The sequence below is a fragment of the Castellaniella sp. genome, from assembly GCF_004321985.1.
Taxonomy (GTDB): Bacteria; Pseudomonadota; Gammaproteobacteria; order Burkholderiales; family Burkholderiaceae_B; genus Castellaniella.
Window position 1 is genome coordinate 57,158 of record NZ_SCQN01000041.1, and the last position, 56,984, is coordinate 114,141.

The 56,984-nt window shown below is 62.5% G+C and carries 55 protein-coding genes, 1 tRNA gene and 2 pseudogenes (2 of these 58 running past the window's edge); 28 read left to right on the top strand and 30 right to left on the bottom strand.

What is annotated here, in order from left to right; translation table 11 throughout:
• A protein-coding gene (locus tag EPN31_RS08755) for a peptidoglycan DD-metalloendopeptidase family protein (RefSeq protein WP_291772054.1) crosses the window boundary here: on the bottom strand, window positions 1–1,051 show its 5' portion. The gene continues 359 nt to the left of window position 1, outside the view; the window shows 1,051 of its 1,410 coding nt (coding positions 1–1,051); the start codon lies at window positions 1,049–1,051; the stop codon falls past the left edge of the window.
• Between the two features lie 2 nt (window positions 1,052–1,053).
• Window positions 1,054–1,806: a 2,3-diphosphoglycerate-dependent phosphoglycerate mutase gene (gpmA, locus tag EPN31_RS08760; protein ID WP_291772057.1), complete on the bottom strand. Its 753-nt coding sequence runs from the start codon at window positions 1,804–1,806 to the stop codon at window positions 1,054–1,056.
• Between the two features lie 91 nt (window positions 1,807–1,897).
• Here gpmA and EPN31_RS08765 point away from each other — a divergent pair, with 91 nt between their 5' ends.
• Genes EPN31_RS08765 through EPN31_RS08780 form a run of 4 tightly spaced genes read left to right on the top strand, consistent with a single transcriptional unit; the run spans window position 1,898 to window position 4,158 of the window.
• Entirely contained in the window at window positions 1,898–2,308 is a 411-nt protein-coding gene (locus EPN31_RS08765) for a rhodanese-like domain-containing protein (RefSeq protein ID WP_291772060.1), read from the top strand.
• Between the two features lie 10 nt (window positions 2,309–2,318).
• Entirely contained in the window at window positions 2,319–2,576 is a 258-nt protein-coding gene (grxC, locus tag EPN31_RS08770; RefSeq protein ID WP_291772062.1) for a glutaredoxin 3, read from the top strand.
• 30 nt (window positions 2,577–2,606) lie between these two features.
• On the top strand, window positions 2,607–3,119 hold the full coding sequence (gene secB / locus EPN31_RS08775) for a protein-export chaperone SecB (RefSeq protein WP_291772065.1): 513 nt from the start codon (window positions 2,607–2,609) through the stop codon (window positions 3,117–3,119).
• Window positions 3,120–3,126: 7 nt separating this feature from the next.
• Window positions 3,127–4,158, top strand: coding sequence for an NAD(P)H-dependent glycerol-3-phosphate dehydrogenase (locus EPN31_RS08780; protein ID WP_291772067.1), 1,032 nt, complete (start codon window positions 3,127–3,129; stop codon window positions 4,156–4,158).
• Between the two features lie 18 nt (window positions 4,159–4,176).
• Here the strand turns inward: EPN31_RS08780 and EPN31_RS08785 are convergent, their stop codons facing one another.
• Complete coding sequence (locus EPN31_RS08785) at window positions 4,177–4,647, bottom strand: tRNA (cytidine(34)-2'-O)-methyltransferase (protein ID WP_291772068.1); 471 nt, start codon at window positions 4,645–4,647, stop codon at window positions 4,177–4,179.
• A gap of 8 nt (window positions 4,648–4,655) precedes the next feature.
• Window positions 4,656–5,435 (bottom strand): ComF family protein, encoded by a 780-nt coding sequence (locus EPN31_RS08790; protein WP_291772071.1) that lies wholly within the window; start codon window positions 5,433–5,435, stop codon window positions 4,656–4,658.
• A gap of 75 nt (window positions 5,436–5,510) precedes the next feature.
• On the opposite strand from EPN31_RS08790, the gene EPN31_RS08795 reads away from it, so the two are divergent.
• The 5 genes from EPN31_RS08795 to EPN31_RS08815 are packed head-to-tail and all read left to right on the top strand — an operon-like array spanning window position 5,511 to window position 11,518.
• Window positions 5,511–6,479, top strand: a complete 969-nt coding sequence (locus tag EPN31_RS08795) for a methyltransferase domain-containing protein (RefSeq protein ID WP_291772073.1) — start codon at window positions 5,511–5,513, stop codon at window positions 6,477–6,479.
• A gap of 34 nt (window positions 6,480–6,513) precedes the next feature.
• The gene (rsmB, locus tag EPN31_RS08800) at window positions 6,514–7,836 is read left to right on the top strand and encodes a 16S rRNA (cytosine(967)-C(5))-methyltransferase RsmB (RefSeq protein ID WP_291772076.1); all 1,323 of its coding nucleotides are present in this window, start codon (window positions 6,514–6,516) and stop codon (window positions 7,834–7,836) included.
• Window positions 7,837–7,892: 56 nt separating this feature from the next.
• Window positions 7,893–8,462, top strand: a complete 570-nt coding sequence (locus EPN31_RS08805; protein ID WP_291772080.1) for a DUF4390 domain-containing protein — start codon at window positions 7,893–7,895, stop codon at window positions 8,460–8,462.
• Window positions 8,462–10,801, top strand: coding sequence for an ATP-binding protein (locus EPN31_RS08810; RefSeq protein WP_291772243.1), 2,340 nt, complete (start codon window positions 8,462–8,464; stop codon window positions 10,799–10,801). Before EPN31_RS08805 ends, EPN31_RS08810 begins: the two co-directional genes overlap by 1 nt.
• Before the next feature lie 6 nt (window positions 10,802–10,807).
• On the top strand, window positions 10,808–11,518 hold the full coding sequence (locus EPN31_RS08815) for a response regulator (RefSeq protein WP_291772082.1): 711 nt from the start codon (window positions 10,808–10,810) through the stop codon (window positions 11,516–11,518).
• A 13-nt stretch (window positions 11,519–11,531) separates the two neighbouring features.
• Here the strand turns inward: EPN31_RS08815 and fmt are convergent, their stop codons facing one another.
• Both fmt and def read right to left on the bottom strand, forming a co-directional pair.
• Complete coding sequence (gene fmt, locus EPN31_RS08820; RefSeq protein WP_291772085.1) at window positions 11,532–12,485, bottom strand: methionyl-tRNA formyltransferase; 954 nt, start codon at window positions 12,483–12,485, stop codon at window positions 11,532–11,534.
• Window positions 12,485–13,009, bottom strand: coding sequence for a peptide deformylase (def, locus tag EPN31_RS08825; RefSeq protein ID WP_291772089.1), 525 nt, complete (start codon window positions 13,007–13,009; stop codon window positions 12,485–12,487). Before def ends, fmt begins: the two co-directional genes overlap by 1 nt.
• Window positions 13,010–13,116: 107 nt before the next feature.
• Between def and dprA the strand changes: the two genes are divergently transcribed.
• Both dprA and EPN31_RS08835 read left to right on the top strand, forming a co-directional pair.
• Window positions 13,117–14,277 carry a DNA-processing protein DprA gene (gene dprA, locus EPN31_RS08830; RefSeq protein ID WP_291772092.1) on the top strand — a complete coding sequence of 387 codons (1,161 nt, stop codon included), beginning with the start codon at window positions 13,117–13,119 and terminating at the stop codon, window positions 14,275–14,277.
• A gap of 180 nt (window positions 14,278–14,457) precedes the next feature.
• Window positions 14,458–15,363, top strand: a complete 906-nt coding sequence (locus tag EPN31_RS08835) for a hydroxymethylglutaryl-CoA lyase (protein WP_291772095.1) — start codon at window positions 14,458–14,460, stop codon at window positions 15,361–15,363.
• Between the two features lie 26 nt (window positions 15,364–15,389).
• On the opposite strand, the gene EPN31_RS08840 is transcribed toward EPN31_RS08835, so the two are convergent.
• From EPN31_RS08840 to EPN31_RS08875, 8 genes are all read right to left on the bottom strand, one after another.
• Complete coding sequence (locus EPN31_RS08840; RefSeq protein WP_291772097.1) at window positions 15,390–16,409, bottom strand: amino acid ABC transporter substrate-binding protein; 1,020 nt, start codon at window positions 16,407–16,409, stop codon at window positions 15,390–15,392.
• A gap of 111 nt (window positions 16,410–16,520) precedes the next feature.
• The gene (locus tag EPN31_RS08845; protein WP_291772099.1) at window positions 16,521–17,792 is read right to left on the bottom strand and encodes a phenylacetate--CoA ligase family protein; all 1,272 of its coding nucleotides are present in this window, start codon (window positions 17,790–17,792) and stop codon (window positions 16,521–16,523) included.
• Window positions 17,793–17,810: 18 nt separating this feature from the next.
• Window positions 17,811–18,638 carry an ABC transporter ATP-binding protein gene (locus EPN31_RS08850; RefSeq protein WP_291772102.1) on the bottom strand — a complete coding sequence of 276 codons (828 nt, stop codon included), beginning with the start codon at window positions 18,636–18,638 and terminating at the stop codon, window positions 17,811–17,813.
• Window positions 18,639–18,744: 106 nt separating this feature from the next.
• Complete coding sequence (locus tag EPN31_RS08855; RefSeq protein ID WP_291772104.1) at window positions 18,745–20,076, bottom strand: ABC transporter substrate-binding protein; 1,332 nt, start codon at window positions 20,074–20,076, stop codon at window positions 18,745–18,747.
• 39 nt (window positions 20,077–20,115) lie between these two features.
• A complete protein-coding gene (locus tag EPN31_RS08860) occupies window positions 20,116–21,180 on the bottom strand; it encodes a branched-chain amino acid ABC transporter permease (RefSeq protein WP_291772107.1) in 1,065 nt (354 codons plus the stop codon).
• 37 nt (window positions 21,181–21,217) lie between these two features.
• Window positions 21,218–22,147, bottom strand: coding sequence for a branched-chain amino acid ABC transporter permease (locus tag EPN31_RS08865; protein ID WP_291772109.1), 930 nt, complete (start codon window positions 22,145–22,147; stop codon window positions 21,218–21,220).
• A gap of 8 nt (window positions 22,148–22,155) precedes the next feature.
• Window positions 22,156–22,974, bottom strand: coding sequence for an ABC transporter ATP-binding protein (locus EPN31_RS08870; RefSeq protein ID WP_291772112.1), 819 nt, complete (start codon window positions 22,972–22,974; stop codon window positions 22,156–22,158).
• Window positions 22,975–24,936 (bottom strand): long-chain fatty acid--CoA ligase, encoded by a 1,962-nt coding sequence (locus tag EPN31_RS08875; protein WP_291772114.1) that lies wholly within the window; start codon window positions 24,934–24,936, stop codon window positions 22,975–22,977.
• Window positions 24,937–25,085: 149 nt separating this feature from the next.
• Between EPN31_RS08875 and EPN31_RS08880 the strand changes: the two genes are divergently transcribed.
• Window positions 25,086–25,760, top strand: coding sequence for a Crp/Fnr family transcriptional regulator (locus EPN31_RS08880; protein ID WP_291772117.1), 675 nt, complete (start codon window positions 25,086–25,088; stop codon window positions 25,758–25,760).
• 125 nt (window positions 25,761–25,885) lie between these two features.
• A complete protein-coding gene (locus EPN31_RS08885; protein WP_291772120.1) occupies window positions 25,886–27,175 on the top strand; it encodes a Glu/Leu/Phe/Val dehydrogenase in 1,290 nt (429 codons plus the stop codon).
• A 92-nt stretch (window positions 27,176–27,267) separates the two neighbouring features.
• Here EPN31_RS08885 and tdh read toward each other — a convergent pair whose 3' ends face one another.
• Together tdh and EPN31_RS08895 are read right to left on the bottom strand one after the other, a co-directional pair.
• Window positions 27,268–28,296 (bottom strand): L-threonine 3-dehydrogenase, encoded by a 1,029-nt coding sequence (tdh, locus tag EPN31_RS08890; protein ID WP_291772123.1) that lies wholly within the window; start codon window positions 28,294–28,296, stop codon window positions 27,268–27,270.
• A 36-nt stretch (window positions 28,297–28,332) separates the two neighbouring features.
• The gene (locus EPN31_RS08895; protein WP_291772126.1) at window positions 28,333–29,541 is read right to left on the bottom strand and encodes a glycine C-acetyltransferase; all 1,209 of its coding nucleotides are present in this window, start codon (window positions 29,539–29,541) and stop codon (window positions 28,333–28,335) included.
• Window positions 29,542–29,716: 175 nt separating this feature from the next.
• Between EPN31_RS08895 and EPN31_RS08900 the strand changes: the two genes are divergently transcribed.
• Together EPN31_RS08900 and EPN31_RS08905 are read left to right on the top strand one after the other, a co-directional pair.
• The gene (locus EPN31_RS08900; RefSeq protein ID WP_291772129.1) at window positions 29,717–32,293 is read left to right on the top strand and encodes an EAL domain-containing protein; all 2,577 of its coding nucleotides are present in this window, start codon (window positions 29,717–29,719) and stop codon (window positions 32,291–32,293) included.
• A 134-nt stretch (window positions 32,294–32,427) separates the two neighbouring features.
• Window positions 32,428–33,549 carry an MFS transporter gene (locus EPN31_RS08905; RefSeq protein ID WP_291772246.1) on the top strand — a complete coding sequence of 374 codons (1,122 nt, stop codon included), beginning with the start codon at window positions 32,428–32,430 and terminating at the stop codon, window positions 33,547–33,549.
• A gap of 14 nt (window positions 33,550–33,563) precedes the next feature.
• On the opposite strand, the gene EPN31_RS08910 is transcribed toward EPN31_RS08905, so the two are convergent.
• From EPN31_RS08910 to hemA, 6 genes are all read right to left on the bottom strand, one after another.
• Entirely contained in the window at window positions 33,564–34,772 is a 1,209-nt protein-coding gene (locus EPN31_RS08910) for an HD-GYP domain-containing protein (RefSeq protein WP_291772132.1), read from the bottom strand.
• 2 nt (window positions 34,773–34,774) lie between these two features.
• Entirely contained in the window at window positions 34,775–35,383 is a 609-nt protein-coding gene (locus tag EPN31_RS08915) for a UbiX family flavin prenyltransferase (RefSeq protein WP_291772135.1), read from the bottom strand.
• Window positions 35,380–35,766: a Grx4 family monothiol glutaredoxin gene (grxD, locus tag EPN31_RS08920; protein WP_291772139.1), complete on the bottom strand. Its 387-nt coding sequence runs from the start codon at window positions 35,764–35,766 to the stop codon at window positions 35,380–35,382. Before grxD ends, EPN31_RS08915 begins: the two co-directional genes overlap by 4 nt.
• Window positions 35,767–35,785: 19 nt before the next feature.
• Complete coding sequence (gene prmC, locus EPN31_RS08925) at window positions 35,786–36,601, bottom strand: peptide chain release factor N(5)-glutamine methyltransferase (RefSeq protein ID WP_291772141.1); 816 nt, start codon at window positions 36,599–36,601, stop codon at window positions 35,786–35,788.
• A gap of 5 nt (window positions 36,602–36,606) precedes the next feature.
• Window positions 36,607–37,686 (bottom strand): peptide chain release factor 1, encoded by a 1,080-nt coding sequence (gene prfA, locus EPN31_RS08930; protein WP_291772144.1) that lies wholly within the window; start codon window positions 37,684–37,686, stop codon window positions 36,607–36,609.
• An 81-nt stretch (window positions 37,687–37,767) separates the two neighbouring features.
• Entirely contained in the window at window positions 37,768–39,045 is a 1,278-nt protein-coding gene (gene hemA, locus EPN31_RS08935) for a glutamyl-tRNA reductase (RefSeq protein WP_291772147.1), read from the bottom strand.
• A 131-nt stretch (window positions 39,046–39,176) separates the two neighbouring features.
• On the opposite strand from hemA, the gene EPN31_RS08940 reads away from it, so the two are divergent.
• Window positions 39,177–39,252 (top strand) — tRNA-Phe (locus tag EPN31_RS08940).
• A gap of 98 nt (window positions 39,253–39,350) precedes the next feature.
• A complete protein-coding gene (locus tag EPN31_RS08945) occupies window positions 39,351–41,066 on the top strand; it encodes a site-specific integrase (RefSeq protein WP_291772152.1) in 1,716 nt (571 codons plus the stop codon).
• On the opposite strand, the gene EPN31_RS08950 is transcribed toward EPN31_RS08945, so the two are convergent.
• Window positions 41,063–41,296, bottom strand: coding sequence for a hypothetical protein (locus tag EPN31_RS08950; RefSeq protein WP_291772155.1), 234 nt, complete (start codon window positions 41,294–41,296; stop codon window positions 41,063–41,065). The genes EPN31_RS08945 and EPN31_RS08950 overlap by 4 nt on opposite strands.
• Before the next feature lie 308 nt (window positions 41,297–41,604).
• On the opposite strand from EPN31_RS08950, the gene EPN31_RS08955 reads away from it, so the two are divergent.
• Entirely contained in the window at window positions 41,605–41,730 is a 126-nt protein-coding gene (locus EPN31_RS08955; RefSeq protein WP_291772159.1) for a hypothetical protein, read from the top strand.
• A gap of 143 nt (window positions 41,731–41,873) precedes the next feature.
• Here the strand turns inward: EPN31_RS08955 and EPN31_RS08960 are convergent, their stop codons facing one another.
• Window positions 41,874–42,728, bottom strand: a complete 855-nt coding sequence (locus EPN31_RS08960) for a ParB N-terminal domain-containing protein (protein ID WP_291772161.1) — start codon at window positions 42,726–42,728, stop codon at window positions 41,874–41,876.
• Window positions 42,729–43,270: 542 nt separating this feature from the next.
• On the opposite strand from EPN31_RS08960, the gene EPN31_RS08965 reads away from it, so the two are divergent.
• Window positions 43,271–43,912 carry a recombinase family protein gene (locus tag EPN31_RS08965; protein WP_291772164.1) on the top strand — a complete coding sequence of 214 codons (642 nt, stop codon included), beginning with the start codon at window positions 43,271–43,273 and terminating at the stop codon, window positions 43,910–43,912.
• 520 nt (window positions 43,913–44,432) lie between these two features.
• A pseudogene (locus EPN31_RS08970) lies at window positions 44,433–44,633 on the top strand (Arm DNA-binding domain-containing protein); the annotation flags it as partial.
• A 150-nt stretch (window positions 44,634–44,783) separates the two neighbouring features.
• Here the strand turns inward: EPN31_RS08970 and EPN31_RS08975 are convergent.
• Entirely contained in the window at window positions 44,784–45,293 is a 510-nt protein-coding gene (locus EPN31_RS08975) for a hypothetical protein (RefSeq protein WP_291772252.1), read from the bottom strand.
• Window positions 45,294–45,459: 166 nt separating this feature from the next.
• Here EPN31_RS08975 and EPN31_RS08980 point away from each other — a divergent pair, with 166 nt between their 5' ends.
• Together EPN31_RS08980 and EPN31_RS08985 are read left to right on the top strand one after the other, a co-directional pair.
• Entirely contained in the window at window positions 45,460–47,391 is a 1,932-nt protein-coding gene (locus tag EPN31_RS08980; protein ID WP_291772166.1) for an ATP-dependent RecD-like DNA helicase, read from the top strand.
• 577 nt (window positions 47,392–47,968) lie between these two features.
• Window positions 47,969–48,646: an HNH endonuclease gene (locus EPN31_RS08985; protein WP_291772169.1), complete on the top strand. Its 678-nt coding sequence runs from the start codon at window positions 47,969–47,971 to the stop codon at window positions 48,644–48,646.
• Window positions 48,647–48,782: 136 nt separating this feature from the next.
• On the opposite strand, the pseudogene EPN31_RS08990 reads toward EPN31_RS08985, so the two are convergent.
• Window positions 48,783–49,274: pseudogene (locus EPN31_RS08990) on the bottom strand (JAB domain-containing protein).
• 627 nt (window positions 49,275–49,901) lie between these two features.
• Here EPN31_RS08990 and EPN31_RS08995 point away from each other — a divergent pair.
• The 5 genes from EPN31_RS08995 (at window position 49,902) to EPN31_RS09015 (ending at window position 54,865) form a co-directional block, all read left to right on the top strand.
• Entirely contained in the window at window positions 49,902–50,321 is a 420-nt protein-coding gene (locus EPN31_RS08995) for a hypothetical protein (protein ID WP_291772172.1), read from the top strand.
• Window positions 50,322–50,901: 580 nt separating this feature from the next.
• Window positions 50,902–52,608, top strand: a complete 1,707-nt coding sequence (locus tag EPN31_RS09000; protein ID WP_291772176.1) for a multicopper oxidase domain-containing protein — start codon at window positions 50,902–50,904, stop codon at window positions 52,606–52,608.
• A gap of 10 nt (window positions 52,609–52,618) precedes the next feature.
• Entirely contained in the window at window positions 52,619–53,806 is a 1,188-nt protein-coding gene (locus EPN31_RS09005) for a protein-disulfide reductase DsbD (RefSeq protein WP_291772179.1), read from the top strand.
• Window positions 53,803–54,312 carry a protein-disulfide reductase DsbD domain-containing protein gene (locus tag EPN31_RS09010; protein ID WP_291772182.1) on the top strand — a complete coding sequence of 170 codons (510 nt, stop codon included), beginning with the start codon at window positions 53,803–53,805 and terminating at the stop codon, window positions 54,310–54,312. Before EPN31_RS09005 ends, EPN31_RS09010 begins: the two co-directional genes overlap by 4 nt.
• 64 nt (window positions 54,313–54,376) lie before the next feature.
• Window positions 54,377–54,865, top strand: coding sequence for a DUF411 domain-containing protein (locus tag EPN31_RS09015; protein WP_291772185.1), 489 nt, complete (start codon window positions 54,377–54,379; stop codon window positions 54,863–54,865).
• A 40-nt stretch (window positions 54,866–54,905) separates the two neighbouring features.
• Here EPN31_RS09015 and EPN31_RS09020 read toward each other — a convergent pair whose 3' ends face one another.
• The 4 genes from EPN31_RS09020 to EPN31_RS09035 are packed head-to-tail and all read right to left on the bottom strand — an operon-like array spanning window position 54,906 to window position 56,374.
• The gene (locus EPN31_RS09020) at window positions 54,906–55,394 is read right to left on the bottom strand and encodes a cytochrome c (RefSeq protein ID WP_291772188.1); all 489 of its coding nucleotides are present in this window, start codon (window positions 55,392–55,394) and stop codon (window positions 54,906–54,908) included.
• Between the two features lie 54 nt (window positions 55,395–55,448).
• Window positions 55,449–55,913, bottom strand: coding sequence for a hypothetical protein (locus EPN31_RS09025; protein ID WP_291772191.1), 465 nt, complete (start codon window positions 55,911–55,913; stop codon window positions 55,449–55,451).
• 42 nt (window positions 55,914–55,955) lie between these two features.
• A complete protein-coding gene (locus EPN31_RS09030) occupies window positions 55,956–56,165 on the bottom strand; it encodes a hypothetical protein (protein ID WP_291772194.1) in 210 nt (69 codons plus the stop codon).
• Complete coding sequence (locus EPN31_RS09035) at window positions 56,162–56,374, bottom strand: GDCCVxC domain-containing (seleno)protein (protein ID WP_291772197.1); 213 nt, start codon at window positions 56,372–56,374, stop codon at window positions 56,162–56,164. Before EPN31_RS09035 ends, EPN31_RS09030 begins: the two co-directional genes overlap by 4 nt.
• Before the next feature lie 352 nt (window positions 56,375–56,726).
• On the opposite strand from EPN31_RS09035, the gene EPN31_RS09040 reads away from it, so the two are divergent.
• Window positions 56,727–56,984, top strand: the 5' portion of a protein-coding gene (locus EPN31_RS09040) for a cytochrome D1 domain-containing protein (RefSeq protein WP_291772201.1). 750 nt of this gene lie beyond the right edge of the window; 258 of the gene's 1,008 nt are visible here — the first part of the coding sequence; it begins with the start codon at window positions 56,727–56,729; the stop codon falls past the right edge of the window.

Consider the following 56,984-nt stretch of genomic DNA (forward strand, 5'->3'; position numbering starts at 1 on the left):
GACGCGGCAGGCCCTTCTTCAGCCCCGGGAAGCCACCTGGCGGCACCGCGCGCGGCGGAGTGCTGCCGGCTTCGGGGACTTTGCCTTCGGGAGTCGTACCTGATTCGGACTTCGAGGGGTGCTCCGGAGCCTGGGTGGGCGCCGCTTGGGCGGGCGGGTTTTCGGCCTGTCCTTTGGCCCGCGCGCGCTCCGCCTGCTCACGAATCCGGCGGGCTTCCTCGGCCGCCTGAGCACGCTGCTGCCGCGCACGCCTGGCCTGCTCGGCACGCTCGCGAGCCTTGCGCTCAGCCTCGGCCTTCAACGCGGCCTTGCGGCGCGCCTCGGCCTGGGCAATCTCGGCGTCGAGCCCCTGGATCAGAGTCCCCAGCCGGGCATCGCGTTCATGCAAGGACTTCGCCTGCTGGGTTTCCCCCTGCAGTTTGGATTGCACCTCGGCCAGAGCCTTTCGATGTGCGTCCTGCTGGGCCTGCAGGTCCTTCTTCTCGGCCTGGCGATCTGCCACCAGCCCCGCCAGTTCCTTCTGCTGCGCATTGGTCTGCCGATGCAGGGAGTCGAGCTTGTCCAGCGTCTGCTTCAAGTCGCCAAGCGCCTGCGTGCGGGCGCGTGCCACGTACGACAGGTAAGCCAGTTCCCGGCCGATCGCCTGAGGGTCGCGGCCGGACAATAAAGCCGCCCACGGCGACAGCCCGCTGGCGTATTGCGCCCGCAATTGGTCGGCCAGCGCCTTTTGCTGGTGCTGCAGCTCCACTGTCTGCTGCGTCTCTGCCGCCTTGAGCTGCTTCAGGCTGGCCTGCAGCGCATCATTGCGCTGCTGCAAATCGTTCAGCCGGCGCGTGATGTCGGAAATCGACTGCTCGGATGCCTGCAGTGCAGCAGTCGCATCCGCCTTGTCCGACTCGGTCGCCTCGATGCGCTTCTGCAGCGCGTCGATCTGGCCACGCAACGCGGTCCGGTCCTGCTGCGCATGCTCCTGGCGGGACTGCAGGGACGGTTCTGCCTGGGCCATCACCCCAATCAGGCACAGCGCAAGGCCCAGGCCGGTACACCGCATGATCAGGTCCGTGCCGCCTTGCCCTGATTGGCGACAGCTTGCATCGCCGCCTGGATCTGCTCAGGATCCCCCAGATAATAGTGGCGCAGCGGCCGCAACCCGTCGTCCAGCTCGTACACCAGCGGCTGGCCGGTCGGGATGTTCAGCCCCACGATTTCGTCATCCGAGATGCCGTCCATGTGCTTGATGAGGGCTCTGAGGCTATTGCCGTGCGCCGAGACCAGCACCCGCCGGCCAGACCGGATGGCTGGCGCGATCGAATCATTCCAGAACGGTACCACCCGGGACACCGTATCCCGAAGGCATTCCGTGGCCGGGAGCTGGTCGGCAGGCACCCGATGGTAGCGCACGTCGAACCGGGGATGACGGGGGTCGTCCGGCGACAGCGGGTCCGGCGCAATGGCATAGGCTCGGCGCCACTGCAGGACCTGGGCCTCGCCATACTTTGCGGCCGTCTCGGCCTTGTTCAGCCCCTGGAGGGCACCGTAATGCCGCTCGTTCAGCCGCCAGCTCAGGCCGACCGGGGTGTACATCGCATCCATGGCATCCAGCGCGATCCACAAGGTCCGGATCGCGCGCTTGAGTACCGACGAAAAGGCGAGGTCGAACGCGTAGCCATGGTTGTGCAGCAGTTCTCCCGCCTGACGCGCCTGGGCCCGTCCCGTTTCGGTCAGATCCACGTCCGTCCAGCCCGTGAAACGATTTTCGAGGTTCCACTGGCTTTCGCCATGGCGCATGAGTACCAGTTTGTGCATGATGAGCGGGCCCGCAAAGTCCAAAATTGCCGTCCATTTTATAATCCCTGCGCCAACAAATTTTTCCGAACGTCCCTCTACAGGAACCAACGTGGATTTCTTACTCAGCCCGAACAACATCTGGATCTTGCTGATCGCCCTGGTTTCGGGCGCCATGCTTGCCTGGCCCAGCCTGACCCGGGGTCGCTCGGGGTCGCTCGTCACGCTGGCCGAAGCCATCCAGCTCGTCAACCGCGAAAACGGGCTGTTCGTGGACGTACGTCCAGCCGAACAGTTCAAGACGGGTAGTATCCCGCAGGCGCGCAACATCCCGCACGACACGCTGGAAGCACACATCGGCAGCCTTCCCAAGGAAAAGCCCATCGTGCTGTTCGATGCACGGGGCCGTGACAGCACCAAGGTGGCCGCCGCGCTGCGCAAGCAGGGCTTCGACCGCGTATCCTGTCTCGAGGGCGGCCTGGCGGCCTGGACCGAAGGCGGCATGCCCGTGAAGAAAACCTGACAGAGATCCCATGGCCGAAGTCACCATGTACTGCACCTCCGTGTGCCCCTATTGCACCCGTGCCGAAATGCTGCTGAAGCAGCGCGGCGTGGCGAACATTTACAAGATTTTCGTGGACCGCGACCCCGCCCAGCGTACCGCCATGATGGCACGCACGGGGCGGCGCACGGTACCACAGGTTTACATCGATGAACGCCACATCGGCGGTTACGATGATCTCTCGGCGCTGGATCGTGCGGGCGGCCTGTCGCCGCTGCTGCAAGCCTGAGCCCATCCTCACCCTCCCCCTGGAACTCCCATGTCTGAAGAAAACGAAACCCAGAACGAGAACGGCCAGGCCGCCAGCTTTGGCCTGCAACGCACCTACGTCAAGGATCTCTCGGTCGAGTTGCCCAACGCACCGGCCATCTTCCTGGAGCAAAAAGGCCCCACAGTCGAGGTCTCCATCCAGGTCGGCGGCCAGCAACTGGCCGAAAGCGTCTACGAATCGGTGGTCACGGCCACGGTGACCACCCGCATCGACGACAAGGTCCTGTACCTGATTGAACTCAGCCAGGCCGGCATCTTCGAAGCCAGCAACATCCCCGCCGAACAGATGGACCCGCTGCTGGGGATCGTCTGCCCGACCATGCTGTATCCGTACCTGCGCGCCAACGTCGCCGACGCCATCACGCGCACGTCCCTGCCACCGCTGCACCTGAACGAAATGAACTTCCAGGCCCTGTACGAACAGCGCCAGGCGCAACAATCCGGCCAGGAACCGGCTGGAAACGACTCGGGCCTGATCCTGCCGCCCGGCGCACGCAACTAGGCCGGCCGTGTCGCCAGTACGGCTGGCCGTCCTCGGCGCCGGGACCTGGGGCACCGCCCTGGCGGCCCTCGCCTGCCGGCGCGCTGAAACCCTGATATGGGCGCGCGATGCCGCCGTCGCCATGGATATCCGTCAGAACCACCGCAACCCAGGGTATCTGCCGGATATCCTGCTGCCGGACACACTCACCGCCACCAGCGACCTGTCAGCCGCCCTGGACCATGTGATGTTGGGCCCCCGCCAAGCGGGCCGGCTGCTGGTGCTGGGGGTCCCTATGGCTGGTCTGTCCGACCTCTGCCAGAAGCTGTCGGACCTGCTGCCCGACGAGGCGCCTGACCTGCACATCCTGTGGACCTGCAAGGGGATCAGCGCCGACACCCTGCAATGGCCCCACGAGATCGCAACACATTTCCTGCCCCGGCAACCCTGGCTCCATATCGGGGCACTGTCGGGCCCCTCATTCGCCCACGAAGTCGCGCTGGGGCTACCGGTCGCACTGACGGTGGCCAGCGCCAGCACCGAGACAGGCCGCGTGGCACAGTCGGCCTACCACGGCACACAGGCCAGAATCTACACGACGCGCGACATCCTGGGCGTAGAAGTCGGCGGCGCGCTGAAGAACGTGATGGCCATCGCATGCGGCATCAGCGACGGGCTGTCGCTGGGGAATAACGCCCGGGCGGCGCTGATCACACGGGGCCTGGCCGAGATCCAGCGTCTGGGGGTGGCGCTGGGCGGTCAGGCCGACACGTTCACGGGGCTGACGGGATTGGGAGACCTGGTGCTGACGGCAACGGGAGATCTGTCGCGCAACCGCCAGGTGGGTCTGGCGATCGCCAGAGGCGAATCACTGGCAACCATTCTCGCCAGAGGGATGACTGCCGAAGGCGTGCATTGCGCGCGGGCCGCCCTCGCACTGGGCATCCGGCATGGTCTGGACCTGCCCATCACCGCCGCCGTCTGCGCGGTGCTCTTCGAGGGCATGGCCCCCAGACAGGCCGTCGCATCACTGCTGGCACGGGAACCCCGCGCTGAATGACCGTCTGACGGAGCCCCGTCAGACACCACCCGCATATTCCGCCTGCCGCCAAGCCTCGAACACCGTTACGGCCACGGCATTGGACAGATTCAGGCTGCGCTGCAGAGGCTGCATGGGCAGGCGGATGCGCTGGCCGATCGGGAACAGTTCAAGTTGCGCCTGAGACAGCCCGGCCGTCTCCCGGCCGAATACGAACACGTCACCCGGCTTGAACGAATGGCCGCCGATCAGTGATGAACCCCGCGTGGTCAGCGCAAACCGCCGCGCCGGATCACCGCCGATGGCGCCCAGCGCCTGTTCCAGGCCGTCATGCACTTGCATGTGGGCCCATTCGTGATAATCCAGCCCCGCGCGGCGCATTTTGGCGTCGTCCAGCGGAAAGCCCAGCGGGCGCACCAGATGCAGGAAAGTGCCGGTATTGGCCGACAGGCGAATGACGTTGCCCGTGTTGGGCGGAATCTCGGGCTCGACCAGGACGATATGGAACATGGATTTTTTCAGGCACCCCCCGGCAGGTCCGGGCGACCCATTGTAGAACCCGCCGCAGGACTGGCCCGGGCGGTCCTTGCCAGCACCCAGCCGCTCACTCGCGCCGCGCCCGCCGCCTTCAAGACCGAGGCGACCGCCTGCAGAGTGGAGCCCGTGGTCAATACATCATCGACCACAACGACATGCCGACCGCTCAAGTCCATCGTCAAACCCCGAATGCGCTCGCAGGCGTAGGCCCCCTGGGGCGCCTGCAGACGCTCGGCACGCTTCAGCGTACTTTGCTTGGGGCCCTCGTGGGTTCGGTACAACAGATCCAGCCGGTACGGCAGACGCAGGCGCTGCGACAGGATACGCGCGATTTCTGCCGGAGGGCTGAAGCCGCGCTGGCGCAGCGAATCGCGCCGCGCGGGCACCGGCACCACCCAGTCGACCGACGGCCCACTCAAGACGTCATCCCGCACGACGCCGGCCAGCCGGTCCGCCAGCACCCCAGCCAACGCCAAACGCCCAGTGAGCTTGAAGTCCTTCACCAGGCGTTCGCCCAGCCCATGATAATCAAAGGCCGCCACCACCCGGTCAAATGCCGGTGCCCGGCCCAGGCAATCCGGGCACCGGCCCGCCTCCAGCGGATGCGCACACACCGTGCAGCGGGCACCGCCGATCCTGGTCCGCAGCAGATCCACCAGGCATTCCGGACACAGCCCCTGTCCGGGGACCCGCCGGTCACAACCGGGACATTCCGCCGGAATCCAGTTCCGCCATTCGCGCCACGCCCGCAGATCCAGCATAATGTCATCTCACCCGCCGTTCAGACGCCCATCTCAACACAGATCGCACGCCTGCGGCACAGGCCTTGATCCCTTATGTCACAGCTTCCCCGACTGCCCATCGACCCGCAGGCCGTCACGCTGCAATTCGCCCGGCGCGCGCCCCTGGATGCCCCACAGTTCCTCTTTGGCGAGATTGCCCAGCGCATGCTGGGGCGCCTGGCTTACATCCGCTTTCAGCCCAAAGACATCCTGGACGCCGGCTGCGGCGCCGCCCACGCGCTGGATCCGCTGCGGGCGCGCTACCCCAACCTGAACTACACCGGCCTGGATGCCTGCAGCCGCCTGCTGGACGTCGCGCGCGACCGCTATGCCGCCAGGCCGGGCTTCTGGCACAAGCTGCGCAACAAGCCCACGCCGGCACCGCGCTTCGTGCAGGCCGACCTGGCCGACACGGGCCTGGAAGACCAAAGCCAGGATCTGGTGTGGTCCAACCTGGCCCTCCATTGGCACCCGGAACCCCATCTGGTTCTGCAGGAATGGCGGCGCGTGCTGCGTAACGACGCGCTGGCGATGTACTCCAGCTTCGGCCCGGGGACCTTCAAGGAACTGCGTGAAGCCCTGGCGGATGCGGGGCTGGAAACACATGCCATGGAATTCGTGGACATGCACGACTTCGGCGACCTGATGATCCAGGTCGGTTTTGCCGACCCTGTCATGGACCAGGAAATCATCACGCTGACCTACAAGACCGTGGAAAGGCTGCTGCACGACATCTACACACTGGGCGGCAATCCACACGCGGAGCGTCACCAGGGGCTGGTGGGTCGATCCTGGCGCGCACGCCTGGCCCAGTCGCTGGAACGCCGCCGCAGCGCGGACGGAACCATCCATCTGAGTCTGGAAGTCGCCTACGGCCACGCGTGGCGCGTGGCCACGCGCAAGGGCGTCTTCGGCGACCTGCCGGTCACCGTCTTCAAACGCGCCAAGCCACTGGAAGACGGCAAACTGCCACCACGGGTGGTCCCCCGCAAGATGGACGACCCCGGCGACGCGGAGCGCTGAGGCCAACGTCCGCCCCCAGCCCGCTGCAAAACCGATGCTCCCGCAACCTACCGTCACTCCCCTGGCCACCCAGCTGCTGGCGGCCGCTCGCGCGATCCGTGCCGTTCTGGACGGCCAGTCGCTGTCGGCTCATCTGGAACAGGTCCAGGCCCCCTTGCGGCCGGCCATACAGGCGCTGTCCTTCCACGCGATGCGCCACCTGGGCCTGGCCCGGGCCACGATGCAGGCATTGGTCCCGCGCCAGCCGAGCGACCCGCTGGTCCGCGCGCTGCTGCTGCTCGGCCTGTGCCTTCTCGAAGCCAGCCTCGCGCACGCCGATGGCCAGGAACAGGCACCTGGCACCCCGATCTATCACCAGCACACGCTGGTCCATCAACTGGTGGAGGCTGCCGCCGGCGACCGCCGCTGCCGGCCCGCGAAGGGACTGTTGAACGCCGTGCTGCGGCGCTACGCGCGCGAACGGGCAACGATGACCGCCCAGCTGATGCTGCAAGCGGAGGCCCGCTGGAATCACCCGCAATGGTGGGTCAGCATCCTGCAGGAAGCCTGGCCGCGGCAATGGCAGGACATCCTGGAGGCCGCCCAGCAGCCACCCCCCTTGGCCCTGCGCACCAACAGCCGCGCGCTGACGCGCGCAGCCTTGCAGTCCCACCTGCAGGCCGCCGGGCTCGTCTGCCATCCAGTCGGCATCGAAGGCCTGATCCTGGAGTCTCCCCGGCCCGTCCGCGAGATTCCGGGCTACGACCAGGGGTGGTGGTCCGTCCAGGATCCGTCCGCCCAGCGGGCCGGCCATCTGCTGCCGCTGGCCGACGGGCAGCGCGTACTGGACGCATGCGCAGCCCCGGGCGGCAAGACGGCGCATCTACTGGAGCGCCACCACATCAAACTGACGGCACTGGACAGCGACGCACAGCGCCTCGCGCGCGTTGCCGACAATCTGAGACGGCTCAACCTGCAATCCGAGGACGTCACGCTGCGCTGCGCGGATGCTGCGCATCCCGCCGACTGGTGGGATGGACAGCCCTATGACGCCATTCTGGCGGACGTTCCCTGCACCGCGTCAGGCGTGGTGCGGCGCCACCCCGACATCCGCTGGCTGAGGCAACCCGACGATCTGGGCCGCACGGCCACGCTGCAGGCAAACATCGTGGATGCCCTGTGGCCGACACTCGCGGCACATGGCCACCTGCTCTACGCCACGTGTTCAGTCTTCCCGCAGGAAGGCGAACGACAGGTGCAGGCATTCCTGCGGCGCCATGCGGACGCCGAGCGCCTGCCGGCTCCCGGGCACATCCTGCCGGGCCGCGACCACGAAGGCGACGGATTTTTCTACGCCTTGATTGCCAAGTCCCAGTGAGTCGTCAACAATACCGCCATATCCTCCCTCCCGCCTGGGAAGCCCGGTCACGACGCATGCTACGTATCCTGCTCGTTCTCACGCTCTGCTGTCTGTGCCTGCTGCCGCCTGCCGTCTACGCGGAACAGGCACAGGTGACCCGTGTCGAGCCGCTGCTGCGCGACGGACAGCTCCTGCTGGATGCGGACATCGATTTCACCATGGGGTCGGAACTACGGGACGCGGCCGAAAAAGGGGTGCCACTGTACTTCACGGCGGACCTGCGCATCGTGCGCCCGCGATGGTGGTGGTTCGATGAAACCGTCGTCTCCACCGACCAGACCTGGCGCATCCAGTACAACGCACTCACACAGCAATGGCGCATCGGCATGGGCGACCTGTCCATGCCCGCGACGTCCCTGAACGAGGCACTGAATCTGGTTCGACACATCCGGGGATGGCCGATCGGCCCCACCAACCTCTTCGACCCAGGCACGCGGTACCACGGACAGCTTCGGCTGCGCCTGGACACCTCGCGCCTGGCCCGCCCCTTCCAGGTCGACGCCTTGAACAGCAATGCCTGGTCGCTGACCACACCATGGAAAGACTTCACCTTCGCGATCTCCGCCGCAGCGCCCCACGACTGATCCGGTGGGCGCTGCGCCTGGCGCTCACGGTCGCGGCCGTGAGCGCGATGGCGCTGCTCGGCCTGCTGGTCTGGTCCACCGGCAATGCCTCGCGCTACGCGCAGCAATACGACTCGCTGCTGATCCTCAATGGCGTGCTGGCGGTTGCACTGATTTCCTGGGTCACCATCCTGACCGTTCGGTTGTTGCGCCAGATCCGGCGCCGCCAGTTCGGCGCCCGCATGACGGCACGCTTTGCGCTGTATTTCACGCTGATCGGCATTCTGCCCGGGGTCCTCATCTACGTGCTCTCGGTGCAGTTCATGTCGCGCTCGATCGAGTCGTGGTTCAACGTGCGGGTGGACAGCGCCCTGGAAGCCGGCCTGAACCTGGGGCGGGCTGCCCTGGACGCCCAGCTGACGGACCTGAACAATCGCGCCCGCAGCATGGCGCTGCGCCTGAACGATGCCAGCGACGCAGAGGTCGCCCTGCGCATCACGCCGCTGCGCGAGACCAACGGAGTCGACGAAGCCATGGTCTTCACGGGCAACGGGCGCCTGGTGGCATTTTCCTCCACGAACTTCGGCAAACTCCTGCCGGACCTGCCCCCGACCAGCGTGATGAACCAATTGCGGGTGGCACAAAGCTATTCCAGGGCCGAGGCCGATGTGGCCACCGGCGACGGCCCCACCAGCGATGGTCTGCATCTGCGTGTCGTGATCCCGATCGGCACCCAATCGGATCGGCTGGGTAGCGCAGCCGCCGGCATGAGTGGAGACTCCCGCTGGCTGCAGGTCATCCGGGCCGTGCCCGAACGCATCGCACGCAATGCCAACCAGGTGCAGCAAGGGTTCCGCGACTACCAGGAACTGGCTTTGTCCCGCCTGGGCCTGCGCAAACTTTACGGCATCACCTTGACCCTGGCCCTGATCCTGGCGGTATTTGCCGCTGTGGTCGTCGCCCTGGCCGTCTCGCGCCGGCTGGTGCGGCCACTGCTTACCTTGGCCTCCGGCACTCAGGCGGTCGGAGTCGGCGACTACCGCCCCTTGCCCGAATCGGCGGCACCGGACGAAGTGGGACAACTGACGCGATCCTTCAATGCCATGACCCGGCAGCTCGAGGAAGCCCGCCAGCTCGTGGACCGGCACCGCCGCCAGATCGAACAGAGCAACCTGTACCTGGAATCGGTGCTCAGCAACCTTTCGTCCGGTGTGCTGGTCTTCGACAAGACCTTCCATCTCACGCTCTTCAACCAGGGCGCCCAGAACATCCTGCACATCGATCTGCGCACCATCCAGGGACGGCCGCTGGAGACCGCCGAAGGAGCGCTGCCGCTGGCGCAGATGATCCGCCAGGCCTTCGCCTCGCACGATGCCGTGGAGTCGACCCGGCCCTATTGGCAACAGCAGTTTGAAGTCGAGCTGCGGCAGACCACCGACAACGACCGCAAGCTCCACGTGATCACGCTGCTCGCACGTGGCACGCACCTGATGACCAACGGCCAGTCGGAGGGCCACCTCGTGGTGTTCGACGACATCAGCGAGGTCATCTCGGCCAACCGGACGGTGGCCTGGGGTGAAGTCGCACGCCGCCTGGCCCACGAAATCAAGAACCCGCTCACCCCCATCCAGTTGTCGGCCGAGCGCCTGGCGATGAAACTCACTGACCGCCTGCAACCGACCGATGCGGCGATGCTGCGCCGCGCGACCGATACCATCGTCAATCAGGTGGCGTCGCTCAAGCGAATGGTGGACGACTTCCGGGAATATGCCCGCACACCGCCGGCCCAGATGCAGTCGATCGACCTGAACGCCCTGCTCACCGAGCTGCTGGGCCTGTACGGATGGGATCCAAACGATCACTCGCCGGGCGCGCCCACGGCAGCCACCGCCGCGCACTTCAGCGCCCAGCTCGAACCGGACTTGCCGCACATCGAAGGTGATCCAGCGCAGCTGCGCCAGGTGATCCACAATCTGCTGGCCAATGCACGCGACGCAGCCTGCCAGCACCACCCGTCGGGCAACGCCCAGATCCAGGTGCAGACGCGGCTCATCCGGCCCGAAGACGAGCCGGACCGCACCAGCGTGCGCCTGAGCGTGTCAGACAACGGCCCGGGCTTCGCCGCCGAAGTCCTGCCGCGTGTCTTCGAACCCTATGTCACGACCAAGGCAACGGGGACGGGGCTGGGCCTGGCGATCGTGAAGAAAATCGTGGAGGAGCACGGCGCACAGGTCGACATTTCCAATCGTGCGGATGGCGGCGCGCGCATCTCCATCCTGTTCACACGCCTATCGGACCGTCTCAATCGGCTGGACGAGGGCGGACAAGCACAGGATAATAGGCACAACATTAAGGTGTGAGGTGATATGGCCAGAATTCTCGTGGTCGACGACGAAATAGGCATCCGCGAACTGCTGTCCGAGATTCTCTACGACGAAGGCCACACAGTGGAACTGGCCGAAAACGCCACTCAAGCGCGCGAATACCGCCTGCGGCAACGCCCTGATCTGGTCTTGCTCGACATCTGGATGCCCGACATCGACGGGGTGACGCTGCTCAAGGAATGGTCCAGCCAGGGCCTGCTGAACATGCCGGTCATCATGATGAGCGGCCATGCCACGGTCGATACCGCTGTGGAAGCCACCCGCATCGGCGCCGTGGATTTTCTCGAAAAACCCATCACCCTGCAGAAGCTGCTCAAATCAGTCGCCGCAGGTCTCGCGCGGCCGGTCATCCCGGCATCGATGCGCAGCCGTACGGAACGCCCCATCGTGGCCGACCCGGTCTTCACGCAGCCGCCCGCACTGGCGGGGGGGATGCCCAGCCAACCGGAGCAGGCCATGCAATTGCCCACCGCGGCAGCACCGGATGGCTCCCGGCTGGGAAGCATCTCCCTGAACCAGCCGCTGCGCGAAGCCCGTGACGCATTCGAACGGATCTACTTCGAATATCATCTCGAGCGCGAAAACCACAGCATGACACGGGTATCGGAGCGCACCGGGCTGGAACGCACACACCTGTATCGCAAGCTCAAGCAGCTGGGCATCGAAACGTCACGCAAAAAGGCGGCCGGCTAGGCCGCCGAACTGCTCAATCCTGCGGGTTCCAGCCGCGCACGAACGCGTCCACGGGCTGGCGCTTGCCCCCTGCCTTCTGCAGCACCAGCAGACGCAACACACCATCGGCCGTCGCCACGTCGATACCATCGGACGCCACACGCAGCACGGCACCAGGCTGCAACGCTCCCGAATCGGGGGGCAACGCCAGCGCTGCCCAGACCTTCACAGGCTGGTCCAGCCCCGGCAACATTAGCGAGGCCCCCGGGAACGGATCGAACGCCCGAATCCGGCGCGCCAGCACCTTGGCCGGCTGTGAAAAATCCAGCGCGGCCTCCGACTTCATGAGCTTTGCCGCGTAGCAGACGCCATCCGCAGGCTGCGGGCGTATCGGCAGCACGGCGCCGGCATCCAGTTGGCTCAGGACCTGAACGATGGTGCGGGCCCCCAGGCTGGCCAGCCGGTCATGCAGGCTGGCTCCCGTTTCATCCGCGGCAATCGCGCACTCTGCACGGGTCACCATCGAACCCGTGTCCAGCCCGGCGTCCATCTGCATGATGGTCACGCCGCTGGTCGCATCCCCCGCCTCGATGGCGCGCTGGATCGGCGCAGCGCCGCGCCAGCGCGGCAACAGGCTGGCATGAACGTTCAGGCAGCCATGGCGCGGCAGATCCAGAACCCACTGCGGCAAAATGAGGCCGTAGGCGGCCACCACCATCACGTCCGGCTCCAACGCCGCCAGCGCCTGCTGCGCTGCGGCCGCATCGTCCGGATACTTGCCGTCGAGCCGGAGGCTGCGCGGCTGGAAGACGGGGATGCCCGCCGCAAGCGCGGTCTCCTTGACCGGCGAAGCGGCCAGTTTCATGCCGCGCCCCGAAGGCCGGTCAGGCTGTGTGAAGACCGCAAGAATCTCGTGTCCCGCCGCCGCCAGCGCCAGCAGGGCCTCACGTGCGAATTCGGGTGTACCGGCAAAAACCAGACGCGACACTACACGCCCGCCATCTCGCGCTGGGACTCGCGCTGCTGCTTGCGCAGGCGTGTGCGGATGCGATTCTGCTTCAGCACCGAAAGGTACTCGACGAATACCTTGCCCATCAGGTGATCCAGCTCGTGCTGCACGCACACGGCCAGCAGGCCGTCCGCGTCGAACTCGTATGGTTCACCCTGCTCGTTCAGGGCACGGACGTGGACACGCGCGGCACGCTCGACCTCGTCGTAGATGCCGGGAACCGACAGGCAGCCTTCTTCGTAGACCTGGCGTTCTTCGCTCTTCCAGGTGATTTCCGGGTTGATCAGCACATGCAGCTCGTTCGCATCTTCGGACACATCGATGACGACGACCCGCTCGTGCACGTCGACCTGAGTGGCGGCGAGCCCCACGCCGGGGGCCGCATACATGGTCTCGGCCATGTCGCGAACCAGCTGGCGGATGCGGTCATCCACCTGGCTGACCGGCGCAGCGACCTTGTGAAGCCGTGCATCCGGATATTTGAGGATAGGAAGCAAAGCCATACGAAAGCCCAATTCAGTCAATCCTAAAGCTCTATGATAAAACAACTTTGTGCGCATATTGCCCCATCTCGCATGCCGCCTGCGGCATCCCGTGGCACACTGGCGCCATGGCACCCACCCCCAACCCCGCCGAACTGCACGCCTGGATCCGGTTGAATCTGGAACCTGGCCTGAAATCGGAGCACCTGCAATTGCTGCTCTCGATATTCGGCATGCCGCAAAATATCTGCACGGCCTCCTCCGGCAGCCTCGCCCGCTATCTGGCGCCAGAACTCGCGGCCCGCCTGAGCCGTCCGCCCGACGACATCCAGCAAGCCGCCATCGAGCAGTCCCTGGAATGGCTGCGCGCCCCTGGCCACGCACTGCTGACGCTGGCCGACCAGGATTCATACCCAGCGGCGCTCATGGACCTTGAGAGCGACGCACCGTCCGTGCTCTTTGCGCACGGCGACCTGGATCTCCTGCAACGCCCCGCCATCGCCATTGTGGGGGCGCGCAGCGCCACGCAAAGCGGAATGGACAACGCCCAGGACTTCGCGCAGTACCTGGCCGGACAAGGCTGGTGCATCGTCAGCGGCCTGGCCAGCGGCATCGATGCCGCCGCCCACCAGGGCGCGTTGCTCGCAGGCCCGACGGGCGGCGGGACCATCGCCGTCCTGGGCACCGGCATCGACCGTGTCTACCCCACGTCCAACCGCGACCTGGCGCATCGAATCGCCGCCAACGGCTTGCTGCTGTCCGAATTCCCACTGGGCACCAAGGGTCTGCCGATGAACTTCCCACGGCGCAACCGGCTGGTCGCGGCCCTGTCGCGCGGGGTGCTGGTCGTCGAAGCCGCAAAACGCAGCGGCTCGCTGATCACCGCGCGCCTGGCCGGGAACCTGGGACGCGAAGTCTTCGCCATCCCCGGCTCCATCCATTCACCGTTGTCCCACGGCTGCCATGCACTGATCCGCCAGGGGGCGAAACTGGTGGAATCCGGGCAGGACATCCTGGAAGAACTGCAACAGGGCAAACTGCCCGGGATCAGGCGCCCCATGCCAGCGCCCCCCATGCCGGCCCCCACCACGATGGCCCCCCCGGATGGATTGCCGGCCGACGCCTTCGAGAAGCTTCTGGAAGCATTGGGCCGCGACCCGACGGGACTGGACCAGATCCAGAGCCAGACAGGCTGGACGACGTCAGAGCTGCTGAGCCGGCTGACCCTCATGGAGCTGGCCGGCCAGATCGTCTGCCAGCCGGACGGTCGCTACCTGCGGCGCCGCTGATTCGCCCGGACGCCGCACGGCCGTGCGTCCCCCCAGCCCGCCCCGATCACCTGGGCCCATGCGCTATGATGGGCTCGGCATCCTCCAGGCACCTCGCCGGGCTGGCTCGCAGGCGTGCTGAACGCCTGGGGCACCGGATGCATCAAGACCGCCCTTTGAATTTCTAGGCATGATTACCCCATGACTGAGCACGTCAAGATCGTCGAAGTCGGGCCACGCGACGGCCTGCAGAACGAAAAACAGTTCGTCGGCACCGCCGTCAAGATCGATCTGGTGAACAGACTGGCATCGGCGGGGTTCGCCAACGTCGAAGCCGCGGCCTTCGTATCGCCCAAATGGGTGCCCCAGATGGCCGACGGCACCGACGTGATGACCGGCATCACGCGCCGCCCGGGCACGATCTATTCCGTGTTGGTCCCCAACATGCGAGGATTCGAGGCGGCGCTAGCGGCGCATGCCGATGAAGTCGTGATCTTTGGCGCCGCCAGCGAGGCTTTCTCCCAGCGCAACATCAATTGCTCGATTGCCGAATCCATCGAACGCTTCGAGCCGGTGGCCGCAGCTGCCAAACAAGCGGGCCTGCGGCTGCGCGGCAGCATCAGTTGCTCGCTGGGCTGTCCCTACCAAGGCGAAACGCCGGTTTCCGCCGTGGTGGATGTCGCCGAACGGTTCCTGCGGCTGGGCTGCGACGAAATCGACGTGGCCGATACCATCGGGGTGGGAACAGCGGCACAGGTCCAGCGGGTGTTGAAGGCCGTGGGGCAGGTGACGGATCTGGGCACCCGGGTCTCGGGCCACTTCCACGACACCTACGGCCAGGCGCTGGCGAACATATTGGCGGCGCTGGAATGCGGGGTACGCATCTTCCACAGCTCGGTCGCCGGCCTGGGCGGATGCCCGTACGCCAAGGGCGCCACCGGCAACGTGGCCACCGAAGACGTGCTGTATCTGATGAACGGCCAGGGCCTGGACACCGGCATCGAGCTGGACGCCGTGGTGGACATCGGCCAATGGATCTCGCAGGAGATCGGGCGCGCCACATCCAGCCGCGCCGGCCGCGCACTGGCCCTGAAGAAGCAGGCCTGATGCGGGCCTGGCCGGTCAGGCAAAAATCAGTGGATTGGCAATGGGTACATCAGGCCACCCTTGGTCCATAACGCGTTGAGCCCACGCTGGATTTGCAGCGGGCTGCCCATGCCCACGTTTCGCTCGTAGGACTCGCCGTAGTTGCCAACCTGCTTGACGATACGGTAAGCCCATTGCTCATCCAACCCCAGATTCTTGCCGGCGCTGCCCGTCACGCCCAGCAGACGCTGGACATTCGGGTTGGGGCTCTTCAACTGGGCATCTACGTTGGCGGAAGTCACCCCCAACTCCTCGGCGTTGATCATTGCCTGGAAGGACCACTTCACGATATTCAGCCAGGCGTCGTCGCCCTGGCGCACGAAGGGTCCCAGCGGTTCCTTGGAGATGATCTCCGGCAGGATCACATAGTTCTCTGGCTTGGTGAGTTTGGCGATGCGGATCGAAGCCAGTCCTGATGCATCCGTGGTGAACACGTCGCAACGGCCGGATGCATAGGCATTGACCACCTCGTTGAACTGCTCGATGACCACAGGCTTGTATTGCACGCCGTTGGCGCGAGACCAGTCCGCCATGTTCTGCTCATTCGATGTCCCGGTCTGCATGCAGACCGTGGCACCGTTCAATTGCTTGGCCGACGTGATGCCCAGCGATTTGGACACCAGAAATCCTTGCCCGTCGTAGAAATTGATCGCGGCATGAATGGCCCCAAGCGCCGTATCCCGGGACTCCGTCACGGTGGTATTGCGCGCCAGCAGGTCGATTTCACCGGACTGCAAAGCCGTGAACCGCTGCTGGGCATTCAGCGGCACGATCTTGACCTTGGACGCATCACCCAGCGCCGCAGCCGCCACCGCGCGGCACATGTCCACGTCCAGCCCCTTCCAGTCGCCCTTGGCATCGGGAGCCGAAAACCCTGCAAAACCGGTCGTCACGCCGCAGCGCACCGCACCCTGTCCCTTGACCACTGCCAGAGTATCGGCCCGAGCGGCTGGCACGGCGGCCGCAAGCACCACCACGACGGCAGCCGCAATCCTGAGTCCACGCATGAGAGGTCTCCCCGAGTATGTGTCTCATCAACGTACGAGCAAAAATAGTACCCCAGCTTCCCGGCCAGGCTTATATCCCAGGCGCCATAAGCTTCATGCCGGCACTGGCGATCATTCGTACGTGCGCATGTCCTCGATGACCTTGCCGTCATTCGGAAGGCTACCGGACGGCAGGATCTCTACCGAGGCGCGCAGCTTGGTCTGATCGCGCACCGTATCCGCGACGGCTGAAGCATCCAGCGAAGGCTCGGCCTCGACCCGCAGGGTCATGACATCGTGGCCTGCCTCGCCCGAGACCACCAGACGGGCACGGCGGATCTGCGGATGATGAATCAGGACCCGGGCGATCTGCTCGGGATGCACGAACATGCCGCGCACCTTGGTCGTCTGATCCGCCCGCCCCAACCAGCCGCGGATACGCAGATTCGTGCGGCCGCACGGCGACGGCCCGGGCATCAGGGCCGACAGATCGCCGGTGCCGAAGCGCAGCAGCGGATAGTCCGGATTGAAGGTGGTCACCACGACTTCGCCGACTTCCCCCGCGGGCACCGGCTGGCTGGTACCGGGACGCACGATCTCCAGAATCTTGTCCTCGTTGACCACCAGGCCGGAACGCGATTCGGTTTCGAAGGCAACCATCCCCAGATCCGCGCTGCCATACGCCTGAAACCCCTGGATCCCGCGAGCCTGGAACCAGGCCTGCAGCGAAGGCGGATAAGCCTCACCCGAAAACAGCGCCCGCTGCAGCGTGGGAAGCGCCACCCCCATGTCGTCGGCGCGCTCCAGAATGATGCGCAGGAAGCTGGGTGTCCCGGTATAGCACTGCGGACCCAGATCGGCCATGGCGCGGACCTGTTGCTCGGTCTGACCGACGCCACCCGGGAACACCGTGCAGCCGAGCGCATGCGCCGCCGTTTCCATCATGGATCCGGCCGGTGTGAAGTGATAGGAGAAGCAGTTATAGACCAGCATGCCGGCCCGCACACCGGCGGCGTGAAGCGCACGGGCAAACCCCCAATAATCTGGCCGGGCGCTCTCGGGCTCGTAAATCGGGCCGGGCGAGGCAAACACGCGCCGCGCAGCCCCCCAACCCACTGTGGAAAATCCGCCGAAGACCCGCAGCCGCTCGGCCTGCGTGGAACCGTCAGTCGCACCGATGCGCGCCGCATGCTGGACCTGCAACAGCTCGCTCTTGCGCAGCACGGGCACCCGCGCCAGCGCCTCGCGGGACGTGAGCTGCGTGACATCCATGCCATCGAGCTGGCGGGCAATGGCAGGCGCCCGCTCTCGTGCCGCGCGCAGCACCGTCGGCAAGCACTCGAAGAGTTCGCGCTCCCGCTGCTCGGTGGACCGGGTTTCGCGTGTATCGAAATAAGCCTGCATGGCCATCCACCCCCAGGATCAAGCCAGCCAGCGTTTGCGGCGGCGGTAGAACTTGGTATCGCGAAAGCTGGTACGACCCGCCCCGGAAACCCCCAGATAGAATTCCTTGACGTCCTCGTTCCGCGCGAGGTTCTGTGCAGCGCCGTCCATCATGACCCGCCCGTTTTCCAGGATGTAGCCATAATCCGCGTAGCGCAGCGCGACATTGGTGTTCTGCTCGGCCAGCAGGAAACTCACCCCCTCGCGCTGGTTGAGATCGCGCACGATTTCAAAGATCTCTTCCACGATCTGAGGCGCCAGCCCCATGGAGGGCTCATCCAGCAGGATCATGCGTGGATCCGCCATGAGCGCCCGCCCGATGGCGGCCATCTGCTGCTCGCCACCCGAGGTATACCCTGCCTGGGTCTTGCGCCGCTGCTTCAGGCGTGGGAAATACTGATAGACGCGCTCCAGCGCCCTATCCAGATCCGCGCGCGAGAGCCGACGGGTATAGGCGCCGGTCAGCAGATTTTCCTCGATGCTCAGATGCGCAAAACAATGCCGACCTTCCATGACCTGCACCACGCCGCGCTGGACCAGATCGGCGGGCGACAGGGCCTCGATGCGCTCGCCACGATATTCGATGCTGCCCTTGGTGACCTCGCCGCGTTCTCCCTTCAGCAGGTTGGAGATAGCCCGCAGCGTAGTCGTCTTGCCGGCCCCATTGGCACCCAGCAGCGCCACAATGCGGCCTTCCGGCACATTGAGCGAGACGCCCTTGAGCACCAGGATCACATGGTTGTAAATCACCTCGATGCCATTGACGTTCAGCAATGCGACGGGGCTCGAGGCCTGAGTGCCATTCATGACTTCATCTCCGCAAGTGTCCTGCCCGGCGCATCCCCGCTGGCGTGCACCAGCCACCCGGACAAGGCACCAGGAGCCGGGTCACCCCGGCTCCGGTTCAGACCATTCAGCCCTCGGCTGCGCAATCACGTGTGGGAAGCTTTTTCTCGGCGGCGTACTTGTCGCCCAGCGACTTCACCAGCGGCTGCACGTACTTGGGATCGGACTGGTACCAGCCCGACACCACGTTGAACTTCTTGCCGTCCCACTCGATGATGCGGGCCCAGTCCGTCCCCATATGGTTCTCGCACGACGTCTTCACCGGCCGCATGAGCTTGGCGAAACCCAGCTTCTCCAGCCGGGCCTCATCCAGATTCAGGTGCTCATAGCCCCAGCGCACCTGCTCCGGCGTCATGTGCTTGCCCTTGCCGAACTTGTCCTGGGCCGTACGGATAGCCTCGACCTGCAACATGGAAATCATCATGCCGCGCGTATAGGCGAGCGACCCAAAGGACTTGCCGTCCTTGTCGGCTCCCTGGCCCTTGTCGTAGACGTATTTCTTCATGTCGTCATGCACACGGCCATGCTCGGCACTGTTCTGGATGGTGATGCCGTGATAGCCCTTGGCCGCTGCCCCCAGATCCTTCACATCGGTCTCGGAACTGGCCCACCAGATGCCGTACATCTTGTCGCGCGGATAGCCGACTCCCTGAGCTTCGCGGATGGCGGTGGGCGTCATGATGCCCGCGCTCCAGAGCAGCACGAAATCGGGGCGGTTCTTACGGATCTGCAACCAGGTCGCTTTCTGTTCCACCCCCGGTGCGGTCACCGGATAGAGCTGCAGCTCGAACCCGTTGGCCTTGGCCCGCTCCTGCAACAGCGGGATGGGCTCCTTGCCGAAGGGTGAGTCGTGATAGACCAGCGCAATCTTCTTGCCCTTGAGCTTGGCCTCGCCGCCCTCTCGTTTGGCGATATCCTGGATCATCACGTCGGCGGCCGTCCAGTACGTCCCCAGCAGCGGGAAATTCCATTTGAACACCCGGCCGTCGGCGGACTGCGACAGCCCATAGCCCACGGTCACCACCGAACGGCCATCGACCATGGCGCGATCCGTGACGGCGAAGGTGATGCCGGTGGACTGGGTGTCGAACCCCGTGGCACCGCCCATCTTGTCCTTCAACCGCTCATAGCATTCCACGCCCTTGTCCGTGGAATAGGCTGTCTCACATTCCTCGTAAGTGATCTTGACGCCGTTGACGCCACCGTCGCGCTCATTGACCAGCTTGAGATAGTCGATCTTGCCGTCGGCCCATGGGATCCCCAAGGGCGCGAAGGACCCCGTACGGTAGACCAGCAGCGGAATGAAGTCTTCTTCGGCTGCCTGCGCAGTGCCGACGGTACCTACCAGGCCAGCTACGGCCAGTACGACGGCTGCGGTTCGAGTCAGTGCATGCTTCATCTGTAGCTCCTCCTGGTGCTTGTGGCACCGGTTAAAAAATCAATGCGGAAACGGCCAGAGCCGAAGTTTTTCCTTGGCGATGCTCCAGAGCCTGGCCAGGCCATGCGGCTCGGCGATCAGGAAAAACACGATCAGAAAGCCGAAGATCATGTGGTCGATATGCGACGCCAGGTCCACGGGCAGCTCCAAGCCGAGCAAATGCGGGACATTGGTCAGCAGGATAGGCACCAGCACCATGAAGGCGGCGCCGAAGAAGCTGCCGATCACCGAACCCAGGCCACCGATGATGATGATGAACAGAAGCTGCAGCGAACGGTTCAGGTCGAAGGCGAGCGGCTCCCAGGAACCCAGGTGGATGTAGGCCCACAACGCGCCCGCCACGCCGATGATGAACGAGCTCACGGCGAACGCGGTGAGCTTGGCATACACGGGCCGGATCCCGATCACGGCTGCGGCCACGTCCATGTCGCGGATGGCCATCCACTGCCGCCCGATGGCGCCCCGCACCAGATTCTTGGTCAGAACCCCGATGACCGCCACGAAACACAGCACGAAAAAGTATTTCTGGGCCGGCGTCTCGACTGGCAGGCCGAAAGCCTCCAGCGCGGGCACGGAGACGTTGCCCGAAGTCGAATAATTCGTCAGGTACGGAATGCGCAAAAACGCCCAGTCCATGAAGAATTGCGCGGCCAGTGTCGCAACTGCCAGATAGAGGCCGCGAATGCGCAGGCTGGGTACGCCGAACACCACCCCCGCCAGCGTGGCGAAGATCCCGCCGAGGAGAATTTGGATCACCAGCGGCAGGCCGGGGATGCGCACGCCGAAATTCCACGCCGCATAGGCTCCCACCGCCATGAACGCCCCCGAGCCGATGGAGATCTGGCCGCAATAGCCCACCAGGACATTGAGCCCGATGGCGGCCAGCGACAGAATCAGGAATGGGATGAGAACGGCCTGCAGGAGATATTCCGACGCGGTCAGCGGCACCACCACGAAAGCGGCCAGCAGCAAGGCCGCCACGAACCAGCGGTCCTGGCGGATCGGAAAGATCTGCTGATCCGCTCGATAGCTGCTCTTGAACTGACCGTTTTCACGATAAAGCATGGACGGATACCCCCATCAGCCGTGTTGCAGGACGCGCTCAGACGCGGTCGATGATTTTTTCGCCAAACAGCCCTTGCGGCCTGAACAGCAGGAACACCAGAGACAGCATGTAGGCAAACCAGATCTCGATGCCGCCACCGACGAACGGTCCTAGGTAGACCTCGGAGAGCTTTTCCCCCACGCCGATGATGAGGCCGCCCACGATGGCACCCGGTATCGAAGTCAGACCGCCGAGTATCACCACTGGCAAGGCCCGCAGGGCGGCCGTGGAAAGCGAGAACTGCACGCCGAACTTGGACCCCCAGACCAGGCCGGTCACCAGGGCCACCATGCCGGCCACCGTCCAGACCACCACCCAAATGCGGTTGAGCGGTATGCCCACCGACTGGGCGGCCTGGTGGTCATCGGCCACGGCGCGCAGCGCGCGGCCCACCGGGGTGTACTGGAAGAAAAATGCCAGCGCCGCGACCAGGACCGCTGCCACCGCCGCCGCCGTCAGGTCTTCGAGACTGATGAGCACACCGTTTTCAAACATGGAATCCAGGATGATCACCGGGTCCTTGGGCATCCCGACATCGATCGAATACACCGAGCTGCCAAACAGGATCTGGCCGATGCCATCCAGGAAGTAGCTAATGCCAATGGTGGCCATGAGCAACGTGGTTTCTTCCTGGTTGACCAGGTGTCGCAGCACCAGGCGTTCCACCAGCAACGCGATCAACCACATGAACACCGCGCTTGCCAGAAAGGCGAGAATATTGGCCAGCCAAAGGGATTCACCGCCCAGCCAGCCATTGATCCATCCGGAGAACCGGGCCATGGCAAGCGCCGCGATCAGCACCATGGCGCCCTGGGCGAAATTGAATACGCCGGAAGCCTTGAAAATCAGCACGAACCCCAGCGCCACCAACGCATAGAGCATGCCGCTCATGAGCCCGCCGATCGTCGTCTCCAGAAGGAATCCCATGGCTGCTCCTAGTGGCTGGCGCCCAAATAGGCGCGGATGACCTCGGGATTGCCGCGCACTTCGTCCGGCGTGCCGTCGCCGATCTTGCGGCCGTAGTCCAGCACCACGACCCGATCCGAGATGTCCATCACTACCCCCATGTCGTGCTCGATGAGGACGATGGTGGTGCCGTACTCGTCGTTCACATCCAGGATGTAGCGGCTCATGTCCTGCTTTTCCTCGATGTTCATGCCCGCCATGGGCTCGTCCAGCAGCAGGATGCGCGGCTCCATGGCCAGCGCCCGGCCCAGATCCACGCGCTTCTGCAGCCCGTAGGGCAGCCGTCCCACCGGGGTTTTCCGCCAGGCCTGAATCTCAAGGAAGTCGATGATGTTCTCCACAACCTCGCGGTGGGCGATCTCCTCGCGCTCGGCGGGTCCGAGGCGCAACGCTTGGGCGAGCAGGCCGCTTTTCATGCGCAGGTTGCGCCCGGTCATGATGTTGTCCAGTACGCTCATGCCCTTGAACAGCGCCAGATTCTGAAAGGTGCGCGCGACGCCCATCTCGGCGGCACGGCGCGGATTCATGCGCGAGAACTGCTGGCCTGCCAGCCAGATCCCACCCCGTTGGGGCGTGTAGACGCCATTGATCACGTTGAGCAGAGAGCTCTTGCCGGCGCCATTGGGCCCGATGATGGCGCGGATCTCGTGCTCGCGAACATCGAACGAGATATCGGTCAGCGCCTTCACGCCGCCGAAGGTCAGCGAGATGTTCTGCAGATCGAGGATCACATCCCCCATGCGCTGCGCACGGGAGTCGGCGGCATCGGAATTCGGCAGGGCGCTCATTCAAGCAACCTTCTTCAACGATTCGGGCGACACCACAGCCGCCGGTTCGATGCGAAGATCGGCCGCCACCCGCCCTGTGCGCCCATCCTCGAACTTGACCTCGGTCTCGACGAACTGTGATTTGTGCCCGGCGAACAGGGCATCGACCAGCACGGCGTATTTCTGCGCGATGAATGCCCGGCGGACCTTGCGCGTCCGGGTCAACTCGTCGTCATCGGGATCGAGTTCCTTGTGCAGGATCAGGAAACGTACTACCTGGGAGGCGGCGAGCTTGGGATCGGCGGCCAGATCCCGGTTGACCTGCTCGACGCAGTCTCGGATCAGGTCGTAGACCTCGGGCTTGCCCGCCAGATCCGTATAACCGGCATACGGCAGCCCCCTGCGCTCGGCCCAATTGCCCACCGCTTCCAGATCGATGTTGATGAACGCGCAGACCTCGTCGCGGTCCGCGCCGAAGGCCACGGCTTCCTTGATGAAGGGAAAGAACTTGAGCTTGTTCTCGATGTATTTGGGTGCGAACAGGCTGCCGTCGGACAGATGACCCACGTCCTTGGCACGGTCGATGATCTTGAGCTGCCCGTCCGCATCCAGGTACCCGGCGTCGCCCGTGTGGAACCAGCCGTCTTCGGTATAGGATTCGGCGGTTGCCTTGGGGTTGAGGTAATACCCCGAAAACAGGCCCGGGCTGCGAAGCTGGATCTCGCCGTTGTCATCGACCCGGATCTCCACCCCGTCGCAGGGCGGCCCCACAGTGTCATCGCGTACCTGGCCATTGGCCTGCACACACACGAATACCGAAGTCTCGGTCGAACCGTACAGCTGCTTCAGGTTGATGCCGATCGACCGATAGAACAGAAACAAATCCGGGCCGATGGCCTCGCCCGCTGTATAGGCCACCCGCACCCGGCTCATGCCAAGGATGTTGCGCAAAGGACCATAGATCAGCACATTACCCAGCGCGTATTTCAGGCGGTCCCAGGCGGGGACATCACGACGGCCGTCCAGGATGCCGGGGCCCACACGGCGTGCCAGCTTCATCGCGCGGCCGAACAGCCAGCGCTTGATGCGCCCCGCGTCCTCCATGCGGATCATGACGTGCGTGAGCAACCCCTCCAGCACTCGCGGCGGCGCGAAATAATAGGTCGGCCCGATGTCGCGCATATCGATGGAGACTGTCTCAGGTGACTCGGGATGGTTGACCGTGAAGCCCGTGGTCAGGAACTGCGTGTAGGAAAACATGTTCTGGCCGATCCACGCCGGCGGCAGATAGGCCAGCACGTCCTCGTGATCCGTCAATTGCTCGAATCGCTCGATCACCCGTGCACGATCAATGAGCGCGCAGTGAGTGAGCACCACGCCTTTTGGCTTGCCGGTCGTGCCCGAGGTATAGAACATCGCCGCCGTATCGTCCGGACGAATAGCCGCCATGCGGGCGGCGATCTCGTCGGGGTTCCGCTGCATGCGCGCATCGCCTCGCGCCAGCAGGGAATCCCAGCCAAGCAGGCGCACATCGGCATAGTGGCGCAGGCCGCGCGGATCGTCGTACACGATGGTGCGCAGCGCCGGGCAACGGTCGGAGAGCTCAAGCATCTTGTCGACCTGCTCCTGGTCCTCGACAACCACCACGCCCACCTCGGCGTCCTGCAAGACATAGGCCATCTCATCGGCCACGGCATCCTGATAGAGCGGCACGGGAATCGCACCAATGCACTGCGCCGCCATCATGGCCATGTAAAGACGGGGGCGGTTTTCACCCACTACCGCGACGTGTTCGCCTGGCACGACATCCAGATCCGACAGAGCCGCCGCCACGCGCCGGACTTCGCGGGCGACCTCCGACCAGGTCAAGGTCTGCCAGATCCCAAGATCCTTTTCGCGGATCGCCGGCCGACCGCCGCGTACATCGGCGTGATGCAGCAACAGGGCCGGAAAAGTTGCCGGCAAAGTGGATTCCTGTACCATGATGTCTCCTCGGCTGACGCAGGACATGATTGCGCCGGGTGCCGTGAAATGCGCTTCTGAGCGAGCGCTGTTTCCGCCTAAGGTACCGGCTGCGCAGCACCCGGACTGTCGCACATATGACATTCGACCGTGACCTAGGGTAATTCCCCATGAACCTGACCCTGGATTTGCAGGCCCACGCGGCCTGGTTCGATCTGCTGGAGGACGCCCAGCAGGCTCGCGTCCTGCAGGACACAACCGTGGCACAGGTCGAGCCAGGGACCATCATCGAGCACAAGGGGGTCGTCGCCAGCGCATGGATCGGTGTGCTCGATGGCCTGATCAAGGTCTCGGTGGGTAACGCCGACGGCAAGCTGGCCTCGCTCACGGGGGTGCCCGCGGGTGGCTGGATCGGCGAGGGGTCGCTGCTCAAGCACGAAGCCCGCAAGTACGACATCATCGCGCTTCGCCGCAGCACCATCGCACGATTGCGCGGCGACACCTTCTACTGGCTGCTCGATGCCAGCATCCCCTTCAACCGCTACCTGCTGCATCAGCTGAACGAACGGGTCGCCCAATTCATCGGCAAGGCGGAATACGACCGACTGCTGGCCCCCGATGCACGCGTGGCGCGGTGTCTGGCCGAACTCTTCAATCCGCTGCTCTATCCCGGCAACTCCATGCGGCTGGAGATCACCCAGGAAGAGATCGGCTACCTGGCGCGGATTTCCCGGCAACGCACCAACCAGGCCCTGCGTACGCTGGAAGCTGCGCAGTTGCTGAAGGTAGAGTACGGCGCCGTCCAGGTCCTGGACCTCGCCGGGCTCAAGGACTACGGGATATAACTGGTTTCGGAACGCTCCCGCCGACGCCAGAAACGATGGCATTGGAGACAGCCAAAGGCCGCCGCATTAAAATGGGGCCGCTTGTATGTTTATGTATCTCTTCAACTCTGCAGAGGCTGTACAACATGGCTGAACCGCACTTGCACCACCTGCCCTCCTATTTGGATCCTGCCAATCCAGGTCCCTGGTCCATCTACCTGGAGCAGGTGGACCGCGTCACCCCCTACCTGGGGCCACTGGCGCGATGGGTGGAAACGCTCAAACGCCCAAAGCGCATCCTGATCGTCGACGTGCCCGTCGAACTCGACAACGGCACCGTGGCTCATTTCGAGGGCTACCGCGTCCAGCACAACACGTCGCGCGGCCCCGGCAAGGGCGGCGTACGCTTTCACCAGAACGTCACGCTGTCCGAGGTCATGGCCCTATCGGCGTGGATGTCGGTCAAGTCAGCCGCCGTCAACCTGCCATTCGGCGGCGCCAAGGGCGGCATCCGCATCGACCCGCGCCAGTACTCGCAGGCAGAACTCGAGCGCATCACGCGCCGCTACACCAGCGAAATCGGCGACATCATCGGCCCGAACAAGGACATCCCGGCACCCGACGTGAACACCAACGGGCAAGTCATGGCCTGGATGATGGACACCTATTCCATGAACGAGGGCCGCACTATCACCGGCGTGGTCACCGGCAAACCGGTCTCGCTGGGTGGCAGCCTGGGACGCGTGGCCGCCACCGGCCGCGGCGTATTCGTGGTGGCCTGCGAGGCCGCCCGCGAATCGAACATCGACATCAGGGGCGCCCGTGTGGCGATCCAGGGCTTCGGCAATGTAGGGGGAACCGCCGCACAACTGTTCCACGAAGCGGGCGCCAAAATTCTCGCGGTCTATGATCACACCGGGATCGTGTACAACGCGCACGGCCTGAACGTGCCAGCCCTGCTCGATCATGTGCACCAGCACGGCGGCGTCGCCGGCGCAGCCGACACCGAGACGCTCGAACCGAATGAATTCTGGTCCCTGGAAACCGACATCCTCATCCCGGCAGCCCTGGAGGGGCAGATCACGCACGACAACGCCGACCTGATCCGCACCCGCATTCTGGTCGAAGGCGCCAACGGCCCAACCACCCCAGAGGCCGATGACATCATTTCAGCCAAAGGCACCGTGATCGTGCCGGACGTGGTCGCCAATGCGGGCGGCGTGACGGTCAGCTACTTTGAATGGGTGCAGGACTTCTCCAGCTTCTTCTGGACGGAACAGGAAATCAACCACCGCCTGGAAGCCATGATGCGGTCCGCCTATGCTTCCATGTCGAAGGTTGCGCGCGACCATGGGGTGTCGCTACGAACGGCCGCATTCATCGTGGCCTGCTCACGCATCCTCGAAGCCCGCCAGGTGCGCGGTCTGTACCCCTGACGCGCCGCCCGCCACGCAGCAGTCGCTGGCGGCGCTGCGCGGAGCCAGCTCATGAATCCGCATCCCCCTGTCCGCAGGGGGATGCGATGGCCTCAGATGTTCCAGTCCAGCACGACCTTGCCGCTGTGGCCGGACAGCATGGCCTCGAACCCCTTGCGGTAGTCCGCCACCGGAAAATGGTGGGTCAGGATGGGCGAAAGGTCCAGGCCGCTCTGCAGCATGGCGACCATCTTGTACCAGGTCTCGAACATCTGGCGGCCGTAGATTCCCTTGATCTCCAGTCCCTTGAAGATCACCTGGCTCCAGTTGATTCCGACCCCATCGGGCAGGATGCCCAGCATGGCGACTTTGCCACCATGATTCATCTGATCGATCAGGCTGGCGAAGGCGCTGGGAACGCCCGACATTTCCAGACCCACGTCAAAGCCCTCGGTCATGCCGAGTTCCCGCATCACGTCCTTCAGGTCTTCGCGCGCCACGTTGACGGTCCGCGTTGCTCCCATACGGGCCGCCAGATCCAGGCGATAGTCGTTCACATCGGTGATCACCACATGGCGAGCGCCCACATGCCGGGCAATGGCAGCCGCCATTGCGCCAATCGGACCAGCACCGGTGATCAGCACGTCTTCACCGACCAGATCAAACGCCAGCGCGGTATGCGTGGCATTGCCGAACGGGTCGAAAATCGCCGCCAGATCGTCCGAGACGTCGTCCGGAATCTTGAAGGCATTGAAAGCCGGAATCACCAGATAGTCGGCAAAGGCTCCCGGCCGATTGACGCCCACGCCTTGTGTATTGCGGCACAGATGGCGGCGCCCCGCTCTGCAGTTGCGGCAGTGTCCACAGGTGATGTGTCCTTCCCCGGAGACCCGGTCGCCCACCCGGAATCCCTGAACCTCAGTACCAACCTGCACGACCTCGCCTACGTATTCGTGCCCCACATGCATGGGCACCGGGATCGTGCGCGCGGCCCACTCGTCCCACTTCCAGATATGGATGTCGGTTCCGCAGATTGCCGTCTTGCGGATGCGGATCATCAGGTCGTTGTGACCCATGGTGGGCTTGGCAACATCCACCAGTTCCAGCCCTTCGGCAGGCTGCATTTTGGCCAAGGCTCTCATTGAAGCTCCAGACAGAACAGTATTCGTACTTGGAATTCAGTTTTTGCCGATCACGCCCAGCGACCGCCCCACGCGGGCGAACGCCTGGACGGCATGATCGATATCGTCCGGTGTATGCGCCGCACTCATCTGGGTGCGGATGCGTGCGCGCCCCTTGGGCACGACAGGATAGGAAAAGCCGACCACGTAAATGCCTTCGGCCAGCAACGCATCCGCCATGCGGCCGGCGAGCGCGGCATCCCCCAGCATCACGGGGATGATGGGATGATGGCCGGGCACCAGCTCGAAGCCCAGCGCCTGCATGGCCTGACGAAAGTGCTGGCCATTCTGGTGCACGCGATCGCGAAGCTCAGCGCCCTCGGCCGACTGCAGGAGCCCCAGCACCCGACGCGAAGCGGCGACGATCGCAGGTGCGAGCGTATTCGAAAACAGATACGGGCGTGAGCGCTGGCGCAGCAGATCCACGATCACCGGGTCGGCAGCCACATAGCCGCCTGAGGCACCACCCAGCGCCTTGCCCAACGTACCCGTCAGGACATGGACGCGCCCCTGGACGCCGCAGGCCTCTGGAGTCCCTCGACCACCCTCGCCCATGAACCCGACCGCATGGGAATCATCGACCATGACCATTGCATCGAACTCGTCGGCCAGATCGCAGACGGCGGGCAAATTGGCAACGATGCCATCCATGGAAAACACGCCATCGGTGGCGATCATGATGTGGCGGGCACTGTCGGCCCGCGCAGCCTGAAGCTGGGCACGCAGGTCCGCCATGTCATTGTTGGCGTAACGATAGCGGCGCGCCTTGCAAAGACGCACCCCATCGATGATGCTCGCGTGATTGAGCGCATCGCTCACGACGGCGTCCTGTTCGTCGAGCAAGGCCTCGAACAGGCCGCCATTGGCATCGAAGCAGCTCGAATAGAGGATCGCATCCCCCATGCCCAGCCACTGTGCCAGCTCGGATTCCAGCGCCTTATGTCCAGACTGCGTGCCGCAGATGAACCGCACCGAAGCCATGCCGAAACCGTCTGCCGCCAAGCCCTCGCGCGCTGCTTCGATCAGCCGCGCGTCATTGGCCAGACCCAGGTAATTGTTGGCGCAGAAATTCAGGACCCCGGTTCCGTCCGACAGTCGCACCCGAGCCGACTGCGGGCTGGCGATGATGCGCTCGGATTTGTAGAAACCATCGGCCCTGAGCTGCTCGATCCGGGCGCGAGCCTGGGTCAGAAACCGTTGCGACATGCTACACCTGTTGCAAAAATGAATTCGGAGTCTTTCAGGGTTTCCCCGTAGCCGGCATTGTACGCCGAGCCCCGTTTCAATCCTCGAAACTGTTGGCATTCCTTACCGCAAAGCAATCCACTTGTTGGCATCATCGTCTTTTATGATACAGATGATGGTCACCGATACAGATCGTATGCATCGCTTCCGGCACCTGAGCTTCACATTGAGCCGCGCCCTGGGAGCGCTGGGGCTGTGGTGGCTTTGTGCTGCCAGCAGCCACGCGCTGACATTGCAGGTCGGCATCTACGAACAGAAGCCCGATGTCTACATCGCAGCGAACGGGCAACCGGCCGGCATCCTGGGCGAACTGCTCAACGAGATCGCCCGCCGTGAAGGCTGGGGGCTGCAGACCCAGTCCTGCTCATGGGCGCGCTGCATGCAGTTGCTGAAGGCCGGCCAGATCGATCTGCTGCCGGACATGTTCTATACCCCCGAGCGCGCCAAGACCTTCGGGTTCCACCACGTCCCGGTACTGCACAGCTGGTCGCAGATCTATGCCAGACCCGGCAATACATTGAGATCAATCGAAGACCTGAAAAACACCGGGCTGGCGGCGCTCGCGGGATCGACCCAGATCGATTACCTGCGCACGACACTGGAGGGGCTGCACGTCCCGGTCCGGCTGGATTCGGTCCAGACGCTGGATGAGGGCTTCAAGCGGGTCCAGAGCATGCAGGACGACGCGGTGGCCGCCGACTACTTCTACGGCGAACTGGCGGCTCACGAACACGGGCTGACGGCCACACCCATCATCTTTCAGCCAATGGAAGTGTTCTATGCCACGCAGAAAGGGCGCCACGCGCATGTCCTGGCCACGATAGACCGCTACCTGGCCACGTGGCAGGCCACGCCGGACTCCTTCTACTACCGCACGCTGAATCACTGGCGCACACCAATCCAGCGCTCGGCACTGGACAGCCATGGCCCGTGGATCATCGGCATGCTGGGCGCCCTGCTGGTCCTGGCGCTGGTCCTGACCCTGATCTTCAGGGTTCAGCTCACGCGTCAGCGCAGGTGGTTGTTGTTCAATGAGCGGCGCTTCGAAGCGATCCTTGGGAGCATCGATGCCTGTGTCTGCACCAAGGACCGCGAGCAGCGCTATCTGTACGCGAATCCACAGCTCGAAGCGTTCTACGGGGTCCAGGAAGGAACCCTCATCGGGCACCGCGACGAGGACTTCCTGAAGGATCCCGCCACAATGGAGGCCATCAACGCCTCCGACCAGGCGGTGCTGAACACGCGCAAGCGCCAGGTCACCCAGCCAGAGATCGTGCCGCCTGGAGCCACGGAAAGCCACACCTTTCTGTCCATCAAGGCACCGCTACTCAACGCCGATGGCACGGTGGATGCGATCTGTACGGTCGCCACCGACATCACCGACCGGGTGCGGGCCGAGGCCTCCGCCCACCGGCTGGCGTATTATGACATTCTCACCAACCTGCCCAACCGGCGCCAGGCCCTCCTGCGGCTGGAAGAACTGCTCAAGAAGGCCCGGGAGCGCCAGACCACCGGTGCGCTGCTGGTGCTCAATCTCGACAGCTTCAAGAAAATCAATGATCTGCATGGCCACCAGAGCGGCGATCAGTTGCTGTGCGGCGTCGCGGACCGCCTGAGACGAACCACACGCGACCGCGACCTCGTGGCGCGCACCAGCGCGGATGAATTCATCATCCTGCTCGACGGTCTGGGGCACCCTGTGGGCGAGGCCGCCCGCGACGCGATGCACGTCGCGGAGAAGCTGCGGCTCGCCATCGCCAACAAGGCTTTTGTGGTGCTGGGGAAGCCTGCCTATGTGACGGTCAGCATCGGCATGACCCTGATCCACGTGCAGAGCCGGTCCATCGACGTGGTGATGCGTGAAGCCGACATGGCCACCTACCGCGCCAAGAGCCAGGGCGGTAACCAGGTGACGTTCTACGAACAGGATCTGCAGACCGAAGTCGAGCAGCGCCTGTGGCTGGAACACGATCTGCTGCAGGCCTTGAACACACCGCAGATCTCGCTGTACATCCAGCCGCAGTTTGGTGCGGACGGCCGGGTCACCGGCGCCGAACTGCTGGCACGCTGGAGCCACCCCACACGCGGTCAGGTATCGCCAGCCCTGTTCATTCCGATCGCAGAGGAAACCGGTCTCATCAACCTGCTGGGTGAATGGTCCTTGACGATCGCCTGCCAGACGCTGATAAAGCTGCAGCAATTGGGGGAAACCTACCCGATCTCGCTCAACGTCAGCCCCAAGCGGCTCATGGAACCCCACGTCGTGGACTACGTCCGCGACACCCTGGAAAAATTCCAGGCGCCCGGCAACCGGCTGATCTTCGAGGTCACCGAGGGCGTGCTCATCCAGGACATCCTGACCGTGGCCGAGCGGATGCAGGCGCTGTCGCTCATGGGCATCCGTTTCTCCATCGATGATTTCGGCACGGGCTACTCCAACTTGGCCTACCTGAAGCGCCTGCCGCTCTACGAACTGAAGATCGACAAAAGCCTGGTTCAGGATCTTCCCGGTGATGAGGAAAACGTGGCCATCGTGCAGCTGATCCTGGCCATGGCCGACCGCCTGAACCTGCGGGTCGTGGCCGAAGGCGTGGAAACCGAGGAGCAGTCCGCATTCCTGTTCGAACACCATTGCCATGCACTGCAGGGGTTCCTGCTGGCACACCCCATGCCCATCGAGACTTGGCTGGATACGGTCCAGGCCCGCCGCTGACGCACACCGGGACGATTTCGCTGTGCGAAAATACCGCACATCTCCCTCTCCCATCTCTTCCACCCCGAGTGCCCACTCCTTCAAACTCGTTCAGCCTGGGCCAGATCGCCCTGCCGGCCTTTGGTCCTTCACTGATGTTCGGCGTGGGTGAAGGGGCGATGCTCCCGGTGCTTGCGCTCAGCGCCCGCGACTTGGGCGCCAGTTCGGCCGGCGCCGGGCTTATCGTTGCAATGGTCAGCATCGGTTCACTGCTGTCCAATATCCCTGCCGCCATGCTGGCCACACGCTTCGGCGAACGGCGCGCCATGGTGGGCGCTGCTCTGTTTGCACTGCTGGCGCTGGCGATCTGCCTGATGGCCCGCAATCCCTGGATGTTCGGGCTGGGTGTCTTCATGGTGGGGCTGGCCAGCGCCGTCTTTCTGCTGGCCCGCCAGACGTTTCTAATCGAAGCGGTCCCGCTGCACATGCGGGCCAGGGCCATGTCCACGCTGGGCGGAACCATGCGGGTCGGCATGTTCGCCGGGCCGTTTGCGGCTGCCGCGTTCATCCAGTGGCTGGGCCTGAGCGGCGCCTACTGGGTGGCGATCATCGCCATGATGGGGGCAGGAGCCATCTCGTTACTGGTTCCGGATCTGGAGACGCGCAAGCTTACCAACGGCACACCAGCCCCGCGCCCGGCTATGCTGGGCCTGATGCGCACCCATGCCCATTCCTTCCTGACGCTGGGGGTAGCGGCGGCGCTGATCTCGGCGATCCGCGCCTGCCGCCAGATCGTGATCCCGCTGTGGGCCGATCACATCGGTCTGGACGCCACATCCACTGCCCTGATCTACGGACTCATGGGAGCCGTGGACATGCTGCTGTTCTACCCGGCGGGCAAGATCATGGACACCAGGGGGCGGCTGTGGGTCACGCTCCCCAGCACGGTGATCATGGCTCTCAGCTTCCTCGCCATTCCGCTGACCACAGGATTCGCCAGCCTGCTGACCGTCAGCATGGTGCTGGGGCTGGGCAACGGAATCGGATCGGGCATCATCATGACCATCGGCGCGGATTGCTCACCTAGCGAAGGGCGCACGCCGTTCCTGGGTATCTGGCGGCTCATCACCGATACAGGCGGTGGCAGCGGGCCCCTGGTACTCTCGGCACTGACGGCGGCATTTTCGCTGGCGAGCGGGGTGGCTGTGATCGGTTCGATGGGCTTCGTGGCGAGCTACATGTTCTGGCGCTGGCTGCCCCACAGAGCTTCAGCCTGATGGCGGGCCCGGCCCTAACCCACAACGGGCGGCACCGGAAGCCCTGACTGAGCCCAGTCCACCGGAAAAGCGACCGGCAGGACCTGACTGGGGGAGCCTGCCTCAGCCAGATCCACACGCCGCTCCGGAATCGCGTGGCTCCAGCGGATCGAATAAAAAACCTTCACCACGGGCAGCTCGGGGACCTCGCAATTCTGCGCGACGACCAAGCCGAGTTCGCTCTGCGTCAGACTGATGATGGATCCCACCGGATAGCGCCCGACCGCGCGAATGAAGGCCTGGAGAATATCGGGATCGAACTGGCCGTCCCAGTGCAGCATCTTGTGGATGGCAAATGCGGGGTCCCACCCCTTCTTGTAAGGGCGGTTCGAGGTCACCGCATCATAGACGTCACAGATGCTGGCCATGCGAACAAGCTGCGCAATCCGGTCCGCAGGCAACCGATCCGGATAACCCTGGCCATCGATGCGCTCGTGATGATGGCGGCATACGTCCAGGACCTCCGGCGGGATATCGGCATCTTCGCGCAGCAGGGCCTCGCCAAGTTCGGGGTGCTTCTGGATCTGGGCATATTCATCTGGCAGCAGCCGGCCAGGCTTGTTCAGGATCGCATCGGAGATGTTGACCTTGCCGATGTCATGCAACAGGCCCGCCATCCCCGCCAGCCGGACTTGGTCATCCGGCAGCCCCATGGCGCGCGACAGTGACGTCATCAGTGCCGCCACCGCCACGGAATGCATGTAGGTATATTGGTCCGCCCGCTTGATGCGCGCCAGGCTGGTCAGGGCATCCGGGTGCTCCTCGACCGATTCGGCCATATCCTGGACCAGGCGCTCGACCTGCCCAAGATCGATCCGATTGCCAAGCCGTGCATCCGCAAACATCTGGGTGACGCGGTCCCGCGCCACTTCGCAGATGTCGTGAGCATTGGCGAAGGCCTCTTGCTCATGTGACAACGCCACGGCCTGGGCCGCCCGTGCCGTGGCACTTCCCGCCGGAGGGCGGGTGAAGGGTCCCAGGGTTACCGCCCGAACGTCCACATCCACTCCACGCTTGGTGTCGATCCAGACCCACTGCAGCCGGGACCTGGTCAGCCGCTGCAAATCGGACTCTTTCTGGATCAGGAAGCGTGACCGCCAGAAGGAATGATCTATCCAGGACCCGCACAATTCGTGGATATACATTCCCACGCGCAAATCAGAAACTGCCACCTTCTTGAGCATCTTCAGTCCTGTGCGAGCCGCCCCGGCTGCTCGGAATCAGTGCCCATTCCCGCCCAGCGCGGGCCCGGCACATGGATGTCGAAGAGCTCCAGCACACGGCATACCGTGTGGTCGATCATGTCGGCGATGCTTTGAGGACGGAGGTAAAACGCCGGCAACGGTGGGAAGATCACACCGCCCATTTCGGTAACGGCCGTCATGTTGCGCAGATGCGCCAGGTTCAGGGGCGTTTCGCGTACCATCAGCACCAGCCGACGCCGTTCCTTCAGCGTCACGTCGGCGGCTCGGGTCAGCAGGTTGTCGGACAGCCCGTGTGCGATGGCGGCCAGAGACCGCATGGAACAGGGCACGACCACCATGCCGGCGGCCGCAAAGCTGCCGCTGGCCAGCGCAGCCCCCACATCGCGGGGGCTATAGGTGTGATCGGCCATCGCCCCCACCGCCTGGCGGGTCAGGCCGAGTTCGTAATGGATATTCAGAACGCCGGAAGGCGAGATGACCAGATGGGTTTCCACCCCGCCGTGTTCGCGGGCAAGCTGAAGCAGGCGAACGGCATACTGGGCGCCAGTGGCCCCGCTGATGCCAACCACCAGCCGAAGCCGGGATGTCACCCGACTGCCCCGGCTTCCTTCAAGAGCTCAGCGAGTTCGCCCTTGGTGTGCATCTCGTTCATGACGTCCGTCCCGCCCACGAATTCGCCCTTTACATAGAGCTGGGGAATAGTCGGCCAGTTGGAAAAGTCCTTCACGCCTTGGCGGACTTCAGGGTCGTCGAGCACATTCACGGTCACGAGCTGGCCCACGCCGCATTCCTTCAAGACCTGAATCGCACGCGCCGAAAAGCCGCACTGCGGAAACTGCGCCGTTCCTTTCATGAAGAGAACCACGGTATGGGCAGTCACGGTTTCACGAATGAAGGCCTGGACCTCGGCCTGATCGGATTCACCAGCAGCAGTTTCGCTCTGGGGCACGTCATTTTGGGCTGATTCGCTCATCACACTACTCGTCAAAATTTCAGGCCGGCAACCGGCCCCAAGTTACACGTTCGATTCCCGCCAGATCCCGCAGGCTGGCGACAGCTGCGAATCCCTGGTCCTGAAACATTGCCTGGACGGCAGCTGCCTGGTCAAAACCGTGTTCCACGCAAAGCGCTCCGCCCGAAGACAGATGCCGCGAAGCCCCCTGGATGATGGTTCGCAGCGCCGATAGACCACCGGCCCCATCCGTCAGCGCGCCCGGTGGCTCGAACCGCAGGTCACCACACGACAGATGCACATCGCCGGCCGGGATATACGGCGGGTTGGAGACAATCACTTCAAACGGGGTCGAACCCAAGGAACTATCGTACCAATTCCCAAGGGAAAACAACAGTTTTGTCCCCATGGCGCGCGCATTCATTCGTGCCACCGACAACGCGGCCTCGCTGCAGTCCGTGACCCGAACGCAGGCATCCGGCCGCGCCAGCGCCATCGAAATCCCCACGATACCGCTCCCTGTTCCCAGATCAAGGATGTTGGGCGCGGTCCGATCACTGACGGCCGCCAGCCCGCATTCCACCAGCAGCTCGGTCTCCGGCCGTGGCACCAGGACGTCCGGCGTCACACGAAAATCGCGCCCCAGAAACTCGCGATACCCCAGGATATAGGCCATGGGTTCGCTGGCCACCCGGCGAGCCTCCAGCGCGTCGTAGGCCTGGCACGACGCATCCGCTAGCGGATCCGTATCGTGCGCCACCAGCCATGCGCGCGACACCCCCAGCACCTGCTGCCACAGCAAGTGGAACTCCAGTAACGGCAACGGACTATGTGCCCGTCGTTCGCGCAGCGTCATCTTCATCAATCCAGCGCCAGGGCCGCCAGTTGTTCAGCCTGATGCTCGGCCAGCAGCGCGTCGATGATTTCACCCAGATCCCCGTCCATGATCTGTGCGAGCTTGTACAACGTCAGATTGATGCGGTGATCGGTGACGCGTCCCTGCGGGAAGTTGTAGGTCCGGATGCGCTCAGAGCGGTCGCCCGAGCCCACCAGGCTTTTGCGCTGGGCCGCCTCGCGCGCATGGGCCTCATGCTGCTGTCGATCCTTCAGGCGCGCGGCCAGCACCTGCAGCGCCTTGTCCTTGTTGCGGTGCTGGGACCGATCGTCCTGACATTCCACCACCATCCCGGTGGGCAGGTGCGTGATGCGCACGGCCGAATCGGTCTTGTTGATGTGCTGCCCGCCCGCACCGCTGGCACGAAAGGTATCAATACGCAAGTCACCGGGATTGATCTGGATCGCCGCCTGGGCATCAGCCTCCGGCATGACAGCCACCGTGCAGGCCGACGTATGGACACGCCCCTGAGACTCGGTCTCTGGAACGCGCTGCACACGATGAGCACCCGACTCGAACTTCAACCGGCCATAGACGCCATCACCGGTCACATGCACGATGACTTCCTTGTAGCCGCCCAGCTCGGACTCGCTGGCCGACATGAACTCCACCCGCCAACCGCACAGTTCCGCGTAGCGCGAATACATGCGCAACAGGTCACCGGCAAACAGGGCGCTCTCATCGCCCCCCGTCCCGGCGCGTACTTCCAGAAACACGCTCCGGTCGTCGTCGGGATCCTTCGGAATCAGCAACACCTGAAGCTCGGACTCCAGCTGCGCGATGCGCTCATCAGCGCCTCGCAGCTCCTCTTCGGCCAGCGCCTTCATCTCTGGATCCGCGAGCATGTCGCGAGCAGCCTGTTCGTCTTCACAGGCCCGCTGCCACCGCCCGAAAGCGCCCACCACCGGCTCCAATTCGGCACGCTCGCGCGAAAGCTTGCGGTACCGGTTCAGGTCGTCGGCCGCATCGGGCTCGGACAACATCGCGTCGATCTCTGCCAGACGCTGATCAAGCTGTTCCAGGCGGCTTCGCATCGATTCTTTCATGATTGAAAATCCGGGGGGTCAAACAGAAACTGCCCCACGCGAGGCGGCGGGGCTGGGAGCAACCAGGGAGAGTTGGCGCCGCTAATGGCGCCGAGCGCCGGCTTCAGGCAGCAATCGCGGCAACAGGGACAGGAGCTGGTCGCGCTCGGTGCCCTCGGAACGATTGAGGGCCGCAAGTGGGCCGTGCATGTACTTGTGCGTCAGGCTGTACGCCAGATGTTCCAGCACCGCGTCGGGATCGTCACCGCGCGCGAGCAGCCGCCGCGCACGGTCCAGTTCCGCCAGGCGCAAGGCATCGGCGCTTTGCTGGTAGTCGATGATGGCCGGCACGATCTCGCGGTTGTTCATCCAGTGCATGAAGTGCTGGACGCGTGTCTCGATGATGGCTTCTGCCTGGACGACAGCAGCACGCCGCGCGTCCGTCCCGGACTGGACCATGCGCCCCAGATCATCTACCGTGTACAGATAGACGTCTGCCAGGCGTGCGACTTCCGGTTCGATGTCGCGCGGCACGGCCAGGTCCACCATCACCATGGGGCGATGGCGCCGCGCACGCGCCGCCCGGTCCACCAGACCCAGGCCGAGAATGGGCAAGGATGAGGCCGTACAGGACACCACCACGTCGAATTCCGCCAGATGCTCGGGCAGCGAGGAAAGCTTCATCGCTCGGGCACCAAAGCGCCCCGCCAGCGTTTCCGCCCGTTCCACCGTCCGATTGGCTACGCTGATCTGGCGGGGTTGCACCGCTGCGAAGTGGGTCGTACAGAGCTCGATCATCTCGCCGGCGCCAATGAACAGGATGCTGGAATCTGACAGATTGCCCAGCACCCGCTCGGCCAGCCTCACGGCGGCCGCCGCCATGGACACCGAATGCGCCCCGATGGCCGTCTGAGAACGGACTTCCTTGGCTACCGAAAAAGTACGTTGGAAGAGCTGGTGCAGCAGCGTGCCCAGCGTACCGGCCTGCTCGGCCGTCCGCACAGCGGTCTTCATCTGACCCAGGATCTGCGGCTCGCCCAGTACCATGGAATCCAGGCCGCTGGCCACCCGAAAAACGTGGCGCACCGCATCGTACTGCTGGTACTGATAGACGTGCGGCACCAGCACGCCGGCTTCCACGCGGTTGAAGTCAGCCAGCCACGCGGGCAGATCCGGCCCTACGTCAGGATCGGCTGCGCAGTAGACTTCCGTCCGGTTACAGGTGGAGAGGATGGCCGCCTCACGGACCCGACTGCCAAACGCCGACCGCAGGGCCGAGAGCGCGGGTTTGACCAGATCAACCGGAAACGACACGCGCTCGCGCACCGAAACCGGCGCCGAGACGTGGTTCAAGCCAAAGGTCAGAACGTCGACAGACATGCCCGGTAAAAGTTGCAAAGATAAACTTTCGGCATTATAAGGCCCTGGGGTGCTGTGGGGAATGGTTTGGTGCTGGTTTGGCGCCTTTATCTCTGCAGCAGCCAGTGATTTCGTGTATGATTTCGCGTCTTGGCCCGGTAGCTCAGTCGGTAGAGCAGAGGATTGAAAATCCTTGTGTCGGTGGTTCGATTCCGCCCCGGGCCACCAGAGCCGCATAAGCCCTTGATTCTAAACGGATTAGGGGCTTTTTCATTGCCCGTAGAAATACCGCTTTGTCCTCCACAGGTACACAAAGCAGGTACACTATGCCCACTATGGCAAAGCCTTGGCTCAACCCTGACACAGGGATCTACGGCATCCGCCGCCGCATCCCCAAAGACATCCAGCCCCTCATAGGCAAGGGCACCCACTGGAAAAAGTCTCTCGAAACCAAGGATCACAGGGAAGCCTGTTTCCGTTTCGCTGCTGCCTACTCTGAGTCAGAAGAGGCCTTCATCAAGGCCCGTGCTGAACTGGCAGGTATCCCCGTAGTCCTCCCCTCAGACGCCCCCAAGATTGTCGATAGATGGTCTAGGGGTGTCCTTGCGGAGTGGGAGAAAGACCCCTCCAAGACCTCCCGCTTTCTGGCTACTGTGGCTCCTGACCACGGGGGAAAAGACGCTGACAGGGTTCCCGCTTGCGATGTCCTGGACTTGGATAATCCCCGTGTCCGCGCCACCATCACGAACAGTCTCATTAGTGAAATCCTAAAGGGTCAACGTCTCCCACTACCCGCCATAGGTTCCCCTGCAAGAGTCGCCTTGGAGAGAACCATTTTCCCTCGCTGGGTAGACCTGTGCCATATAGCCTTTGATCGGAATATAGGTGAATGGCATACATCCCTGCCCCTCCCTGACGCTGATAAACCCCTAGCCAGTGAGAAAGAGAAGGCCGATATTCAGTCATCCTCTGCACTTCTCTCTGTGGCTTACAGTCAGTGGGCAACAGCCAAGAGAGCCGACACCCTCAATGCAGATAACACCGTTGGCACCTATGGGGCCACCATTACCCGCTTCATAGAACTGTACGGGGATCTCCCCCTGAGCCAGATCAAGAGAGCCACTGTCCACCAATTCAAAGATGATCTCCTGCGTATCCCCATCAAGGGGAAAGGGATAAAGGGCCTGACGGCAAAGGAACTGATCGCCAAAGGGGAAGCAGAAGGACTCCCTACCGCCAGCCTTGCTACTGTCCGTAATGGCCTGAGCCATCTAAGCACGATATTCAATGATGCCCGTTCTAGGTATGAAACCTTAGGAGAAAACCCTATAGAGGCTTCTGGTGTTCTCTCAAAGGTCAAGCGTCAGGCAACTAGGAACCCCACCAGAACAAGAGGCGAGAAGGGATACAGTCACACAGAACTGAGGGCCATGTTCGGTAGTCCGTTATTCACTGGTGAAAGCTGGAATCCCCCTAGAGCTGACTATGGGAAAGCCTTGTACTGGCTCCCCCTGCTGTTTATCTACACAGGAGCACGAAGAGAGGAACTGGCACAGCTACAGGTATCCAATATCAGAAAGGATGCCGACACCAGTATATGGTTTCTGTATATCCGCACCCAGGCCGAAAGAAACGAGACATTGAAAACCGCTGATAGTTTCCGTTCTGTACCTCTCCATCCTGACCTGATTACTCTAGGGTTCCTGACCTACTGTGACTCTCTCCCTAAGGGTTCCATGCTCTTTCCCAAGCTGACCAAGTCCCGTAATGGTTACGGTCACAATGTAGGCAAGGGCTGGAAGAATTATCTTGATAAGGTAGTAAAGCTCAGCAGTCTAGCTGCCCCCATACACGGTCTACGGCACACATTCAAGACTCTATGGAGAGAGGCGGGACTCAGGGAAGAAGTCAGTGATTGGATTACCGGACATGCCCCTAGTGGCATTGGGGGAGAATATGGAGTGAACCCCCTGACACAGATGGTCTCTGAACTAGAAAAGTTCCCCAGCATTGCCCATGAAGCTGGACTCCTGGAAGGTTAGCCTTCAAGCTCCTTTGGGACGGGCAGGTATCTCCCAACTATGGCACCACCACTGGCTACACACCACCACAGAAGATACTGGTTATGCAGTGCCTCTCCCTTGTCCAGCACGATCTCTAGTACAAACCCTATGGGCAGCATGAAGAACAAGGTTCCGGCAAGGATACCTATAGCACCACAGAAGCCGAAGTAACCGTAGAACTTCCACACCTTCCGAACTGATTCCAGCACTTTGATCTCACAGAGTAACTAAAAGGCTCCACAGAATACCAGACATAGAGGGGCTATCGGGCTCATCCTTGGGAACTCCCTAGCTGAAATACCACACTGACAACAGTATCCATCTGTGCAAATATCCAAAAGGTTACCCTCGGATCATAAGGCTTTCAAGACACTCCCGATAATCCGCTACAGTAATGATGTCAGTGTCAGTGAATAATCCACCAGTGAATACATTGACTTCCCGATCCGCCTCATGGCTTAATACCGGTTCCATTCAACCAGTGGCTCCCTGCCATACTCTACAAGGAACCCGTACCATGACTCTGCTCATTGGCCGTTTTGAACTTGACCTGCATATCGGTGGCCTGTATTTGAAAGTCCCGCGCTTGTTTGAGCTGGCCTGGAATGGCAACGGCTTTTACTGCAACCGCGCAGCGGCATAGGGTGACGAACGGGGGCTAGGTTTCCTAACACTCAGGCTCTTTGCCCCCTGTACCTGCTCCTCTCAGGGAACCTCTAGGGTGTACCAATGGTACAGGCAACCTGTGCCAAAAGTGCCTATAGGGAAGGTACACCCTGAGGACATCTAGAAGTCAGGATTAGGGTCTTCCACCCAGCCCGTCCTCAGGTAATCCTCAAGGTCATTCACAAGTTTCTCTGAGTGTATCTCAAGGGCTTTCCAGAAGACTTCTGGTTGCTTCACTAGCTTATCCCCAAAGGTACGACTCATTCTCTTTGCCCACTCAAGGGCAAGAACACCTTCCCAGTCTTCATCTATCACCCTTGAAGCCTCGACTCCCTTCCGGGCCTCTTCCCAAGTCCACTCTGTAAAGTCCTCTGTGTAATACTCAGGAGTGACTTCCCGCTCCTCTTTGAGTTTCACCAGTGCGTTACGCATACGTCCGACAGAGGAAGTCGCTACACCTGTCGCCCTGTTAATATCGGTCTTTGATAGATCATCGTCCATGGCGACAAGCCGCCATGCCCTATTCATCTTGTCATCCTTTCCCATATTCAGGTTGTCTTTTGAGTTTCTATAGGACGACTCAAGGTGAGCCTGTTGCAGGGTGCCCTCAAAGACAACTATAGGAATCGGCCGATCCGTTAGCTTCTTCTTCTTTGCTGCCCTCTTGTACGCTTCAACCCTATGATGACCATCTATCAGATACCAATTCTGACCTGACCACCAGACAACCACGGGATCAAGGTTATGGCCTGATGCTGCGAATATGGAAGTTATGAGCCCTTCTACATGTGCCTCCGACATCGCGGACACGAAAGCACCGCCCCTGGGTTGAAACACTTCGGGGGCTTGATGAATACTGCTAAGTAGCAGAGACCTCTTGTACCTCTCCCCCCTGTGGAGCGGTAGGCTGCTTCTCTCTTCCTGGTGAAGGTTGTTGTACACGGTTCTGAATGGTGCTGTCTCTTGAATAGGCATCTTTTGATTTCCTCAATGCAAGTTTGGTTAGCCGCCCCTGAAGGGGCCAGCCTCAAGGGGAAACCAATAGATGAGGACAAGGGGGCCGCGATCAGGCGCGTGTGGGTGAAAGAAGGGTTTCCTTCTTCCATACCTGTGTGGTATTCACAGGAAGCCCTACAGCCCTTCTGCTGCGTCTTTGGGTCTTCCTGGTGGGTACGTAGGGTGACCAGAGGAGACGCGCTGGTGACCTCCTAGACGCTTGTAGAGTGACGCACCGGTGACGCCTGTATGGGCGATGACCATCACCGATGAAAAAAAGAAGAAAACACCACCAGACATACGCACCAGAAATGCACCTGGGCCATGCAAGGGCGGGTTGCCCTGGAGACGTCACCGTTACCGTGTAACCCTGACTAGGCACACTTATGGGTAGATCAACAGGGTATACCTGTTAGATCCGCACAACAGACCTTCTTTAGATAGCTCAACAGGGTTGACTGTTTATGAGCCATCATCCATCATTGATCCATCTACTTCAATGAGCCGGGAGAGGAACCACCATGAGTCAGGCCACCAGCAAAGCGCACAGCACAGACCAAGGGCGCAAGCTCTATTACGGACGTATCAGTACCCTGGATGGGCAAAGCAGCGCCAGCCAGTACGAGGACGCCAGCCAGCATGGGATAGATCCCAAGGACGTATTCATTGATGAAGGAGTGTCCGGCTACCATGTGGCCCCCATGAAACGCCCCCAGTGGCCTAAGGTTGAACAGGACCTGAGGCATGGCGGTACGTTGCTGGTGCGCTGGCTAGACCGGATCAGCCGGAACTATGACGAACTGCACGAAACCATGCAGCGCCTCATGAAAGCAGGGGTACGGGTTGAATGCACCCTCAATGGGATGGTGTTTGATGGGGCGGCTACTGACGCCACGGCCAAGGCGGTACGGGATGCGATCCTAGCCTTCATGGCAGCACAGGGTGAAGCCGACTACAAGAACCGTAGGGAGATGCAAGCCAAGGGGATCAAGGTAGCCAAGGCACAGGGCAAGTACAGGGGCCGTGCAAGGGTGGCCGACTACGCTGCCATCCGTTCCTGGAGGGCTGAACGCGGGGCCAGCATCAAGGAGACTGCCGCAGCCTTCGAGGTAGGGGAGGCCACCGTGAAGCGAGCCTGTGCTGAGGGTAAGACCACGACCTGAACGCCAGTGGCTGACCCCTGGAGACCTGAACGCCAGCGCAGTCCCCAGTGGTAGGAGAGGGTGGCCCTGGTGCCTCCCCTTGTCCAGACTGCAAGCCCCCCTGGTGCCCCCTTTAGGATTGACCGGCAGGGGCCGGGTAACGGGGGATAGGGGCCAGTGGTGATACGCGCTATAGGCTCTCGAATATTTGTGGTGAAAATTCGACCAGCCCCCGCCTGGATAGGAGTATTGACAGGTACACAGTACAAGTACACAATGCACTAGCTTGAGCGGTATATCGTCTAGTAATCAATTGGTTATAAAGTATCTGGATAGTCTCGGTGGTTCGATTCCGCCCCGGGCCACCACCGCGCTGTTCGAGCACGGTTCAAAACATCTCAAAACCCCACAAAATCAATCTCTTAGGCAGAATTCTCTGCCCTAGACGTGTCACTGCGCGTCCCTACATCCCGCGTTTGTCTGTACCCCAACTTGTACCCCACAATGGTTTCGTCAAAAACAGCCTCTGGGGGTACAAGTCATGGGCCTACTCAGCGAGACTCAGATCAGAGCAGCCAAGCCTGGTCCGAACGAATACCTGCTGAACGATGGTGACAATCTGTACCTTCGCGTACGAGCCACCGGCAAAGCCTGGGTCTATCGCTACACGAAGGGCGGCAAGGCTGTGAAGCTCGGCATGGGGCCCTATCCCGAAGTCACGCTCGCCCAGGCACGCGCCAAGGCCTACGAAGCCAACAGCCAACGTGCCAACGGTCTCGATCCCAAAGAAGTACGCGACCGGCAGGAGGAACAGGCGCATATCGCGCGCCTGCATACCTTCGAACTGCTGGCGCGAGCCTGGCACACCAGCGCCAAGAAGGACCGGGAGTGGTCAGAAGACTATGCGCAGAAAGTCATCCGGCACCTGGAAATCCACATCTTTCCTTGGGTAGGCCACAAGCCGATCGAAACGATCCTCCCAACGGAAATCGTGCAATGCCTGTACCGGCCGAAGGATCGAGGCAACCTCGAAACGGCCCAGCGCGTCCGCGAGGCCGTCCAGCATGTCTACCAATATGCCGTGGACGTAGGCGCACTGGAGCCCGGCAAAAATTTCGTCAACAAGAATACGGGCGGCCTGCCGCCGCCGCGCAGCAGGCACTTTGCGGCGATCACCGAGCCTGCAAAACTTGGGCAGTTGCTGCGCGACATCCGCAACTACCACGGGCACTTCATCACACGCAGCGCGTTGCGGCTTGCCCCCATGATGTTCCAACGTCCAGGACAGATCCGGCTCGCAGACTGGGAGGATATCGACTTCGATGTCGAGCTTTGGCGCTGCCCACCGGAGAAGATGAAAATGCGCGAGTGGCAAAAGCGCGATAGTCGAACGCCCGCCCATATCGTCCCACTGCCACGCCAGGCGCTGGAAATTCTGCGTGAGCTGTATCCGCTGACCGGCCCCACCGGACCGGTCTTCCGCAGCATGTCGCGGCGCTCAGAGAGAAGCCGCTACATCAGCGACAACACCATCAACGTCGCATTGCGCACCATGGGCTACGACATCCTTGGCCTGGGCCACTCAACATCTGGCCGAGCGCGAATCGGTCATGGCCCTGGCCGATCTTCTGCAAAACGCCGTGCGCCACGCCGGTGGCCATACGGATGTGGCCCGCATCCAGGCGGCCATTCAGACCCAGGTGCAGGTAGGCGCCCTGATCCAGGAAGCCCCGCACTATCGCAGCACTCAGGACATGAAGGCAGGCCCCATGACCCGCGAAGGCTGGGCGGTAGAGGTCGTGCGCCTGCGCGGAATACCCAGGGAATCGGCCCTGCAGCTGGTAGACCGGGCCATCGCCCAGGGCCGGCTCTTGATGGAAAGCCCGCGCTACGCCACCCGCAAAGCCTTCGAAGCCGAATCCCGTATCCTGGCCATCGAACTGACCGGACGCAGCACCTGGCAGACCGCTCTGCCCGCCACAACGGCTGAAGCCGGACTGGACACTCGTCTGACTCCTGGCCAGCGCGAAGCCGTGATGCTGATGACTAGTGATACCGACCAAGTCAGCGGCATCCAGGGCCTGGCCGGTACCGGCAAATCCTTTGCCCTACAAAACGCTCAGACGATCCTGCAGCAACAAGGTCATACTCTGGTCGCTCTGGCCCCCTACGGCGGCATGGTGAGAAACCTACGCAAGGGCGGCGTACCGGCCAATACCGTGGCCTCGGTGCTGGCAGCCCGCGACAAGTGCGGCTTTACCGACTGCCTGAGCCCGCAAACCGTGGTGGTGATCGACGAGGCCGGGGTCGTGCCCGTGCGCCAGATGGATAAACTGCTGGCACTCATCCAGCCCACCGGCGCGAAGGTGGTGCTGCTGGGCGACACTGCCCAGACCAAGGCCATCGAGGCGGGTCGTGCCTTTGCGCTGCTGCAGGAACACGGCATGAAAACCGTGCTCATGGGTGACATCCAGCGTCAGCGGCCTGAACGACTGCGCCAGGCCGTGCAACTGGCCGCCAGTGGCCAGGCCAGCCGATCGCTGCCTCTGCTGGGTCGGGTACTGACCATCCCCGATCAGTTCAGCATCGATGAGCACGGCCACAAGACACGCGACAGCTCAACCCGGTACGAAGCCATCGCCCGGGCCTATGCGGCGCTGCCTGTCGAGCAGCAAGCCAGCACCATCGTGGTGACCGGTACCAATGCATCGCGCCAAGCCATCAACGCCCGCATCCACGCCCTGCGCGGCTTGGAGAGCAAAGGCCAGCGCTGCCAGCTGCTGACCCGCCACGACACTACCCGGGCCGAACGCAGCGTCGCCCGCTACTACACCGTGGGCGATATCGTCGTGCCCGAACGCGATTACCAGTGTGGGCTGAAACGCGGCGAACTGTACCGAGTAGCCGGTATTCCACGGCATGACCGCATCACGGTCGAAGCGATCAGCCAGGAGGCTACCAGCCAGGCCGCCATTGAAATCATTCCTCGAACCATGAGTAAGCTCTCGGTCTACCACCTGAACGAGTCCGAACTGTCCGTGGGCGATCAGGTGCACCTCACCCGCAACAATGCCCAGCATGACCTGGTCAACGGCCAGTTGGCCAAAGTTGTCGGTATCAAGTCTGATACCCTCACCATTGAGACTGGTGACCGGCAGATCACCCTGCCCACCGACCGGCCACTGCACTTGGACTACGCCTACACCACGACGGCACACAGTGCCCAGGGCCTGACCTGCGACCGGGTGCTCTACAACGCAGAGAGCTTCAGCCGCACCACGGCCCAGGACACCTATTACGTCAGCATTTCACGCGAACGGCATGAGGTCCTGGTGTTCACGGATGATGCCGACAAGCTGCCTGAGCGGGTGAATCGGCTGGGATACAAGGGGCTGGCGCATGACCTAGTGCAAGCGCACACTGCTCACCCCATCCTGCAGCGCGATGACCAGCAAACTGGCCTCAAACAGGAGACCGCCTCACCCTTCGAGATCGGCTGACACATTGATGTATGCAAGGCGTCCCCAGGACGTAGTCGCGGTGTATCTTTGAAGTATCCAGCATGCCTTGCGGGTGCTGTGTATCCGCAGTCAATCTGTCGCTAGGCCGCCGCCAACCTGCATCCTGGATGAAATCTTCGCACGCTGCAGGAATGTCTACGACCGTTCCGGCCACAGATGTGGCCGGAACTCCTTATACCCGATCAATGGCTTGCGCAATTCCGCTGCCCTATTCGTCCTACAAACCGAAAACCGGCAGCAGTCGCGCAATCCATTGATCCACAAAGCCTTTCCCCACCCCGCCAGGGGTGCGTCATGTGTGGGACGTTTAAGGCCACAAATGAGCGCCAGCGAATTTGGGGACAAACGGCCCAGCCTGACCGGAAACCGGGCAGGCAGCGTCACCCAGCAGGGACCCAGGCGAGGCCTGGGAACATGCCTGACATCAGCACCAGACGAAACGCGCGAACAGAGCCAGCACAGCGACCAGGCAGGCTGAAATGGGGGGCTACAGCCGACCTCTCCTCTCACCAGAGGCTATAAACTCTGACCATTAGGAAAACGGCACGGTACCCCTATGAGTGACGGGTGGAGCAAAGAAGAACTGCAGGCCTCAGTTGAGGTCTACATGGAGATGTTGCGGAAGGAACGCGACGACCAGCACTTCGTCAAAAAGCAATACTACGAAGACCTCGCTGCCAAGTTCGGCCGGACGGTAAAGGCATTCGAATATCGGATGCAAAACATTTCCTACGTTATGACGCTACTGGGTCGAGGTTGGGTGACAGGCCTCAAACCGGCGAAAAACGTCGGTGCAAATAAGGCCGCTGAAATCGAAGCCATGATTGCCGATGTGGAGGGAAGGCAGTCCACACCAGTCGCCGCCTTCGAAATCGAGGTACGTGAAGCAGTAAACAAAAAGAATTCGCACAAGCCAGAAGGTAGCCGCCACCCGGCGACACATTCGTCGGCTATCACGCAATACCAGCGAGACCCCGCCGTCAAGGCATGGGTTCTACAGCAGGCTCAGGGCAAGTGCGAATCATGCGCGCAGCCTGCTCCATTCAACGGCACCGACGGACGGCCATTCCTTGAACTGCATCATGTGCGCCAGCTTACTGATGATGGCTCAGATACGGTCACCAACGCAGTTGCCCTGTGCCCGAACTGCCATAGGGCGATGCATTACGGAGAAAACGCCAGAAGTCTCGTGTCGCCCCTCTACAACCGCATCCCCAGGCTTGTCCGCGAATAGCCCGTCATCACTGATTCTCCCGGCCCCTGTCGTGCGGCGCACGACAGGGGCCGACCGCACACCCATGATCAGCCGATCATGCCAACTACCCGCCCTGGCACAGGGCGGGGCCGCAGCCCCACCCTGCCCGACCGCCTTACACCTGGCCGCGTTCAGCCAGTGATGTGGTCTCGGTAGCGCTCACCACGATATGATCCAGCAGCCGCACGTCGATCAGGGCCAGCGCCTGCTTCAATTGCCGCGTCAAGGCCAGATCAGCGGCGCTGGGCTCTGCAATGCCCGAGGGGTGGTTGTGCGCCATCATGAGGGCTGCAGCGTTCACCCGTAACGCCGTTTTCACGATCTCGCGCGGATAGATGCTTGCCTGGGAAAGCGTCCCCAGCCCTTGCTCGATATAACGGATAGGCTTCAACTGCGTATCCAGATACAGGAAGGCCGCGCATTCATGGCCAAGTCCGGCAAGCTTCGCCTGAAAGAATCAGGCAACCGCCTTGGGTTGGCCCATCGTATCGGACATGGAAATGAGGCTTTCGGCAGCCACTCGGCCGGCGGCTAATACCTGATCATCGGTGGCCTGCTTATAGCGGCCGCTAGGGCTGCGCACATACAGGGCGTGTGCGTCATTCATGTTGTCGTAGCTCAGTGCTGCGGTGCTGTTGTTCATGGGATGCTCTCCTTTCAGGGTTTCCGGCGACCACCGGGGCCGAAGATTCCGAGCCTTCTGTAGGTTTTGCGGTGTCCGCAGTCCCACTGTCTGGCCCGGAGTGCCACCGTTGCCGTGAGTTCGTCGCCTTGCCGCGCTGGATCACGCAGGGACGACCGGAAAGGGGCGGGAACGGAAGCCGCAGCCCGCAGGAGAACGAAGAGAGACGAAGGGACCGGGTGAGTACCCGGCAACGCGCACCCCTTGCAGCAAGGAGCGCAGTGATACAGTCGGCGTTTTAGGCGGCGCACTCAGGGCAATGGCTGCCCGCACCGTGGAGATGGACTGCGAATGCCGGCCGCGCGGCGAGCGCCACTACCGACTGTAGGGCGGTCTAACTATATTTCTGAGAGTCTGATTAAACTAATGAGCAGCATGCTGTCTATACTCATCGCTGATACACACATGATGCTGCGGTACTGACCTCGACACCTGCCTCCCCTGTGTCAGAATTCGGCTTGACCTTCTTACGGGGTCAAGGTTTACCGTCGACAACGGTCAGGATGCACCTGATATTATCTCTTCAGTGAGACACCACACCGAAACAATCCAATGGTATCGGCCGACCATCTGAAACGCGCACTCATCGCCGTCATCGTCACGTTCAGCCTGCTGTTCATGCAGCTGGCTGCGGCGGCGTATGTGTGCACGAGCGTCTCGGGGGTCGCCACTGGGTCGGCACCGGTCGTCACGGGCATCGTGCCATGCAGCACTGACGCTCCGTCAGGCTGTGAACACCTGGATGCAGCTCGCACGGCCCTATGTGATGCACAGGCCTACGCAAGCAACGAAGTCACGCCAGAGCTGCGGCTTCCAAAACTCTCGACGATCGCGCCAGCCACCTGGCTCATGGCGTTTCGCGTGGCACCAGAAGCAGATGCCTCCCGTCAGCCTCGTCTCCACCCATCCCCGGGCTTGACTCGGGCGATCTCCCCTTCCCTATCGATACGCAACTGCTGCTACCGGATTTGATCCACAGCCGCCCGCTTGCCCACTGCTGGTAAAGCTAATCGTCGTACGCCGCGTGGCGAGACGACAGCAAGCTAGCACAACGATCGCGAACCCACCATACAGACAGCCACGATGCTTGCTGTGTGATTTCCGATCGACTCTCGATATAAGGAGAAATCATGATGAAAACATCTGCAACGAATGGCATGTCCTGCCGCTTGCAGGCCTCCTCTCTTGGCCGTCAAGTGAAGCGCCACCGCTTCTGGATCGGCCTGGCGCTGGGTGCTGCTGTCGTATGGGGCTCGTCCGGTAGCTTGGGTGCACTCGCTGCAACGGGTGTTGGAGCCGTGCTGCTTTCCGTACTCCCCTGCGCCCTCATGATGGGGCTATGCATGAAGATGATGCACCACGGTGATGACGACAGTTGCAATACCGCGAATAAGGCGATGGATCCGCCCTCTTTACCAGCATTGCCAGCCCCCGTGGACAACGCCGGGGCCTCGCCGGTGCGCGACACGGCACGCAGCCCCGCCACTCTCTCAGGGGAACGGGCTCCAGCGCGAATGCCAGCGCCATCAACAAATCTCCTGGGATGATCGCCATGAAAAGATCTGGACACTTCGGCCGCCGGGATTTTCTCGGCGCGAGCGGCCTTGCGGCTGCGTCACTGATGACGGGGTTGCCGTTGGCGCAAACCTGGGCCAAAAGTTCGCACGGCAGCGCCGATGGTACTTTCGAGCCCGATCTCGCTCTGGAGCTCACGGCACACCCGCAAAACGTGGGGCTGCGCCCAGGATCGGCCACGGCGGCCTGGTCTTACGACGCTAGGGTGCTCAAGGGTGACGCCGCTAGTGTGCGTGCACACCCCGGCAGCACCCTGGGCCCCACACTTTATATGCGCCGAGGTCAGAACGTACGCATCGATTTCGTGAACGAACTGGATCAGCCCAGCATCGTCAACTGGCACGGGCTGCACGTACCGGCTGACATGATGGGGCTACCGCGCTACGAAGTCGCGCCCGGCAAACGCTACCGCTATGCATTTCAGGTGAACGACCGCGCGGGCACCTACTGGTACCACGCCATGGCGGCAGGCCACACGCCCGAACAGGTGTATTTTGGCCTGGCCGGGCTGCTCATCGTGAGCGACGACGAAGAGGCCGCCCTGCCGCTACCTCGGGGGGAATACGACATCCCCATCGTCCTCCAGGATCGCACCTGGGGGCAGGACAACCAGTTGCACTACCTGCCGGGTACGGGCCCTGTGGCATCCCGCAAACCGCAGGCTGGCGATGGCTCGACCAGCCGGGGTGGCATGATGGGTGGCCACGGAATGATGGGCGGCACGATGTCCGGTGATATGGGCAGCATGATGACGCGCATGATGGGATTCTTTGGCGACTCGATCTTCGTGAACGGCCGCCCGGCACAATCCCTGGAGCTCACCGCTCACGCTTACCGCCTGCGGATTCTGAACGCTTCCAACGCCCGCACCTACAAGCTTGCCTGGAAGGACAGCCGCCCGCTCACCGTCATTGCAACCGACGGCGGCTTGCTGCGCGAACCCGTCCACAAACCCTACGTCATGCTCACGCCCGGTCAGCGCGTCGAGCTCTGGGCGGACTTCAACGGCGACGCAGTGGGCAGCGATCTTACCCTCATGAGCGAATCGTTCAGTAGCATGATGAACATGGGCGACATGATGAGCGGCAGCGGCCTGATGGGAATGATGGGTGGCATGATGGGGGGCGGCGACAGGATGGGCACGTCTTCGCTCCCGGACGGTGCGGCCTTTCCCATTCTGACGATTCGCATCGCACACAAGGTAGGAAACGATCTCAGGTTCCCGACCCATCTGTCGACCTTCGAACGGCTGCGCGCGCAAGACGCCGCCAATCCGCACAACCCCAGATCCTTTCGCGTCACCATGGGCCATATGCAGTGGGGGTTCAATGGCCGCAGCTTCAAGATGGGCGCGGTCGCATCCGATGAAATCGTGAGGCTGGGGACGACCGAAGTCTGGGAATTCATCAACAGCCCTATGATGGCGCACGCCATCCACCTACACGGCCTGCAGTTTCAGGTACTGGAGCGCACCGGCAGCCCACGCAGCGCGGGCGTTGCCGACGGTTATGTGGACGAAGGCTGGCTGGACACAGTGCTTGTCATGCCTGGGGAGCGAGTGAAGCTCATCATGCGCTTTGCGGATTTCACGGGCCTGTACGCCTACCAGTGCCACATGCTGGAGCACGCCGCTGCGGGCCTCATGCGTGACTACGAGGTGAAGGCCTCGCATCTTTCCACATGAGGTCGTCCGCATGAATTCACTGCTGCTTTTACAAGCCCTGGTGGCAGCTGGTGCCGGACTGCTGCTCAACCTCACACCGTGCGTGCTGCCCGCTGTGCCGCTCAAGGTACGTGCGGTGCTACGCGAAGCAGGTGAGCGTCGGATCGTGCGTCTGGCCTCTGCAGCGCTCTTTACCGCTGGATCGGTGCTCTTCTTTGGTGGCCTGGGGTTGGCGACAGCCCTGCTGCAATGGCGCTGGGGGGTACTCTTTCAATCGCAGCCGCTCCTGATCGCGCTGAGCGCTCTGCTCGCGGCCCTGGCCGTGCTGAACTTCTCGGGCCGTAGCCTGCCTTTGCCCAACGCGCTGGTGACGCTGCGCGGCAGGCACCTGTTCGAGCCCTTTTTCTCGGGGCTCGTGAGTGCGCTGCTCTCCACCCCCTGCACCGGGCCGCTGCTGGGCGGCGTGCTGGTCTTCGCGGTGACTCAGCCACTTGCGAATATTCTCGTCATTTTCGTGGCCATTGGTCTGGGGCTTGCCGCGCCTTACGTCGTCCTCATCTTGCGCCCGAGCCTACTCAAGCGCCTGCCGCGTGCCGGGGCCTGGACGACGGTCATCCAGCAAAGCTTTGGCTGGCTGCTGCTCGCGGCCGCGCTCTTTTACGCACAAAGCGTGCTGCCCGCCGTCTGGATTGCGCCCTTGTGGATTGCCCTGCTAGTTGCCGTGCTCGGCTGGGCAGTGGTCACGCTCTGGCGGGCGACCGAGCGCAGCGCCCGCACGGCGGCTCTCTTCGTGGGCGCGACCGCGGCAGCGCTCGGCTACTTCGGGTCGGGGCTCAGCCAGTCCGCTGAAACCGCCATCGCCTGGCAGCCGCTGCATGCGGCCGACGTAGCAGCCTTGCCGACGCTTGGCCGCCCGGCGCTGGTGGAATTCACGGCCGACTGGTGCATCAACTGCAAGGTGCTGGAGAAAACGACATATGAGGATAAAACCGTCGTTGCGGCCCTGAAACGCGCAGGAGCGGTTGCGTTGCGGGTCGATCTTACGCGCCCAAACCCAGTCCTTGAACACCTGCTCGCCCTGCACGGCGGTGTGGGCCTGCCCTTTGCCATCGTGCTCGACCAAAAAGGGCGCGAAGTGCAGACGCTCTCCGGCCTATTTACCAGCGCGACCCTCGTGCAGGCGTTGGACAAGACCTTGAACCAGGAAAACTCACCATGAATCGCCCATTCCGATACGGATTAGGAGCCCTTGCCACCGTTGTCATCGTTGCGGGGGCAGCGCTTCTGATTGCGGACAAGCTCCTGTCCTCAGCCGACGTCCCGGCAGGCGGCACAGCCGCTTACACGGAATTCGCCAATTCCGCCAATCACGTCAAAGCGTCGCTTACGAGAGCCGGGCAGGATGGGATGATCACGTTGCACATCGGTTCCGGCTGGCACGTCAACGCCAACCCGGCCTCTCTGGACAATCTGATCCCGTCTGCCGTGTTCATCGAACACGACGGAAAGGAGCGTTCGGTACAGGCCGACTATCCGGCGGGTATGAGCAGCGGTATCAAGATCGGCACCACCGACATCCAGGTCTACGAAGACGGTACTCGCATCCCCGTGCATCAGCTCAAGATCGGTGCGGGAGAGCGCCTCGTCGTGCGGGTTCAGGCCTGCAACGACCAAGGAATCTGTCTTGCACCAGCGACGATCCCCGTCACTGTGGAGCAAGCCTGACAACGAAGCCCATGCCACGTCCGGACAATCATGACCCTACCGGGTAACGATGGGGTCACATCCAATGAATCACGCCTTTCAACCGCTGTCCAAATCACCACAAAAGGAGCATTTCATCATGCACACAATCAAGAAACTGGCATTGGGCCTGGCGCTCGGCCTGCCGCTCTCGGTCTTTGCCGCCAGCATCCCGGTCAAGATGTACAAGAATCCCAACTGCCCTTGCTGCGACCGCTGGGCCGCCTATATGGAAGCCAACGGTTTCACGGTAGAGACGATCAATACGCCTGATCTTGCTTCCATCAAGGCGCAGTACCACGTCCCCACAAACCTTGCGGGCTGTCATACAGCATTGATCGAGGGGCATGTAGTGGAGGGCCTTGTGCCCGCCAAGTATGTGAAGCAAATGCTCGCAGAACATATTGCAGGCCAGGGGCTGTCGCTTCCCGGGATGCCTGTGGGTGCGCCGGGCATGCCAGGCACACAGGCAGGGCCGCTTACTGTCTACACATTAGGGCCTGGTGCCGCGTCCGAGGCGTACGCAAGCTTCTGAATACCGTATCAGAAAAGCGGCCTGCAACTCGGTAGCAGCGTCATCTCCGCTGCTGCTGCTCAGTCACTTCCTTTTGCATGCGCAGGGCGTCTGATGGCCAAGTGCTCTTGATATAGGCGAGCACCGCAACGATCTGATCGTCACTCAGGGTGCTGCCAAACGCCGGCATGTCGCTCTGATAACCCGGCGGCGCCGTGCGGCCCGGTACCAGGCCGTTTTTCACCAGGTCGAAGAGCACCGCATCGGGATGGTGCCAGGTGTGGCCCGAACGATCGTGCGGCGGCGCAGGCAGTCGGCCGTTTGCCAGGCGCTCGCGCCAGTTGGGCTGGCCCTGCAGCTTCGCGCCGTGGCAGGCCGCACAGGTGTTTGCGTAAATCGCCTTGCCCCGCACGACCAGATCCTGATTTGTAGGATCAATGAAGGTTGCGCCGGGTGGGCGATTTGCCCAGTACAGCAAGACAGCACCAGCAACCGCTACAACCCCTACAGCCGTAATGGTCCACTTTTTATGAATTCGAAGAAACGTCATGGCTGGATCTGAGGCAGGCCCTGTTCAGTTGATGTGATCGCGCCCCCGGGAAGGTCACTGCTTTGCCGCAGGCTCCTGAACCTTGTCCGCGTACTTGATGAGAATATCGCCCATTGCACGCATCATTTCGCCATGCATCTTCATAGCGGTCTTGCGATCGAGACCAGTGCCCATTGCCATCGGGCAGCCTTCCATCATGTTCATCATTCCGCCGCCCATGGCACCACCACTCATCATCCCCATCATGCCGCCCTGCATGCGCCCGCCTTCCCGCATGCCAGTGTGCGAGGCGCCCTCATCTCCCTGTCCACCACTATGCATGCCCATCATGGCGCCGCCCATCGCACCGGACGAAGCCGCATTCCCCATCATGGAAGGGCTTTGACCCGAGCCAACGCCCTGTTGCATCAGGCCAGAGTCCCCGGAACCGCTCTGGGTGGCAGTGGCCGCAATGCTGGGTGCACCCACACCGATTGCCAACGCGGCAAGGGAAGCCGCAACGATCGTTTTCGCATTCATAGCTCACTCCTGAACGTCAAACAGAAAGACCTGGATAGGTCGTCACTTCTTGAAGAGGTATTTCACCAGCGCCGCGATGGCAAGCACCAGCACGGCCGCAATAAGCAGCCAAAAGATGGCCATGAGCCACATCATCCCGCCCATCATCGAGCCACCCATCATTTGGGCCTGTGCGACGGTGGTCACCAGCGCTCCGGTAGCGACGGCAACCCACAGAGGCAACAGCGCAGACACGCCTTTGGACTTCATCATGAGTAACACCTCCCTCCCTGGATAGACGGGCACGGTACCGATCCGTACGAGCAGAATACACAGCAGTCACCCGATTTTGGTTTCAGCAACGTCTTGCGTTGCCCACACTCATAAAAGAACTGACAGGTATCCACCGGCATGGTCTCCCGCCGCATATGACCGCAGTGGGGGCAGGTAACGACGGATGCAAAGATGATCGGAACTTCCATGGCTATTCAACGGGGAGACTCCACCCATGAGGTGCTTGCCATCGCCGACCGAAATCGCAGCGCCGATGTGCAACCTCAATGGCATCGCCTGCAGCCTAAACCTTGACACAACAGGAAGGTCAACTCAGCCACTCTGCCTACAGCGGCTCTGGCGACACCCACACGTGGTCACCGCGGATACAGACTCTGCGTGGCTAACGCCAGAAATCGGACGTGACGGCCTCATTTTCATGACAATTCTGTCATCAAAATGTCACGCTGCCGACAGAAGGTGAACCCTAAGATGCAGGGCACGACTACACATGAGCAGCACAGCTGGGCATGTCGCACCCAACCCTCTTCAGGAGTCACGATGGCATTGAACAATCAACAGCACGTCTCATCCCCCCGTTTTCGCTGGTCCGCATATCACCTGGCCATTGCCCTTGCACTCTCCACCGCCGTCCCGGGCGTGCAAGCAGCGACATCCGCCGAGCTCTTTCCACAACCTGTCTACACCACACTCACCAAAGCCAACGCCGTGGAAGAAATGGCGACTTCCAAGAACACGGAAGGCCTGCCCACTGCCCACTACGATGCCATCTCGGCCGATGGCAAGTTGTTGATGGTC

Coding starts and splice junctions, on each gene's coding strand:
- EPN31_RS08840 (WP_291772097.1), bottom strand. CDS start 16,409: ATGCGTGGACTCAGGATTGCGGCTGCCGTCGTGGTGGTGCTTGCGGCC.
- hemA (WP_291772147.1), bottom strand. CDS start 39,045: ATGTCTGTCGACGTTCTGACCTTTGGCTTGAACCACGTCTCGGCGCCG.
- EPN31_RS08790 (WP_291772071.1), bottom strand. CDS start 5,435: ATGCTGGATCTGCGGGCGTGGCGCGAATGGCGGAACTGGATTCCGGCG.
- EPN31_RS08895 (WP_291772126.1), bottom strand. CDS start 29,541: ATGTCGCAACGGTTTCTGACCCAGGCTCGCGCCCGGATCGAGCAGCTC.
- tdh (WP_291772123.1), bottom strand. CDS start 28,296: ATGAGAGCCTTGGCCAAAATGCAGCCTGCCGAAGGGCTGGAACTGGTG.
- prmC (WP_291772141.1), bottom strand. CDS start 36,601: ATGACGCTGCGCGAACGACGGGCACATAGTCCGTTGCCGTTACTGGAG.
- EPN31_RS08845 (WP_291772099.1), bottom strand. CDS start 17,792: ATGCAGGCTTATTTCGATACACGCGAAACCCGGTCCACCGAGCAGCGG.
- EPN31_RS09010 (WP_291772182.1), top strand. CDS start 53,803: ATGAATCGCCCATTCCGATACGGATTAGGAGCCCTTGCCACCGTTGTC.
- EPN31_RS08835 (WP_291772095.1), top strand. CDS start 14,458: ATGACTGAGCACGTCAAGATCGTCGAAGTCGGGCCACGCGACGGCCTG.
- EPN31_RS08985 (WP_291772169.1), top strand. CDS start 47,969: ATGAGTGACGGGTGGAGCAAAGAAGAACTGCAGGCCTCAGTTGAGGTC.
- EPN31_RS09025 (WP_291772191.1), bottom strand. CDS start 55,913: ATGAATGCGAAAACGATCGTTGCGGCTTCCCTTGCCGCGTTGGCAATC.
- EPN31_RS09020 (WP_291772188.1), bottom strand. CDS start 55,394: ATGACGTTTCTTCGAATTCATAAAAAGTGGACCATTACGGCTGTAGGG.
- EPN31_RS08960 (WP_291772161.1), bottom strand. CDS start 42,728: ATGCCTATTCAAGAGACAGCACCATTCAGAACCGTGTACAACAACCTT.
- EPN31_RS08945 (WP_291772152.1), top strand. CDS start 39,351: ATGCCCACTATGGCAAAGCCTTGGCTCAACCCTGACACAGGGATCTAC.
- EPN31_RS08905 (WP_291772246.1), top strand. CDS start 32,428: ATGTTCGGCGTGGGTGAAGGGGCGATGCTCCCGGTGCTTGCGCTCAGC.
- def (WP_291772089.1), bottom strand. CDS start 13,009: ATGGCTTTGCTTCCTATCCTCAAATATCCGGATGCACGGCTTCACAAG.
- EPN31_RS08965 (WP_291772164.1), top strand. CDS start 43,271: ATGAGTCAGGCCACCAGCAAAGCGCACAGCACAGACCAAGGGCGCAAG.
- EPN31_RS08975 (WP_291772252.1), bottom strand. CDS start 45,293: ATGGGCGGGCGTTCGACTATCGCGCTTTTGCCACTCGCGCATTTTCAT.
- EPN31_RS08795 (WP_291772073.1), top strand. CDS start 5,511: ATGTCACAGCTTCCCCGACTGCCCATCGACCCGCAGGCCGTCACGCTG.
- EPN31_RS09000 (WP_291772176.1), top strand. CDS start 50,902: ATGAAAAGATCTGGACACTTCGGCCGCCGGGATTTTCTCGGCGCGAGC.
- EPN31_RS09015 (WP_291772185.1), top strand. CDS start 54,377: ATGAATCACGCCTTTCAACCGCTGTCCAAATCACCACAAAAGGAGCAT.
- EPN31_RS08910 (WP_291772132.1), bottom strand. CDS start 34,772: ATGCTCAAGAAGGTGGCAGTTTCTGATTTGCGCGTGGGAATGTATATC.
- prfA (WP_291772144.1), bottom strand. CDS start 37,686: ATGAAAGAATCGATGCGAAGCCGCCTGGAACAGCTTGATCAGCGTCTG.
- rsmB (WP_291772076.1), top strand. CDS start 6,514: ATGCTCCCGCAACCTACCGTCACTCCCCTGGCCACCCAGCTGCTGGCG.
- grxC (WP_291772062.1), top strand. CDS start 2,319: ATGGCCGAAGTCACCATGTACTGCACCTCCGTGTGCCCCTATTGCACC.
- EPN31_RS08955 (WP_291772159.1), top strand. CDS start 41,605: ATGACTCTGCTCATTGGCCGTTTTGAACTTGACCTGCATATCGGTGGC.
- EPN31_RS08880 (WP_291772117.1), top strand. CDS start 25,086: ATGAACCTGACCCTGGATTTGCAGGCCCACGCGGCCTGGTTCGATCTG.
- EPN31_RS09030 (WP_291772194.1), bottom strand. CDS start 56,165: ATGATGAAGTCCAAAGGCGTGTCTGCGCTGTTGCCTCTGTGGGTTGCC.
- EPN31_RS08865 (WP_291772109.1), bottom strand. CDS start 22,147: ATGGGATTCCTTCTGGAGACGACGATCGGCGGGCTCATGAGCGGCATG.
- secB (WP_291772065.1), top strand. CDS start 2,607: ATGTCTGAAGAAAACGAAACCCAGAACGAGAACGGCCAGGCCGCCAGC.
- EPN31_RS08885 (WP_291772120.1), top strand. CDS start 25,886: ATGGCTGAACCGCACTTGCACCACCTGCCCTCCTATTTGGATCCTGCC.
- EPN31_RS09005 (WP_291772179.1), top strand. CDS start 52,619: ATGAATTCACTGCTGCTTTTACAAGCCCTGGTGGCAGCTGGTGCCGGA.
- dprA (WP_291772092.1), top strand. CDS start 13,117: ATGGCACCCACCCCCAACCCCGCCGAACTGCACGCCTGGATCCGGTTG.
- grxD (WP_291772139.1), bottom strand. CDS start 35,766: ATGAGCGAATCAGCCCAAAATGACGTGCCCCAGAGCGAAACTGCTGCT.
- EPN31_RS08850 (WP_291772102.1), bottom strand. CDS start 18,638: ATGAATGGCACTCAGGCCTCGAGCCCCGTCGCATTGCTGAACGTCAAT.
- EPN31_RS08875 (WP_291772114.1), bottom strand. CDS start 24,936: ATGGTACAGGAATCCACTTTGCCGGCAACTTTTCCGGCCCTGTTGCTG.
- EPN31_RS08855 (WP_291772104.1), bottom strand. CDS start 20,076: ATGAAGCATGCACTGACTCGAACCGCAGCCGTCGTACTGGCCGTAGCT.
- EPN31_RS08860 (WP_291772107.1), bottom strand. CDS start 21,180: ATGCTTTATCGTGAAAACGGTCAGTTCAAGAGCAGCTATCGAGCGGAT.
- EPN31_RS08785 (WP_291772068.1), bottom strand. CDS start 4,647: ATGTTCCATATCGTCCTGGTCGAGCCCGAGATTCCGCCCAACACGGGC.
- EPN31_RS09035 (WP_291772197.1), bottom strand. CDS start 56,374: ATGGAAGTTCCGATCATCTTTGCATCCGTCGTTACCTGCCCCCACTGC.
- EPN31_RS08805 (WP_291772080.1), top strand. CDS start 7,893: ATGCTACGTATCCTGCTCGTTCTCACGCTCTGCTGTCTGTGCCTGCTG.
- EPN31_RS08815 (WP_291772082.1), top strand. CDS start 10,808: ATGGCCAGAATTCTCGTGGTCGACGACGAAATAGGCATCCGCGAACTG.
- EPN31_RS08995 (WP_291772172.1), top strand. CDS start 49,902: ATGGTATCGGCCGACCATCTGAAACGCGCACTCATCGCCGTCATCGTC.
- EPN31_RS08870 (WP_291772112.1), bottom strand. CDS start 22,974: ATGAGCGCCCTGCCGAATTCCGATGCCGCCGACTCCCGTGCGCAGCGC.
- gpmA (WP_291772057.1), bottom strand. CDS start 1,806: ATGCACAAACTGGTACTCATGCGCCATGGCGAAAGCCAGTGGAACCTC.
- EPN31_RS08900 (WP_291772129.1), top strand. CDS start 29,717: ATGCATCGCTTCCGGCACCTGAGCTTCACATTGAGCCGCGCCCTGGGA.